This is a genomic window from Shewanella sp. MM_2022_3 (assembly GCF_022557375.1).
Taxonomy (GTDB): domain Bacteria; phylum Pseudomonadota; class Gammaproteobacteria; order Enterobacterales; family Shewanellaceae; genus Shewanella; species Shewanella xiamenensis.
The window spans coordinates 115,344-173,014 of the sequence record NZ_JAKZGV010000006.1 but is presented as its reverse complement, the minus strand read 5'-3'; the positions used below and the strand labels follow the sequence as shown (position 1 = coordinate 173,014).

Sequence of the window (57,671 nt, the reverse complement as noted above, 5' to 3'; positions counted from 1 at the left end):
TTTTCTTGTCTGAAGACGAATCCGAGTTGATGTTTATTTTCCATGGGGTTCTCCATCAGGCTTTAGCCAAAGACACGCGGGTTGAATGGTAGGCAGAGCAACCACCCATGTCGGTCAATCTGTCTGTCGTCAATGAGTTAGTGCAACCCTCAGTGCCGTTAGGATTGAGTCTGAGCCAATTACATTTAGGGCTCATCAAGGTCCCTTGAGGTACGCCAGTGGTTATCATGGCTACAAACTTGGCCTCACCGCGGTGATTACTGAGTTGAACTCTGTCGTTGTTTTTGATGCCGTAGGTTTTTGCATCTTCAGGATTGATTTTTACGTAGTAGGCGGGAATGGCACGAATGTATTTTACATTGTAGAAGGAGCTATTGACCCGCTGTGGAACACCTGATGAGAGTAGGCGGAAGGGAAGTGCTTTTTCTTTGGCTTCCATCTCATCTTCGGGCAAACCCCAATCGAGTACAGGGTGAAAACCTGCATCGGCCATGAGCTGAGAACTAAATTCAATCTTGCCACTTGGCGTATCGTATTTACCATCGGCGAGTACAGGCTGGGGAATGTCTAACTTAATGTATTTTTCCTTCATCAAACGCTCGTAACTGACACCTTTATAGTAAGGCGAATCGGTCGTTAACAACTCGCGAATGATGTCATCGTTACTGGCTTTGAAGGCGGGATCTTCAAATCCCATGGCTTGGCCTAATTCACGGAAGAAGGTCCAGTTACACTTAGATTCTCCCAAAGGTTCAATGACTTTCTGACAAACTTGCACATAGTAGCCGTGGTAGTCGCCGACGATATCATCGGTTTCAAATTGGCTGGCCGCAGGCAGGATAATATCGCAGTACTGCAATGAGTCAGTCATGACCATATCATGGCCGACCACAAACAGATCTTCCCGTTTCATCCCTTCGATAACGGCATTGGTATCCGGTGCCACAACGACAGGGTTACCGTTATAGATAATCATGCCGTGGATGGGTTTACTCGGTTTGTCATGGCTGGTGGGATGCGTAGGATGTAGCGCCTTGGCTAGCTCCGTCATATTGATCCGCTGCGCATCAGGATTGGAGCGCATATATTTACCGCTCGCTTGATACTGATTGAGTCCGCCACCTGCATGAACGTTATCGTAAATTAATCCGTTACCACGTTTACCAAAGTTTCCTGTAACGGCGAGCAACATGGCTACGGCGCGTGACATACGGGCACCGTTAAAGTTACGTTGGAAACCATAGCCCATACGCAACATGGTTTTTTCGTTTTCGCCTAGCACCTTGGCAAATTCAAACATTTTTGCCCGAGGAACCCCTGTGATCTTCTCTATTTCGTCGTAACTGATCTCGTTCAAGCGTTGCAATAAGGCGTCGTAGCCAATGGTTTGCTCTGCGATAAACTTATGATCGACAAGATCTTTCTCTACAAGATATTTCATTATGCCCGCGCAGAGTTGTACATCTGTGCTGGGGTGAGGTTGTAGGTAAATATCTGCCTGTGAACATAAAGGGGTTCGCTGTGGATTGACGGCTAACAGCTTGGTGCCGCGGTCACGGGCTTGGTTAATGAGTTTGATAGCAATAGTGTTAGAAACAACTTCATCATGTCCCCAGGTGAGGTACACATCGCTGAGTAAGATATCCTCAGGATCTGGGCCGAGGAAGGTGCCATACAAGGATTCGAGCCCATCATAGGCGGCATAGGTACAGACTTTACGTTCAAGAATAGAGGAGCCGATACGGTTCCAGAAACGCTCACCGGAAGCGGACATTCCAATGGCGCCATAATTGCCAGAATAGCTATAGGGAAGAATGGCCTCTGAACCGTGCTCTGCAATGATCTGTTTGAAACGACTAGATATTTTACTGTAGGCGTCATCCCAACTAATACGGCGCCATTTACCTTCGCCTTTGTTACCTACACGCTCCATTGGATGTAGTATCCGGTCGGCGGCATAGGTATACTGAACGTAGCTTTGACCTTTCAAGCAGGGAGCTAAACCTGTTTTAGCTTGTTCTTCTGCCCCGGATACATAGGTCATGCGACCATCTTGCACTCTAAACTTGAGTAAACATCGGGCTGCACAGTTGCGTAAACAACTATGATAAACAACATCTCCATTTCGTTTTGCCAATAGACCTGTATTGGCGCCTTGTTGCTTGGCATGTGCTATGCCGGGGGTTAAGCCTGACAGGGAGGACAGTACAGCGCTTGCTGCAGCTCCTTGTAAAAACGTGCGTCTATCGATTTTCATCGTCATCACCCACCATGATTTGAACCTTAGGTTCGTTTTGATTATTGGCTTTGTGCCTTTTATATCGCCGGGAAATCGGCATGCCCCGAGAGAATCCCAGGGCGAAATTACTTACATCACATAGGTTTGCAGTTGGTTTTGCCCATTGATCAGGCTGATGGTCAACAGTTTGCCATCCTGTACTAACAGTCCTTGCGGATTGTTCGTGCCAGCCAGTTTGGCCATAGGTGTTACTTCGCCAGTAAGCAGATTGAGCTTAAGTACCTCGCTGCCGTCATTGTTGAGGACCCAAGCTTGCTCGCCTTGAACGCTGATGCCTGTTACTTGAGGTAGTGCAGGGAGTCCTTGCAAATTTGATTCGGCAGAGAGCGTCATATCTGTGCGGTCAAAGCGTGATAACACTAAGTGTTCGTTGAGTGCATCGCGGGTCGTAACCGTGACAAATTGTGCGAGTGTGCTGCTGTAACCCAATGCCAAGCTGTAGCTGGTTTTAGCGCGTACTGTGCTGAACTGGCCGCGAGCGGTTTCACCTATGCCATCGCTACTTTGGTTGAAGCGGCGATAGTTCATTTCCCAGTTTTGTGTTGGATCGAGAGTTAATTCCGCCCAAGCTTTATTGAAGCCCATCACCAGCAAGCTGTTGGCGGAAGTAAAGGCAACCCCATGAAGCGTTTCAATATGCAGCATATACATGCCATCAATCTGCGCTTTACTGAGAATTTGCATTTTCTTATCAAGGATATAGACCCAATTATCTGTTGTCGTTAGGGCATAAATCTCTGCGTCAGCTTGATAGTCAATGGCAGTCACACGTCCACTTATCTCCGATGGCAGCACTTGTTCAGCGACTAATTTCGCTCTAGGAGCCTTAGCAAATAGCGGTTCAGTTGGTTGCCAAGTCTCAATATCAGGATTATCAATGGCGTAAGCACCGCGAGCATTAGGTGCATAAGTTGGCCAGTGGTCGAGTTCCCAACTCATGTATTGAGGATTAAAAGAGACTCGGCCAGGGCTATCTTGACCTACGAAGGGAAGGGGGCCCGTTTGCGTAAAGGCTTGGACAATATTGCCACTGATCACGACTAGGAATATCCCACAGGCAACCTTAGGAAGCGTATCGAGTGGTTGCTTGCCGTAGCCGTTATTCGGGAACTTATTGCCAAGTGTGAGCATGAGTAATGCCACCACAATAAGCACGACGACAAACACGAATAACGCCCAAGTATAGGTATGAGCTCCCATGATTTTCAGTGAAAAACCTTGGCCAATATCACTGCCTAAATTGATCGAGGTATGAACTGAGGCCATAAAGGCACCATATATTCCAAGCCAAACTAACGCGGCGATATATTTAGGTTTTAGGCCAAAGCGAACGATATAGAGGGCTGTTAGCGCCACTAAGATCATGGCTGTACGTTCTTGCCAGCAGAAAGCACAAGGGTTATCTAAATAAATAAATCCGAAAATAAAACAAGCAATACCAACGGGTAATGCCATGATAATAATAGAAGCAAATGAAGCTAGCTTGTTAAATAAATGCTCTTTCATGGTAGCCCTTTAGTAATTGCCGATAGGAAGTAAAATGCCCCAAGACATCATTATCCAAATGAAGAAACTTAAACCAATGCAACCAAATAATAATTTGTCTGCGAGCGACTCTTTTTCTGGTTTTTTTAACACCAGATAAGCGGCAAATGCCGTGATGCAAAAAAGTGTGAACTCCATTAACTACCTCTTTATTGACGTGTGACTTATCTCTTAATTAGCTGAGGCTAATCGCCATTCTCTCTCTAATCCATAAACGAGTTTTGATTTAACCCAGTTGAATGCTGGTGAGTTATTTATATTTCCATAGAGAATGTAATTTCCAACTGCTCTTTGTTCACTGCGGATTTCTTTAATATCGTTAATCATTTCATCTGTTAATCTTCGATAATTAACCGAGGGAATCATGTCGACAAATTGACGAGTAAATTGATTACAACTTAACGTGATGCTGTTAGATTGAGCGAGCAGTTGCATGGCGGTTGCTACACTGTCGGTATAACCCGCCACATCCATTTGTAATCCATTGTCACGACAAAGGTTAACCAATAGCGGACAACTGAGATCGTTATAGTTATCAATCTCTAACAGTGGATAGTTTGATAGTTGTTCCAATGACATTTCACCCTCAAGAATGGGGTGATTATGATTGGCTAAGATGTAGATATCTCCAGTTTCGGAGAAGATTTCATTATTAAGTCGACTATCATCGAAGCCTTCGTACACAACAACAAAATCAATATCACCTGTTATTAACTCATTGTTGCAATCGTGACTTAAGCTACGGACATCGAATCTAATATTGGGTGCTTCAGGTTGAATATAGTTTGAGATCACTTTATGAACAGCATAAACAAACTCGTCATAGGCGCGTATTACAAAATGGCCACCAGATTCACTTGGAGTGAAAACAGAATGTTGACGTTCGAGTAGTTGATATTGTTCAACAAGATACTTGGCGTGCGGAATGAGCTCTTCTAACTTTTTAGTTGGAATTAATCCATGTGATTTACGAATGAATAGTGAGTCCATGAATATATCGCGTAGTGCATTTAATGTACGCGTGACGTTACAGTTTGATAGACCAAGTTCTGTGGCGGCTATATTGGCTTGACCATTTTTATAAACGGAAAGTAATACTCTAAGCTGAAGGTAATTAAGATTATCTATTTTCATTTTGGTAAGTTCTTGGCTTTATTTTCATATCACTATGAGCTCTTTGTAGGCTTGTTGCCAAGATTAATATGGCATTATGTTCTGGTTAATTCTGTTATTTATGAGTTTCATCCTGTTTTTAAGTGATTGAAATAACCTTATTTCTGATGGTGAAATTTAATTTTTCTGGGTTTTATTAGTGAATGTGTGAATGAGTTCAGGAATAAAGTTGAAAGATATGTCGAGATAAAAAATTGTGACATTCGTACTTGTGTTGTCTATTGGTGTGTCGTAGGAGGATGGGTTAGGCTAAATAACCATCGATATAAAAGCGTGATTTCAGAACGAATGCTTGCTTTATTCTTAAGCAAAAGTGTGGTTACTTATCCTTAATGCTAGAGGTTTGCTAATTTAGAAAAGTCGCTATGAGTTGCAGTATTCGTATCGCATTTAGGGCTCACTTAACAGGAGGTATTTATGGCAGAAGAGCAATTCACTGAAACTGGTTTTTGGAACAAAATCAAAATGTTTGGTCGCCAGGCTGGGCGTGAGGTGGTTGAGCGTGCTTTGTGGCTTTACTATGCTGCGCAAAAGCCTAATACACCTACGTGGGCCAAGTCGGTAATTTTTGGGGCCTTGGCGTATTTTATCTCGCCTTTAGATGCGATTCCCGATTTAACGCCGTTAGTCGGTTTTACTGATGATTTAGGGGCGTTAGCGGCGGCGTTGACTATGGTAACGCTTTATATTGATGATGAGGTTAAATCACTGGCTGCGGCTAAGTTAGCGTTGTGGTTTGGCGATGAGCCGACAACGCCTAAATCCTGATATCTCTGAGCATTAAACCTTAAAAATATGATTTTATTAGTGGTTAATGAAGATGAGTTGGCTTAGTTTTTTGAGGGTAAAAAAATTTTCTGTTAAACGTTTCACTATTACGCAATTGCGCTATATGCTAGCGCTGTTTTGTGAACCCATTGTGTGTGTTTAGGCAAATAAATGAAAAATATTATGGTGGTGATCCTGTGGTTGATAGGAGTCTCTGCCGCCACTCCCGTGTTCGCCGATAAGGCCTCGCCAGAACAACTCGCTCGTCTGTACCTCGATTTTATGGCTCAAACTAGTCGTCAGAGTGAAACTCTGTGGCCGGGATTTCGTCTCGACGATAAAGTCCACCTCTTCAGCTATGCGGGCAGTGTTTGGTTACGTCAGCCCGGTGGTGAGATTATTAAAGACAACAGTGTGTTAGAGTCAGTTAACCTTCACTCTGGTCTATCAGTTAATTTTGGTTTTCCTCAGTATCAAGGGTTGGCTGGTGTGTTGATCCAGCTCGAGTCTCCCACGATTCAATTTGATAGTACGACAAAAACTGCCGATTTGCCTTTCGTGATTTGGGCTGGCAATAGTGTGCATGAGGCGTTTCATTTTTACGCTCAATCCGAGTGGCGTGTATTAGAGGACGCTCGCCGCTATGAAGGGGAGGTCTACCCGCTTAATTTTGATGCGCGCTATTACCGTCTTCAGTTATTCAACTCGCTCATGTCAGCCTTAAAACAGCCCGAGCAACAAGCATTGTACTTAGGCCATGCTGCTTACTGGTTGCAGGCATGGCGTCAAACGGCGCCTAACGAAGATAAAGTCAGTTATGTGAGTGATTTAGTCGAAGGCAGTGCAAAATACGTTGAGTTGATTGCGGGCGCGCGCTTCCTGAGCCAAAACCAAACCTATCTCGGTTATCAACAGATACTGCTGCAATATGTGCAGGATTATTATCAACAGCTGCAAATGCTTGGCGGTTGGACGGCCGAAGCTGAGAATATCGGCGCACTTGCGGGAATACTGTTAGATAGCACCCAAGATGCCTATGTGTGGAAAGAGTCAGTGATGTCGGGCATGTTGCCTGTGGATTTACTACTGGGTCGCATTAAGCCGATTACTCCACCGGTTGGGCAAAATAGTGCACAGAAGAAACGTCTGCAAGATATGCTGGCTTACTATCCGTCGACTGATCAAAAATTGGCTCAGCTATTGCGAGATGTGCAGGACCCCAAGGTGCCACTATTGGTCATGCCGAGCGTAAGCGATAGCAGTAGTTTTATGGATGTGGGGGAAGTTCGTTCCGGGTTTTATGTTGTGCCTTATCAAGAGGAAATGACTCAGGCTTATTTAGGGATGAGTGTGCAATTTAGTAACTTAAATGTCAGTGGTAGCCCCTTGTTGGATGTGCCTTTGCAAAATTATTGTGAGGGCATTGAAGCCGCAACTCTGTTACCTTTGGGGTTTACCTTCCAACGCGAAGGTCAGTATCTGGTGTTTAATGAGCCGGAAATCCACGGAACAATAAGGGTTTCTGCAAGTGTTGTTGAGGGAAGAACCCTCTACTGTGCGATGAATTAATATGAGAAAAAATCAGCTCGAATTTACCTACATGCGTGGCATTGCGATTATTTTTATCGTGCTTGGGCATAGTATTTACAACTCTGAGGAAGGGTTTCCGTTATTGCTGGAAAATTTACTCAGAGGTGGCACGGCGCTGTTCGTGTTTATCTCTGGTTATTTTTTCCATCGGATTTTTTATAAGGACTTCGATTACGGTAAGTTCATGAAGAATAAAGTGCAAAATGTGCTTTATCCTTTCTTAGTGGTTTCTGCTGTTGGCTTATTCTGCTTGAGTTTGCGCTGGATTTTTATGGAGCATCAGCCACTTGAACAGTTGTTGCTCAGTATTTTTTATACCGTACGAAATGGTTACATCTTGTACCCGCATTGGTATATCCCTTTTATCATGGCAGTGTTTTTATTGTCGCCAGTATTTTTATGGTTTATTCGCTGCTCACAGCAAATGCGTTGGACGCTATTTGTACTGAGTTGTGTGGCGGCCATTTTGCTCCACAGACCCATAGGCAACGTTAACTTTATTCATTCAGTCGTTTATTTTATGCCTTTCTATTTGATTGGTATTTTATATTCTCAAGATGAACATCTTGTGTCGCGCTATGGTTCCATTTTAAGTGCGCTAGCAGGGATTTTCCTTATCGTGAGCTTGGTCGAACAGAGTTATATAGTGCAGCATGTGGGTAACTATCATAAAGCACCGTTTGAATATAACGGCATCGACTGGCAGTTTATCCAAAAACTGAGCCTGTGTGTGTTGGTGCTTAACTTCTGTGATTGGTTGTCAAAACGTAGTCGCTTACCTTGGCTTATCGAAATCGCCGAAATGAGTTTTGCGATTTTCTTTATCCATCCGCTGTTCGATATGTTGTTTAATACCACTGCAACGATATTCCGTTTACGTTTTCCGCCTGGGTCTGCTATCACGAGTATTCTGTTCTCGGCAGCGATTTTTCTCTTCCTGATGGTGGGTAGTATTATCACGGCACGCTTTATCAAAAAACGTTTAGGTAACCGTTCTCGTCTTTACATCGGTTGGTAATCCTTCACAAGCACAGGGGAATTAAGTTTAAATTTATTCCCCTGTGTTAGCGTGTTTTGCATTGAATTTCCCATGGAAAACATAATGCAAACTATCACCTTAGCACGTCTTGGAATTGTCGGCCTATGGATGGCAACGCCAGTATTTGCCAATGCGACTTCCAAACCTGTACTTGCCGTAGAACAAGAGACTTTCTTCAATCAATTAGCCGCCCATTGCGGTAAAGCGTTTGCGGGTAAAGTCGTCTCAAAGGACAGCGCCGATGCGGCTTTTCGTGATAAAGCGCTGGTGATGCATGTGCGCGAATGCAGCGATACTGAGCTGAAAATCCCATTCCATGTGGGAGACGACCATTCCCGTACTTGGGTGATCACTAAAACGGATCAGGGGTTAAGGCTAAAGCACGATCACCGCCATCAAGATGGGACTGAAGATAAAGTCACTATGTATGGTGGCGATACCGCCAGTATGGGAACCAGTCAAAAGCAATCATTTCCCATCGATCAGGCATCGATTGATAACTTTATGCAAAATGGCCTAACCCAGTCTGTCACCAATGTGTGGCATATAGAAGTTACGCCAAACACCTTCAGTTATTTACTCACTCGGGAAGCTCGTCATTTTCAAGTGGATTTTGATCTAACCCAACCGCAGCCTTTACCGCCAGTTCCTTGGGGACATGAGTAGGTTAAAGCGTAATTAAAACAAAACCTCTGAGCTTTTCGAGTTCAGAGGTTTTCTTAAAGCGGTCTTGTAATCTTAGTTACCCCTAGGCTCGAAGGTAAAAGATTGTCCCGCCAGTGCGGCTTCAAACATTAGTCCACCCTTGGCAACGGTAAAGACCGCCATGCCATTGATATAGGCTGCGGTGGCAGATTGATTACCACCGGCTTGACCAGCGCCTGCCGAGTTGCCTGTTGTGCCCGCTTTGGCGTTAGCACCCATATTAATGGCAACGGCGGAGGCTTGGGCATCAAACTCAAAACTGCCACTGGTGAACTCATTGTAGGATTTGGCATCTTTAAAGAAGATGATCTCACTATAGGCTTGTCCACCTAATTGAAATCCAATAGATAGCTGGGTTAGGCTGGAGTCTCCCATATATTGCCCCGCTTGAAAGACGCGACCTTTGCCGTAGGCGGCGCCAATACCAATCCCACCTTTGCCAACTGTTGGAAAGAGGGCGTAGCCATAGGCGGTATCAAAAAATTTGCGGGTTTCCTTGGCTTGGTGAAAATTTTTTAAAGCCTCAGTGTAACTATCATCTGCTTGCGCAGCTGGTGTCAGTAAGCTGGCAATCAAGCAGGTCGATGCGACAACAAAAGATAAAATTGATTTCATGGCGTTCCTCCTTAAGTCTTGGTTCCATCAGACTACCCTTTGTTGTCACAAATGACAGCCTAAAGCTGCGTTAATGTCAGCTCGGATTCAGTTTTTCAATAAGACATGTTGCCAGTTTTGATTGCTAAGCGATGGTTTAGTTCTGAGGTGGATTGGGCGTGGTGGTCGATTTTTCCTTGCTATCGTTCGATTCTTGCTGCAGTTGCTGAATAAATTCAAACTCCTCGGGGGTGAGCACTCCTGAAGATGAAGATTCAACTTTGGGTTTGGGCACTGATAAATGGCCTTTCAAATACGCTGTGCGAGTGATCTGCTTTAGACCATAGGCGGCAAGTAAGTAGAAACTTAATAGTAAGCTTAAGCGGGGCAAGGCGTGGGATAAGGCTGAAAGCGAGTCGCCTAGATAAAAAGGCAGTACAACCACAAATACACGCAGTAGCCAGTTAAATAACATCGCTAAGGTTAGGCCAAATAACCAGCGGAAACGGATGATTTTCAAGGTGTCCTGTGGTGCATCGCTCAATGGCGGTTGACTGACTTTATATTGTTTAAGTAGATGCCAAAGAGCGACAAAATAGGCTGCTGTTTGAGTAAACAGCAACAACGGCATTGCTAAACTCCAGTGGCTGAAATCGATTGTCAGCGGATTATTAAAGAATTCAGCCTGAAACCAAATGGCGTTTTTATGTAAGTTGAGCCGCAAAGTAATATCTATAACTGCAAGCAGTAGTGTGATAATCGCCGGCCAATAATGCCATGAAAAACCAATAGGCTCAGTATGTTGCTCTAAACTGCGTTTGCAATAGAGGTAAAGCAGTGGCATGAGTAAAAAATAAATCGGGGCAAGCAAATTAAATAATATGTGGATAGGAATTGGCGTGTTATCACGGTTAAGCATTCCCGTCAGAAAATACAGTGCGATGAGACTTAGAAAAGCCGCCAATAGCTTTTGATTATTGTCCGAATGATAAAAGTAACGAATATAAATAGCTAACGCGAGGCAATGTAAGCCACCAAATAGGGATAACCACCAATAGGCTTGAGCAAAAAATGTATTAAATTCGTTCATTTTGTCACCTCGACGACCTGTTATATCAGGGAAATTCGAGGCGAAAAAGCATTCCTAGGTATTTTTCTGTGAAATGGCGATGCGTTGATGACGATTAGATGCGGCTTCGGGGACTGACGCAGGTACGGGATGACGCTCGGCCAGTAAGTGTTTGATTGCACGAATGGGATGCGGTAACAGCATTCTCGGCCCCGCGAAAATCATGATCTCTTTGACCTGCGCCTTTTGGGCGGGCTTGTAGCAATGCACAGGGCACTTATTGCACGTAGGCTTATCTTGCCCATAGGGACAACGGTCGAGGCGAACGGCTGCATACTCTAGCAGTGCTAAACATTCTTCACACAGGCCGGATGCCGTTTGGCCTTGGTGCTTAGCTTTGCAATAGATCTTCGCCATCGCGCTAATGGTTTGATGCTCGAAGCGCAGTTTGCCTGTGAGTAGGGCCGCTGAGTCCATGGGAATACCTTAGTCTGTTACTCGGATAATCCCATCATAAGCAGCGGCACTGGCTTGTTCAAAACGTAAGTGTCAATTTATGAAGATGCGCACAAAATAAGACTTTAAATGTGCATTACCTTATCGGCATCAAGTGTCCAGCGGGTGAGATCCTGTAAGGTGCCAATTTCAGCGCCTTCGAGCAGCATATCCGTATTCACTCCCCGCGCTTGAGCGCAGGTTTTACACAGTAAAATCGGGACTTGCTGAGCACTAAGGATCTCAAACATTTGCTGCAAGTTATAGCTTAAATCAGGCGTTGTCTGCTGTTTAAGTGCCCCAAATACCGCATCTGACATTAAAAAGATTTTGAGATCAACATCTTGCTCGGTTTGATCCTTGAGGGCTAAAGCAATGCGCAGGCTGTTAAACAGTTTTTCTGTGCCGTATGGACTCGCGTGGGCAACAATAAGAATTTTTTGCATTAGGCTTTCCTTAATTTTTTGCAAACGGTCATAAACCTTAGCAGTTTAGCCGAATTGCTTATATCGATTTGCGTGCAAGATCGGATAAAACGGCATAAATACTTGATTTACCCAGATACTATGGACTTTAATAGCGGTAAATCACTGCTCAACTTTTGGACAAAACTCCTTGTCAGTCGCAGACCACTGAGTCGTTCTGGCAAGCCAACTGCAATAGCTTCTAACAGGAAGCAGCCATAAAAGGTGAAGAAGAATGAAGGTCATTGTCGTTTTAATACTGATCGTTATCGGAGTGTTTTTATTTCGTCGTGCCCAGCGCTTGGCGAAGGAAGAGCAAGAGGCAATGATGGCAAAAAAAACAACTGAAATGACAAAGGATACTAATTCTTTCCCAGAAGTGGCTGAATCTACGCCCGAAGTTACTCCTCCAGTAAATAATACGCCTGAAGACGCTTCTGCTACTGTGAAAGCGCCTGAGATTGAATTAATGCCAAGGGAAGAGGAGCATCAGCCTAGCCGCGCCGAAATAGTTGCAATAAGTGAAGATATTATCGATGTCGATATTCCCGCTGTGCCCAATGAAGACCCTGTGATTATTTTGGCCGACGCCTCCGCAAATATTGAGAAAGAGGCTGAAATTAAACCTGTATCCTCCGAGGCCGAAGGCCTTGCGACACCAGGCTCATGGGCGAATGTGACATTGCAGCGTGCGTTCGAAGGTTATCAAAGTGCAGATAGCGAACTTGCGCGTTATAACGCGCTACAGGACGTGATTGCCGAGTGTTATAAGCAGCGAAAATCGACTGACTATTTAGCCTATGGTGCAGCACTGTGTGAGCTTTATCTGGCATTATTCCTCCGAGCGAATGCCACCAAGCCCAAACAGGTTGAGCTTAAAACCACAGGCTTTATGCAACTTGCAACATTATTAAATGATACTCAAGCTTTTAACGAAGCTATCGCGCTCTGTCAGCAGGCTGTCTCACTTGGCTTAACCGACGGTACTGTCACTGGATTCGAAGGCCGGATCAGCCGTATTGAGAAGGCGCAGGCAAAAGCTGCAACTGCATAAAAGTTGATAGTAAGAATGACTATGTTGTCATGGCGTAAGGTTAAAGACTCTGGCATAAACTGGTTAATTCTAGCGCCTCAAATGCCCATAACCTAAAAGCGGTTATTTAACGGCTAAAAGCCGTGTAGAATCCGGAGACTTACCGCGCAAAAGGCGAACTAAGGTTCGCTTTTTTTATGAGCTATTTTTATGAAGTGTGTTGCGAGTTTCTTGAATCAAATCGTCAAAATGAAATTATCCTTGGTTGTCTTATTTGCCAGCTTGAGCCTTGGGCTGACAGGTTGCACTAAAACCCCGGAATGGACGCTATTTTATTATCCTAAGGCGATCTCGCTGCCAACGACGCCGTTACAACCTGATGATATCAATGGTTATTACGACACTCTCGAACAATGCCAGCGCAAAGCCCATGGATTACAGCGTTTAACGGGGTCAGGTATGAGTGGCTTCGAGGCCAGCGGCGCCGGCGTATATCAATGTGGCCAGCAGTGTGAGTTGAACGATAAGTCCGTGCTGGTGTGCAAGCTGCTCACTCAATAGGGAATGTATTGATGAAGTTCAAACAGGATTTTTTCACCCAATTGCCTGAGTTTTATTCCCAAGTCTATCCGCAGGGCATTAGTAACCCCCATTGGCTCGCTTGGAGTGACGATGCCGCGTCATTAATTGGCTTAAATCAGACAACAGATGAGTTATTACAGGGCTTATCGGGTAACGCGGCTGTTGAAGGTGCAAGCTATTATGCGCAGGTTTATAGCGGGCACCAGTTTGGTGGCTATACCCCTAGATTAGGCGATGGGCGCTCGATTATTCTCGGTGAAGCAATCGGCCCTAATGGTGCATGGGATGTGGCACTCAAAGGCGGCGGGCCGACCCCTTATTCTCGTCATGGTGATGGCAGAGCCGTAATGCGCTCTGCGGTGCGGGAGTTTCTCGTTTCTGAGGCATTGCACCATTTAGGTGTGCCAACGACCCGTGCCTTGGCGGTGATCGGCTCTGATATGCCCGTTTGGCGCGAGAGCCAAGAAACCGCAGCCATTACTGTGCGTTTGGCGCGCAGCCATATCCGTTTCGGTCATTTCGAATTTTTCTGCCATAGCGAGCGTGGTCAAGCCGATAAGCTGACGCAATTGCTCAACTTTACCTTGAAGCAGCATTATCCGCATCTGAGTTGCGATCTGGCGGGTTATAAAGCTTGGTTTTTACAGGTGGTGCAAGATGCCGCTAAGCTCATCGCCCATTGGCAGGCTATCGGTTTTGCCCACGGGGTGATGAACACCGATAATATGTCGATTCTTGGTGATAGTTTCGATTTTGGCCCGTTTGCCTTCCTCGATACCTTCCAAGAAGACTTTATTTGCAATCATTCCGATCCAGAGGGGCGTTATGCCTTTGGGCAGCAGCCCGGCATTGGGCTGTGGAACCTGCAACGTTTAGCGCAGGCGTTGACGCCTGTGATCCCGTCCGATGATTTAATTGCCGCTTTGAATCAATATCAACATGCTCTAGTGCAGCATTATTTGATGCTGATGCGCGCTAAGTTAGGACTCGCTGAGCGAGCGGATTCGACAGCCGAGCAGGATCAACAGGACTTAGAACTCATTGGCCGCTTTACCGTGTTGATGGAGAAAAATCAGCTGGATTACAGCAACACTTGGCGTCGATTTGGTCAGCTTGATCCTAGCAGTGTGCACTCGCCTTTGCGGGATGATTTTATTGATCTCAACGAGTTCGATACTTGGTATCAGGCATATCAGGTGCGGCTTGGTAAGGTTACTGATGTTGAGGCGTGGCAGCAGGCGCGTAATAACATCAATCCCAAGTATATTTTGCGCAACTATTTGGCCCAAGAAGCGATTATCGCCGTTGAAGAAGGGGATCTTGCGCCGCTACAGCGTTTGCACCAAGTGTTGCGTCAACCGTTTAGCGAGCAAGCTGAGCATGACGATCTGGCCAAGCGTCCTCCGGATTGGGGGCAAGGGCTGATTATGTCGTGCAGTAGTTGATGGAAGTAAAGATGAAATTAAACGCCATTCAGTTAGATAGCGCCGCGTTAAGCTTAAGTGTGAGCGGTGATATCGATTTTGATCATTTCGAGGCCTTTGCCGAGCCGTTAGCCCATGCTTTAGATTGCCGCGTGCGCGAGCGTCAATGGGGAGCCGATCGTCATCAATGGTTATTGGAGTTTGAAGGTACACCACTTTGGCTCAATTATGAGTTTTACGGCAATATCTGTTGGCTGAGTGTGGAGCGTGAGGCTGATGTTGAGGTGCTAGAATACCTTGCCACGCTGTTAAGCCGCCACTTATGAGCGCGCCACCATTTAATGAGAGAGTTCCAATGAGCCTAGATACGTTAAATCAACACCAAAGTGCTATCGATAATGCTGATTCGGGAGCGGCTTTTGCTTTTCAAGCTCTAACACCGGATTTGATTTTAGATGCTATCGAAAGTCTTGGCATTTACCCTGAAACGGGCCTACTTGCACTCAATAGCTACGAAAACCGCGTGTATCAATTTCGCAGTGATGAAGGGCAGCGCTATGTAGTGAAGTTTTATCGTCCAAATCGTTGGACCGATGCGCAAATTCAGGAGGAGCACGATTTTGCCCTCGCGCTTGCCGAGCAGGAAATCCCGATGGCGGTGCCAGCCTTAGTGCAAGGGCGTACCTTGCACCATTTCCAAGGTTTTCGGTTTGCACTGTTTCCTTCCATCGGTGGTCGAGCCTTTGAGGTCGATAATTTAGAACAGTTGGAATTTGTTGGCCGTTTTATCGGTCGTATACATCAGTACGGCGCGCAGTCGGTTTTTCATGCCCGCGAACCGCTCAATCCGCAAATCTTAGGCGATGAGCCTTTGGCGTGGTTGAAACAATCAGAATTAGTGCCGACTTCTCTACGGGTCGCCTTTTTCACTGTGGTCGAACAAGTGCTGGCGAAGGTCAACACCGTTTGGTCGCAGCAATGTTTCAAACCGATTCGCTTGCATGGCGATTTACACCCAGGGAATATTCTTTGGACACCCGATGGGCCGGGTTTTGTGGATTTAGACGATGCCCGTATGGGACCTGCCATTCAAGATTTATGGATGATGTTAACGGGGGATAGGGCGCAGCAGCAACTGCAACTCGAGGTATTGCTCGAAGCCTATGAGGAATTTTGTGAATTCGATACGCGGCAACTGGCGTTGATTGAACCCCTACGCGCATTACGGATGGTGCACTATAACGCTTGGATTGGCAGGCGTTGGCAAGATCCGGCTTTCCCTATGCATTTCCCATGGTTTGGGGATGAAAATTATTGGGAGCAGCAGATTTTGGCATTTAAGGAGCAACTCGCGGCACTTAATGAACCACCGCTAAGTTTGATCCCTTATTAAATGTGTGAACAGGGTGGGATTTACGTGGCTCTCTTGCCTAACGGATTGAACTCTCAGCTTGAGTTACACTCAAAAAATGAAATATGTTAGGCTCCAGCTATTTTAGATAATTGATTTAAGGAAAATTCATGAAAAAAGCATTACTTATGGCGGCAGCGCTGTTATTGGCTCCATTAGCGGTTTCGGCAGCGGAATACAAAGAAGGCGTACATTACACTGTGATTAATGATGGTCCCGCGACAGCTAAACCTGAAATCACCGAGTTTTTCTCTTTCTATTGCCCACATTGCTACAACTTTTCGAAAACGGTTGTGCCTAAAATTTTGGCTGAAAAGCCAGCAGGTGTTGAATTTAACCAAGCCCACGTTGATTTTATCGGCAAAGAAATGGGCGTAGAGATGTCACGCGCTTTTGCGGTTGCTCATCAACTCAATGTCGATGAAAAAATCGATGCGGCTTTATTTGCTGCCATCCATGACAAGAAACAACACTTTACTAGCCGTGACGATGTGCGTGCCTTATTTGTGGCTAATGGCGTTGATGGTAAAGCTTTTGATGCCGCAGCAGATTCATTTATGGTCAAAGCCCAAATGGCGAAAATGAAGCGCGATACTGAAAACGCGAAACTTTCTGGCGTGCCTGCGATAGTGGTGAATGGCAAATACCGTGTTGAAACGGGTGCGATTAAGTCCTATGACGAGCTATTAGACATTGCGTATTACTTAGCGAGAAAGTAATTATCTTAGGATTGCGGTGATTTAGTCATCTAATTGCAATCTAACTCATTGATAATGAATAAGTAACACAAAAGGAGCCGAGCGCTCCTTTTTTATTGGCCGCATCAAATTGTCCACGATACGTTGAACCAGTTTTGCGGAGAATGCGTATTAGGATTTAGGCAAAAAAAAACCGTACTTCCGATAATGGAGAGTACGGACTTGAGCCATATGGCTCATTTTTACCCTGAGTAACACGGATGATTTTAGATAAGCGTCAAAATAATGTCAATAGTCAAAATATTGACACTTGGGTTTGTGTTTATCATTGCTTTATTTTTATAAATTAAATCAATTTGTTATTTTGTATTTATTGTAAGTTTTGAAAATAATTCTTTATCGATGAAACTCAATTGGACATCTTTCTGTCAAATGACTGTGGTCAATAACAACAAAAATGCCTGTAGGGGGTTATATGAGAGTTTTCCCTGTCTACGCACCTAAGCTTATTGTTAAGCATGCGCGTATTTTTCTCACTGGCGTGATATGGGTAAAAGACTTAGGTCGATTGGAATTTGAAAAAGGAAGATTTTTATTACCGAGAAAAAGCCTGCCAAAAGTAAAGCAGGCTATCTTAGAGCTGAACGAATTGATTGAAGCGCAGAATCATCAAACTAAAACAGCTTAGATTTCACTATTGAGCAAGCCAACAAGTCCGGTAACTTTCTCGTTCCAAGAACTCAGTTCTTGCTGCAATTGTTGGTTTTGCTCACTTAATTGTTGGTTTTGCTCACTCAAGGTTGACGTCTTTTGCTTCTCTTCCTCTAGCTCCATTTTTAGAAGCTCGATAGTTTCGAGTGTAGCCTGGATCTTGGTTTCCAGTTTGGACAGTAATTCAAGGCTCATCTGGAGAGTCCTATAGTTTCTGGATGGGACTGTGATTCTAGCAGTGCCAAGAGCATAAGGAATAGCAGTCTTTGCCGTTTGGCTAAAAAATACCCTATAACGGAGTGCTAATTTAAGTTTTTTTGCATTTGTTATTAACTCGTTAGTATTCTTGGTTTTATTTATTATCGGAATGGCCCATGACATCAAGCCTGCTCGCCATAATTCCCCTGTTATTAACCTTAGTGTTAGCCCTATGGTTGCGACGTACCTTAGTTGCCCTAGGTGTTGGTATCCTCTCGGGCGCCTTGATTATTGCCCACTTCAATATACTGCAAAGCTTAAGTTATCTTGTGGAGATAGGCGTTAAGCAGTTTTATAGCCAAGATGCATGGCAATGGTGGCATTTAAACGTGCTAATGGCCATGTTATTGCTGGGGAGCATGACACATCTACTTGCCCGAAGTGGTGCGGTAGGGCAGTTCGGTGACTGGTTATATCACCGTATTCGTACGGGCCGACAAGCGCGTATTGGTGTCGTATTGCTGGGTTGGTTAGTGTTTATTGATGGCATTTTTAGCTGCCTTGCCGTAGGGCATGTGTGCCAACCGTTGAGCCAGCGTTATGGTATTCGTCAGACACAACTGGCTTATTTGGTTGACTCTAATGCGTCGCCGCTTTGTTCACTCTTGCCTTTTTCTAGCTGGGGGCCCTATGTGATGGCGCTACTGGCGGGACTCAGCTTTTTACCCGTTTCAGCCCTTGAAGCCTTTATCGAGGTGGCCTTATCCAATTTTTATGCGATTACGACTTTAGGTTTGTCGTTGATTGTGGCCTGGTTTGGGGTCGGATTTAATCCTATGGAGAGGGCTGCGTTGGGAGCTGAGCCGCTGGATACTGATCATGTTGAAATTGTATCGCCTAGCACCCAAGGGAATCCTTGGCTGTTGTCCATTCCGATGCTGACCTTACTGTGCGCCTCTGTCGGTTTAACTCTCTGGTCTGGCGCGCAGCAGGTGCCGTCATGGGATATTTCGGCCTGGTTAGCCAGCGCTGATATTGGTGCTGCGATGCGTGATGCGTGTTTGTTATCGACGTTAGTGACTCTAGTGTTGTTGCTGCTGTCGGGCCGAAGCATTGGGAAACTGCTGGGCGATCTAGCCCATGGGGTTCGGATGATCGCCTTTGCTATCGCGATTTTACTCTGCACTTGGATGATAGGTGCTGTAATCCAAGATCTGGGCGTGGCGAGTTTATTGGCCGATTGGGCAAAATGGTATTTATCCCCCAGTTTGCTGGTGGCGGGGATGTTCCTGCTTTGCGCTATCATGGCCTTTGCCACAGGTTCAAGCTGGGGAACCTTTGCGATTATGATCCCCATCGGCGGAGAAATCGCCCATAACATGGATGCCAGCTTGCTGTTACCTGTATTAAGTGCGGTGATGGCAGGCTCGGTGTTTGGCGATCATTGTTCGCCAATTTCCGATACCAGCGTGCTGAGCGCGACCAGTTCAGGCTGTTTACCCCATGACCATGTGGTGACTCAACTGCCCTTTGCATTAATTGCTGCTGTTGCGGCATTAGTGGGATTTCAGTTAGTCAATTTATCTGTGGCAACTGTGTTTGTATGGTGTGGCGTGATATTTACGGCGCTAGGTTTGCTCATGCTCATGACGCGCTTTTATCCACCCTGGGTGGGCGCTCGTTCGCAGACAAACTGAGCCTTTCGGGGTAAAATGGTCACAGAATTAACTATCTGATTTAAGAGATTATCCCTATGAGCATTACCCGTTTAGATGTTGGTACACGTATGAGCAGCATAGTGATCCACCAAGGCACCGTGTACTTATGTGGCCAAGTGGCGAAGGATAAGTATCAAAACATCACCGAACAAACGACGACTATGCTAGAGGAAGTTGATACCCTGTTAGCGCAGGCGGGCAGTTCCCGTGAGCACTTGTTGTCAGCCACTATCTATCTAAAGGATATGAATGACTACGATGCCATGAATGCCGTTTGGGACGCTTGGGTACCACAAGGTCATGCACCAGCCCGTGCCTGTGTACAGGCGGCGATTGCCGAGCCCGAATATTTGGTTGAAGTCTCTGTGATTGCGGCTGTAGCCAAGGCGTAAACCGCGATCGACAGCTAAGTCAGTCGTAAAGCCAAGTTAATACTTGGCTTTATTCGTCATCAGGTAATTGCTGCCAGAGATTCTGGTGTCATATCCGTCGCAACAACGCGATTTTCAATTAAAACAAGATCTTCAGTTAGAAATAGCGAGCCAGATTTGCCGGAATATTTGGGCTGTGCGAGGCATAATGTGCCTGCAACTCTTGGGAGATGGCTTCAATATTCAGTGTTGGTAAATCTTGCGCTATGATGGCCGCAGCCCAAGATGCGTGGAGCTTGAGTTGAGTATAATGTTCAGTTTCAATAAACCGTGCCAACGAATAACGGCTGCCGCCTAATCCGTGCCCCCAACCTTCGCTAACGTCAAAGGGGGAATCGAGTCGCTTGCTATCAAACTCCACCAAGTAGGGAGATTGGCCGTGGTGACCACCAGTCCAATCGCCTAATTCCAACAGCAGAATCATCCTTGCCATTTATTTTTGCTCCTTTGTTATTGGCTCGCAATCATAACACGGCCAAAACTAGCAGCGGGATCCGTGGGCGTTATGGCGATAATGCTATCTAGCCGCAGTATTTGCTGGCCCGCTTGATGTTCAACGACCAGCCATTCAGTCTTATCTGCATGGGTCTGAGTCGTAATTGCCCGTGCTTGGCACTGGCTGCCGTCCTGTAACTCAATCTTGAGCCAATAGCTCCGAAGGCAAGCCAGCTCAAGGTAGTCATAATGGGCACAGGGGATCATTTTATAGTCAGACATCATCTTTCTTCTCAGTTGAATGATTTAGGTGCAATTCAAGGTCTCATCACTCAGTGATAGGAGGATTGAATATGAAATGCATCTTACTCGTTGGTCTTTTGTGGTTGCAGTGGTGGCAACCTGTATTTGCTCAGACATTGGCCCCATTTCAAGCGCAGAGTGCCGTGACCCGTCCTTATATTATCGAACTTTACACCTCGCAGGGATGCAGTAGTTGTCCGCCCGCCGAAGCTTGGTTATCTGGGCAGTTTAACCAGACCGATTTATGGCAGAAATATTTTCCGCTAGCCTTTCATGTGACCTATTGGGATTACCTTGGTTGGCGGGATATTTTTGGTCAAAAAGCATTTAGTGAGCGCCAATATCAACATTTAAACCAAAAGCATACACGGCAAGTGTATACGCCACAGTTTGTGATTAATGCTAAGGAGTGGCGTGGCTGGTTTTCGGGTGAATTAACCGAGCTTTTTGCTGTGCCTCAACCTGAGGTGGGTGTGCTTAAAGTGCGTATCGCCAACCAGCAGCTTGAGGCGAGTTTTGTGCCACAGCAACCTTGGGGGCAGCATAAAGATCTGAGTCAAGCACGTTTACAGTTAGCACTTGTCGGCTCAGGGTTAACTAGTGACATTAAACGCGGTGAGAATCGCCATAAGCAGTTAACCCATGACTTTGTTGTATTTAGCATGCAATCAATCCTTGTGAGTGTCCGTGCGACGGAGTTTGTTGCATCAGATTCAGCACTGTATTTTGAGCAATATCTCAATAGCATTCCGGCTACGGCGCAGAAGGCGCCTCATTTAGCTTGGGTGGTGTGGTTAACGCTAAATGAAGAGCCCATACAAGCCGTCGGTGGTTGGCTTGAGGCGAAGCAGGGGGAAATCCAAAGTCAATAAGGGAAGTAGAATCAACCTATTCAAGATTACGGCAAGCTAATAAGACATTTTTGCTGGGTTATTTTATCGGCTAAGACTTTTAGATGAATCTCACCTATTGACTTTATTCCTGTCGCTACCTAGTCTGCTTGTTCAGTAATCAAGGTGGTATGCGATGGAAATAAAATACGATTTAAAACCTGCGTCCGAACGCCGTACTGAGCAATTCAAGCCCGAAGGAAATGTGGGCTTCGGTAGCCTCAGAACCGATCATATGTTTTTAATGGATTATCGCGATGGTGAGTGGCGCGATCCTCGTATTGTGCCCTATGGCCCGTTTGAAATGGCGCCGGGTGCGATGGCCCTGCATTATGGTCAGTCAATCTTCGAAGGCGCCAAGGCCTTTATGCATGAAGATGGCGAAATTTACACGTTCCGCATCAACAAAAACGCCGAGCGTATGAATCGCTCTGCGGATATTGTCTGTATTCCTAATATTGATGAGCAGATGCAAATCGATGCGATCAACGCCTTGATCGACGTAGACCGTCTTTGGTTCCCGATGCAAGAAGGTGCCTGTTTATACATTCGCCCCTTTATTTTTGCGACCGAAGACCGTCTGTCTGTAAGCCCAAGTTCGCGCTACACATTCTGCGTGGTGTTAAGCCCAAGTGGTGCTTACTACGCGGCGGGTGTGAATAAAGGCATTCGTCTACTGATCAGCAAGACTTACCATCGCGCCGTATCGGGTGGTACTGGCGCCTCTAAAGCAGCGGGTAACTATGCTGCCTCATTGCGTGCGGGTAAAGCTGCCGCACAGTTTGGTGCTTCGCAGGTGCTGTATTTAGATGCGAACAACCAACAGATTGAAGAAGCGGGCGCGATGAACCACTTCCACATTCTGAAAGACGGCACTGTGATCATCCCAACCTTCACCGATACCATTTTAAAATCGATTACCTCGCAATCTATTATGGAGCTGGGTGAATTGCTCGGCTGCGAAGTGCGCCAAGAGACGGTCATGCTGGATAAGTTTATCGCCGATATCGAATCCGGTGAGATTATCGAAGCGGGTGGTTTTGGGACGGCTGCCGTAGTGTCTGCTGTCGGTTCCTATATTTTTGAAGATGGCCGAGTGGTGACTGTGGGCAACGGTGAAGTCGGTGAGCATATTCAACGCATCTACAAGCTGTATACCGATATCCAGAAAGGCCATATTCAAGGCCCTGATGGCTGGGTGAGACGCGTTGAGCGTATTGCACCTTAATAGTTTCTAAATCAATACGATAAGGCTCCATTATGGAGCCTTATTCTTTTTCGTCTTGCCGCTTTTGTATCTGTTGTATTAAAAGTGTTTGGCAATCTTTGGCGCTCAGCGGTTTACTCAGCAGAAAGCCTTGGACTTGATCACAGCCTTGCAGCGCCAAGAAGTTAAGTTGTTCTTGAGTTTCAACTCCTTCTGCCACCACATTTAACTCTAGGCTGTGGGCGAGAGCAATAATCGCGCTGGTAATGGCCGCATCATCGGGGTCGTTGGTTATGTCGCGCACAAACTCGCGGTCAATTTTTAAGGTATCGATAGGGAAACGTTTAAGGTAACTCAAACTTGAATAGCCTGTACCGAAATCGTCGACAGCGATGGTTAAGCCTAATGCTTTGAGTTTTGAGAGGATATTAACTGACTCCTGTGGGTTGCCCATGATCATCGATTCAGTTAGCTCCAACTCAAGAGCCTGGGCGGGAAGTCCTGATACCGCAAGGGCTACTTCAATGGTTGAGATAATATCGGCCTTTAACTGTCTAGCTGACAAGTTAACGGCCATGGTGATATCGCTAAAACCTAACTCATTCCATTCGGCCAGTTGTTGGCAAGCGTGATTAATCACCCAATGGCCTATTTGATTGATCATGCCTGTTTCTTCCGCGAGGGGAATAAACTCGGCGGGAGAAATGGGGCCTAATTCTGAATGCTGCCAGCGCAGTAGTGCTTCAAGCCCTGTCAGAGATCCATTGCGTAGGCAAAACTTAGGTTGATACACCAAGCTTAACTCATTGTGGGCGATTGCTTGTTTTAATCCCGTTTCGAGCAGCATATGGCGAGTCGCCATCTCATTGAGTTTATTGGTGTAAAACTGAAAGTTATTTCGCCCGAGAGCCTTAGCATGGTACATGGCGGTATCGGCAAATTTAATTAACGAATCCACATCTACAGCATCATTAGGATAGAGACTGATACCTATCGAAGTGGAGATCGTGAGGGATTTGTCCTCTAATAAGAAGGGCGCTTGAAAGGCTTTGAGCACTTTTTCCGAAATTAACGTCGCCGCTTTAGTTTTCGCCACACCTTCTAGAATAATAGTAAATTCATCACCACCTAAGCGGGCTACGGTATCTCCTTCGCGGACGGCATTTTGCAGCCTATGGGCCACTGCTTTGAGTAATAGATCGCCAATGTGGTGCCCCATAGAGTCGTTAATGTGCTTAAAACGGTCGAGGTCTAAAAACAGTAGGGCGACAATATTATTCGATCTATGTGCTTGAGATATCGCGTGATTAAGCCGGTCTTGGAATAAGGTTCGATTAGGCAGCCCTGTGAGCGTGTCAAAGCTAGCGAGGAAACGTAAATCCTCCTCGGCCTTTTTGCGCTCTGTAATATCAGTAAATACCGCCACAAAGTGGCTAGTTTCACCTTTTACGTCAATTACTTGATTTATCTCGAGCCACACCAAAATTGCTCTACGGGCCTTATTGCGGATCCAAATTTCTCCCGCCCAATGTTTATGGCGTAGTAGTTGCTGTTCAATGCTATTAAACAGATCCCGTTGTTTTCTACTGTAGGCTAAGTGAATTAAGTATTTATCACTAATCTGCCGCTCTGAATAACCAGTGATATTGCTAAAAGCGGGGTTTACCGAACGGATTCGATAGTCTAATCCTGCCACCACGACGGCTTCATTCATGCTATTTAGCACTTGTGAGGAGAGTACCAGTTCGTTTTCGATCAGCTTGCGCGAGGTAATATCCCGAGTTGTGCCCGTCATACGAATGGGATGGTCTTGCCCATTAGCTTCAACAACTTTACCCCGCTCAAGGATCCAAACCCATTTGTTGGGCGAATGCTCAATGCGGTATTCCACTTCAAAGAAGGGAGTGCGTCCTTGTAGGTGTTCGGCTAACTCGTGCCTAAATCTTTCCCTATCTTCAGGATGAGCATTGTCGTGCAGTAGATGGTGACGGTTCCATTGAGGGACAGGTATATCTGTATGCGTCCGGTAAACCTGTTGTTCTTGGATATTCCAGTCCCACATCCCGTCGCCCGAAGCCCAAAGCGCCAGTTTAAGCCGTTCTTCAGATGCACGAATGCTAGTTTCAAACTCTTGTTGTTGGCGACGTTTTTGTTTGCGCCATTTTACTATCCATATCAGTAGAGTCAGTGTCAGTAGAATATAAAGCGCATAGGCCAATTCGGTGCGATAAAAAGGTGCATCGACGGTTAAATCGACCAAAAGCGTATAGTCACCTTGACGGTTGTATTCAAGTGAATGGCGCACATGGAGCACGTAGTTGCCTGGATCGATATTAGTGAAGGTGATTTCATTGCCTGTCGGTAAATCGTGCCAATGGTTATCAAATCCTTCGAGGAAATAACTAAAGCGATTTTTTCCTGTATAGCTAAAATCCAGTGAAGTGATTTCAAAGCTCACTAATTGATCGGCGTAGTTCATTACGATTTTCGGCGGATGACTCAGATCTAAAATTGTCTGTTTTTGGCCGGCAATTTTATATGCGGTGAGTGCTACTTTCGCTTCACCCCTTTTGTCAGGTAGGATTTTAGGGTTAAAGCGATTGATGCCATTAATTCCGCCAAACCAGAGATCGCCATCACTGTCTTTAAGTTTTACACCACCGTTAAATTCCAGTGCCTGTAAGCCTTCCTGTTCGTTGAAATTGATAATTTTGTTATTGGTAGGGTTTAATTTTCCAATACCGGCATTGCTACTGAACCAAATATGATGCTCATCGTCCTCCAGCAGAGCGTAAATCGTATCGCTGGGTAGGCCTTGTTCACGGGTATAATTACTAAAAATGGGCAATAAGGTTTGATACGATAGCCGACTAATGCCACCGTGGGTCGCAAACCAAACATCACCATTATTTGCGACTAAGATATCCCTAATGCGGTTATTGATAATGCTGTTTTTGTCATGGGGGTCATGGTAAAAAACGTCGCCATGCCCTGTTTGCATATCTAATTTTACTAGTCCATTGAGCGAACCAATCCACAGAATATTATTATTGGCCCTAAGGGTGAGTAACAGGTTTTGTGTAGGGTGAAAATTTTCAATGCCTGTTAGCGAAACAGGCGTAAATTCATCATTTACAGTGGATTTCCGATATAGCGCATGGGATGTCGCTACCCAGAGCCTATTTTGATCATCTAACTCTAGACTGCGGATATAGTTCGCTTCTGCTGAGGTGTCTTTGCTATCTGCAACATTAAGTAGGCTAAATTCACCGTTTGGAGCCAGACGCCCTAGTCCATAGTTACTGGCAAACCAGAGGACGCCTTGCTTATCTTGAATAATCGAGCGCAGAGTGAGGTTTAAGTATTGAGTCCCTAACCCTAATGCCTTGACAAAAAAAGTGCTGTAGTTTTCATATGTTTTACTATTTCGTGCTAACCGCTTAAGGCCAGCGCCTTCTGTTCCTATCCACAGAGCCTGATCTTGGCTGCGGTAAAGGCTACGGACATTATTGCTCTGTTGAGGTAATTCGGTCGTATATTCAAACAGATGCTGAAAATATTGACGGCGAGTGTTGATCTTATTCAATCCAGAATAACTCGCGCCGAGCCATAGATTGCCAAAAGGATCTTCTAGCAGGGATAAGATATTGTTTTCACTGATACTGTTTGTACGTTTGGGATCAAATTTATGATAAGTGGCAACGAATTGATCCGCCTCTCTTTCTAATTGTATTAAACCAGCTTCAGGTCCGACAACCCAGAATTGTCCTTGGGATGTTTGAACAAAATCTTTGATATAGGGAACATTATGTTCTGCTTGCCAGATGATAGTCCCTTGTTGAGTGGTCAGATCATAGTGCCAGAGCTGATTACCAAGCGCTAAGCTAATTGCTCGACTTGAATTGGCTTTAATCTGATAAGCAATCACGTCCTGCGGCACATTCAGCCGCGTAATCGTATTTGCACTTACTGCAAAGGTACCATTATCCCTGGTTCCTGCGAGTAAATAGGTGTTATCAACATTGGCAAGACTGGTGATATAGGGTTCAATGCTGGTTCCTAGTGAAACTTGGCTTAAGCGTTTTGTTCTTGTGGAAAAAGAAAACAAGCCACTTTGAGTGCCAATCCACAGCGTATTGCCGACAATATTGAGTTTAGTGACCCTGGGATCGGTGAGACCCTGTTCTATGCCAATGCGTTCAAAGGTGCCTGTTTTTAAATTGAGCCGATTTATACCTTGGCTAAAAGTACCTATCCAAAGATAACCTTGGGCATCTTGGATAATATCCGAGATATAACTTTCTGAAATACTTTGAGGATCATTAGGGGAGTGGATAAAAAGATTGAAGTTGTAACCGTTATAGCTATGGAGCCCATCTTGAGTGCCAATCCACAGCATGCCAGCACTGTCCATAAATAGGCTGGTGATTGTGTTTTGGTTTAACCCTTCTTCGCTGCGGATATGCTCAAATTTAAGCAGTGTATTTGCCGCATTAAGCGGTAATGCCAAGCCTGCGGGAAGCACCGCAACAAAACTGAGAATGCAGAGCACGCTAACGATTAGTCTAAGGATTGGTTGACTCAAAGCTACCCCTATCATTCCCTACTTTTTCCCCAATTTTGGGAGGTATTATTAACGTTACTTTAGGAATGTCGCGTTAAGAATGAGACTGACGCGATCTCAGTTTTAAAATTAAAATAATGGTTAATTTATTCACAGATTTATATAGCGTAAGGTGTTTTTATCAATATCAGCTGTGACCAACGCAAGTTTAGCATTTTTTACCGAATGCCAACATATTGCAGCTCGCAGGGAAGATAAATAAAAAAAGACCTTGCCGGAAGGGGGAGAAGCAAGGCCTTTGGTTGAACTCTATTGATAGGGTGATATCAATCAACTTGAAGGTGCGAATCAGTTGTCTGGTTTTATACGGTGGGCACGCGTACAAAACCCTCCATCAGCACTCGGGCGCTGCGGCTCATAATGGCTTTAGTCACTGTCCATTCGCCGTTTTGTTGCATGGCCTGTGCGCCGACGCGAAGGGTGCCTGAAGGATGGCCAAAACGTACCGCTTCCTTCTCACCACCGCCTGCCGCGAGATTGACTAAAGTGCCGGGAATCGCCGCCGCGGTACCAATCGCTACGGCGGCCGTGCCCATCATGGCATGGTGTAGTTTGCCCATAGATAGGGCGCGTACCAGAAGATCGATCTCCTCCGCTGCAACTGCTTTGCCGCTGGATGACACATAGTTTTTCGGCTTAGCAACAAAGGCCACCTTAGGGGTATGTTGGCGTGATGCGGCCTCATCAATATGTGTGATAAGTCCCATACGTACGGCGCCATAAGCACGGATGGTCTCAAACTTGGCAAGAGCGGCATTATCGCTGTTGATATCGTCTTGCAGTTCAGTGCCCGTGTAACCCAGATCCTCAGCATTGATAAAGATGGTTGGGATACCCGCGTTAATCATGGTGGCATTAAAGCTGCCAATCCCGGGTACTTCGAGTACATCCACTAAATTACCCGTTGGGAACATGCTGCCACCATCGCCGTCTTCGTCAGCGGCGGGGTTCATAAATTCGATCTGCACTTCGGCGGCGGGGAAGGTCACGCCATCGAGCTCAAAATTGCCAGTCTCTTGCACCATGCCATCAGTAATCGGCACATGGGCAATAATGGTTTTTGCAATATTGGCCTGCCAAATACGCACGGTGCAGATACCGTTTTGCGGGATGCGCGCAGCATCAATCAGGCCATTGCTGATGGCAAAGGCGCCGACGGCGGCGGTTAAGTTGCCGCAGTTACCGCTCCAATCCACAAAGGGTTTGTCGATAGACACTTGGCCAAACAGATAGTCAACATCGTGGTCGGCTTGGCTGCTTTTAGACAGAATAACCGTCTTGCTGGTGCTGGAAGTTGCGCCGCCCATACCATCAATCTGTTTACCATAGGGGTCGGGACTGCCAATGACGCGCAGCAGTAGTGCATCACGGTGAGGGCCTGGCACTTGGGCTGCTTCGGGTAAATCTTGCAGACGGAAAAATACCCCTTTGCTAGTGCCACCACGCATATAGGTTGCAGCCACTTTAATCTGGGGCGGGAAAAGTTTATTACTCATGCTATTAACTCCAAGGGGAATAGCGAAAAGGTTCGTGTCGATATAGGCGGCAAGCTTGTCGGCATTGCCGCCTTTTAGCGCGAATCTTACTTCAGATTTGACTCTAAAAAGTCCTGCGCAAACCGTTGCAGTACGCCGCCAGCAGAGTAGATAGACACTTCTTCTGCGGTATCTAAACGGCAGGTCACAGGCACTTCGACACGCTCACCGTTTTTACGGGTGATGATAACGGTGAGATCTGCACGTGGCGCGATATTGCCAACAACATCAAACACCTCGGTGCCATCGATGCCATAGGTTGCGCGATTCTCGCCCGCTTTGAATTCCAGCGGCAACACGCCCATACCGACTAAGTTTGTGCGGTGAATACGCTCGAAACCTTCGGCGACAATCGCCTCTACGCCCGCTAAACGCACGCCTTTTGCCGCCCAGTCACGGGATGATCCCTGACCATAGTCAGCGCCAGCGATAATAATCAGCGGTTGTTTGCGATCCATATAGGTTTCAATGGCTTCCCACATGCGGGTCACTTGGCCTTCTGGCTCGATACGCGCCAGTGAGCCTTGCTTCACCTTGCCATCGACAATTGCCATCTCGTTTTTGAGTTTAGGGTTGGCGAAGGTCGCACGCTGGGCCGTTAAGTGGTCGCCCCTGTGGGTCGCGTAGGAGTTAAAGTCTTCCTCTGGCAGGCCCATCTTGTGCAGGTATTCGCCCGCCGCGCTGTCCATCATAATCGCGTTCGAGGGCGATAAATGGTCTGTGGTGATGTTGTCACCTAATACCGCCAGTGGACGCATGCCCTTGAGGGTGCGCTCGCCCGCTAATGCACCTTCCCAATAAGGTGGGCGGCGGATATAGGTCGATTGTGGACGCCAGTCGTACAGTGGGCTGACCTTATCGCCATAGTCGACGCTCAGGTCGAACATCGGCTCGTAGACTTTGCGGAACTGCTCTGGCTTCACGCTTGCCGCAATCACAGCATCGATTTCGGCATCCGTTGGCCAAATATCGATTAAGCGAACGGGCTTGCCATCTTTATCTAGGCCTAACACATCCTTCTCGATATCGAAACGAATGGTGCCCGCAATCGCATAGGCCACCACTAACGGTGGCGATGCGAGGAAGGCTTGCTTAGCGTAAGGGTGAATACGGCCGTCGAAGTTACGGTTACCGGATAATACGGCGGTGGCGTACAGATCGCGGTCGATCACTTCCTGCTGGATAACCGGGTCGAGGGCGCCGCTCATGCCGTTACAGGTGGTGCAGGCGAAACCGACAATACCGAAGCCTAATGACTCAAGCTCTGGCAGCAAGTTGGCTTCTTCTAAATACAGTTGTACCGCCTTAGAGCCAGGGGCGAGTGAGGTTTTAACCCAAGGTTTGCGACTTAAGCCTTTGGCATTGGCGTTACGTGCCAGCAGGCCTGCTGCAATCACGTTACGTGGGTTACTGGTGTTGGTGCAGCTAGTGATGGCCGCAATAATCACGGCACCATCTGGCATTAAGCCTGGCTCGTTTTCAACCACGCCGCTGATGCCGCGCGCGGCCAACTCTGAAGTCGGAACGCGAGCATGGGGATTCGATGGGCCAGCAATGGTACGCACTACCGATGATAGATCAAAATGCAGGGTACGTGGGTACTCGGCCTGCTTGAGATCATCGCTCCACAAACCTGTGGTCTTGGCATAGGTCTCAACCAATTTAACTTGCTCATCGCTACGACCCGTGAGGGTTAGGTAGTCTAGCGTTTGTTGGTCGATATAGAACATGGCGGCCGTGGCACCAAATTCTGGCGTCATGTTCGAGATGGTTGCGCGATCCCCAAGGGTTAAGGCCTCAGCGCCTTCGCCGAAGAACTCTAAATAAGAAGAAACCACCTTTTGGGCGCGTAAAAATTCGGTCAAGGCCAGCACGATATCGGTTGCAGTGATACCCGGCTGAGGTTTGCCTGTTAGCTCAACGCCGATAATGTCGGGTAGACGCATGTATGAGGCGCGGCCCAGCATCACGCTTTCGGCCTCAAGACCACCCACACCAATGGCGATAACACCCAGCGCATCTACGTGTGGCGTATGGCTGTCGGTGCCGACTAAAGTATCGGGGAAGGCCACGCCATCGCGAGCATGGATCACGGGTGACATACGCTCCAGGTTGATTTGGTGCATGATGCCGTTGCCCTGTGGGATCACATCGATGTTTTTAAAAGCTTTTTGAGTCCAGTTGATAAAGTGGAATCTGTCTTCGTTGCGTCTATCTTCGATGGCGCGGTTTTTCGCAAAGGCATCCTTATCGAAACCACCATATTCCACAGCTAGGGAATGGTCGACAATCAGCTGGGTCGGAACCACTGGGTTAACCTGGGCAGGATCGCCTCCCTTAGCGGCAATCGCATCACGCAGCCCCGCTAAGTCTACCAGCGCGGTTTGGCCCAAAATATCGTGGCACACTACACGCGCAGGGAACCATGGGAAATCCAGTTCCTGTTTTGATTCAATAATTTGTTTTAGCGAGTCGGTAAGCGCCTGCGGCTCGCAGCGACGCACTAAGTTTTCCGCTAACACGCGCGAGGTGTAAGGCAATTTCGCATAGGCGCCGGGGGCAATGGCTTCAATGGCTTCGCGGGTATCGAAATAGTCGAGTGCTGTGCCGGGTAAAGGCTTGCGATATTGGGTGTTCATAACAGTGCTCATAACATCATCCATTTCGGAAAATGAAGTTGGCGCGAGACGCACATTGAGTGAAGTCTCGCGCTAAGTGTGGTCAGTTTTGCTTAACGGTTGGCAATGGGTACCACTTTGCGTGGTGATACACCCACATAGTCGGCACTTGGACGAATAATGCGGTTGTTTGAACGCTGCTCCATCACATGTGCTGCCCAACCCGTTACCCGTGAACAAACGAAGATTGGGGTAAATAGCTTGGTTGGAATGCCCATGAAGTGGTAAGCACTGGCATGGAAGAAGTCGGCGTTACAGAAGAGTTTTTTCTGTTCCCACATCAGGGCTTCACAGGCGACCGATACGCGGTAGAGGCGATCATCGCCATAATCTGCGGCCAGTTTTTCTGACCATTCTTTGATGATGGCGTTACGAGGATCTGAATCACGGTAGATAGCGTGACCAAAGCCCATAATCTTTTCTTTGCGCTCGAGTTTACCCATCAGCACATCGCGGGCATCGGCTTCGTCTTTCATGTCTTGAATGAGCTCCATCGCCGCTTCGTTGGCGCCGCCATGCAGTGGGCCACGTAGTGAACCGATTGCGCCAGTTACGCAAGAATGCATGTCCGACAGGGTCGATGCACACACACGAGCGGTAAAGGTTGAAGCGTTAAACTCATGCTCTGCATACAGAATTAACGAAACGTCCATTACTTTAGCGTGCAGCGCCGATGGGGCTTTGCCGTGTAGCAGGTGTAAGAAATGAGCGCCGATTTGCTCATCGGTGGTTTCGGTGTCGATGCGTACGCCATCGTGGCTAAAGCGATACCAGTAGCAGATGATAGATGGGAAGGCCGCCAATAAACGATCGGCAATTTGGCTTTGCTCGCTAAAGTTGTGCTCGGCTTCGAGGTTACCCAGCATAGAGCAACCGGTACGCATGACATCCATTGGATGGGCGTCGGCAGGGATGCGCTCTAACACTTCTTTTAATGCCTGTGGCAGGCCGCGCATGCCCTTAAGTTTGGTCTTATAGGCCTCGAGTTGTGCTGTGGTGGGCAGCTCACCGTAAAGGATCAGGTAGGCGACTTCTTCGAAGGTGGCGTTTTCGGCCAGATCTTTTACATCGTAACCGCGGTAGGTCAGGCCGCTACCCGATACACCTACAGTACTTAGTGCAGTCTCACCCGCGCTCTGGCCACGTAATCCAGCACCACTTAATTTTTTTGCGTCTGACATAATTCTTCCCTTCCGTTAACGCTATGGTTATTGCAGACAGGCTCAATATTAGCCGTCTACCTTTTTGGTTAAAGCTGCATAAATGTTGACTAAATACAGAGTTTTAGCCTTATGTAGGGTTGCAGCATATCGGTGATGCAGGAGCCGTTATTTGAGGTCACGGCTCTCGCATCTGGGTATCAGTAACAACGCGAAGCCTAAGCTTCTACTGACGTCCATGGTCTGTACTTATCTTTTACTTATCTTGGCTAAATAATTGATCTAACTTGTCTTCAAAGGCGTGGTAGCCCAAGTACTTATACAAATCCGTACGGGTCTGCATAGTGTCTAAGACATTGCGTTGATGACCATCATTCATCAGCGCTTGCATCACTTTCAGTGCGGCTTGGTTAGCGGCGCGGAAAGTGCCGAGTGGGTAAAGCACCATGTCGGCGCCCGCTTCGGCGAGTTCTTCTTTGTTGAACAATTGGGTTTGGCCAAATTCGGTCATGTTCGCCAGAATTGGTGCGTTAACTTGGGCTTTGAAGTGACGGTATTGGTCCAGCTCAGTTAAGGCTTCGGCGAAAATCATATCGGCACCCGCGGCGATATAGGCTTTTGCACGTTCGATACCCGCTTCTAAACCTTCAACGGCAACCGCATCGGTACGCGCCATGATCACAAAGTTAGGATCGGTACGGGCATCGACGGCGGCCTTGATACGGTCAACCATTTCCTCGGTACTGACGACCGCTTTATTGGGTCTGTGGCCACAACGCTTTTGCGACACTTGGTCTTCCATGTGCACGGCAGCTACACCGATTTTCTCAAACTCTTTAATGGTGCGGGCGATGTTGAAGGCGCCGCCCCAACCGGTGTCGATATCGACTAGCAGTGGCAGTTGAGTTGCCGAGGTGATACGACCGGCATCGATTAGCACATCATTCATCGAGGTCATGCCTAAATCAGGTAGACCGTAGGAGGCGTTTGCGACGCCTGCGCCCGATAGATACAGGGCTTGGAAACCGGTTTGTTCCGCCATCAAGGCGAAATACGCATTGGTGGTGCCAACGATTTGTAAGGGTTTTGAGTTAGCAAGAGCTTGGCGAAAACGTAATCCTGCGCTTTGGGTCATGGTCTTGTCCTTATCCAATTAAAAAGTACTGAATGATCAGTATTCGATGCTTATGGGCTGCGACTTAGCTGATATTGGCTAAAGTTTCTTTCGCGGCGGCGTTAGCTTGTAATTCAATCAAGCGTAATTCGGTATTTTTACGGCCTTGCTCAATATGGCGACGCATCAACAGGCTAGCGAGTTCACCATCACGCTGGGCAATGGCTTCGACTATGCGTCTGTGTTCGGCAATGGCTTTTACTGGGCGGTTCTTATTGGTGCACTGATAGCGATACATCCGCAGCAGATGATAAAGCCCGCCAATTAAGGTTTCTTGCAGATGTTTATTGCCGCTGGCTTGGATGATTTGATAATGGAAGTCGACATCACCTTCCTCTTGGAAATAGGTATCGCCATTGGCCAGCGCGGTTTCTTGCACCGCGAGTAAGTCTTCTAACTTGGCTAATTGTTCTGGGGTAATACGGCTGGCCGCAAGTTCGCAGGCCATGCCTTCGAGCACGCTACGCAATTGATATAAATCGTTTAACTCGCTCACTGTGAGTTGAGCAACACGGGCACCCACATGGGGCGCACGGACTACGAGACGTTGTCTTTCTAAGGTTTGCAGCGCCTCACGGGTCGGGCCGCGGCTGATGCCGTATTTTTCGGCGAGGGCTTGCTCGTTGATCTTACTGCCCGCAGGCAGTTCGCCTTTGATGATGCTGGTTTGTATTTGCACCAAAATTTGATCGGCTAAGGTGGTCGACGATTTTTCGCTGGCTAGGGATTTCACCTTCGTTGTTGAGCTGGTTGAGGCATGAGCCACTGAGCTTGGGGTGTCATCTGTTGGGAATATGGTCTCTTGCTTCAACATACTGCGCATCACTCGTTGATTGCTGGATTGTCGACAATGAGTAAAAAATAGTCCCGTTAAATGCCATTGTCAACAATATGTTTACTTAGACGTAAGTCTACATTTCTGGTGTTTTAATTATTAGTTGTTGTATTTATTTGTTATTTTGTATTTTATTTGATTTTGATAATTTTATCTTCTCTATTGCGTAATTGGTAATTGTCGACAATTTTGGTGTTGAGTGATGTCAGATGGTGCGATCAAACACAGCTTTTACCCCATTGCGACTTATTGAGTACAATGCAGAGGAAGTATTGGTCGGCACTCATAGGGTTAATGCATCGGGGGACAATATGGAGAAAATCCTCATTAGCAGTTGTTTGCTTGGGCAGGCGGTACGTTATGACGGCGGTCATAATCTGCTGCAAGACGAGTGGATGCAGCGATGGCAACGAGAAGGGCGGATAGTGGCGTTTTGCCCTGAATGCGCGGGCGGATTACCCACACCAAGGCCTGTGGCCGAGCGTGTTGGCGATCTAGTGCTAACGGCGCAGGGTGAAGATGTAACAGCGGCTTTTAGGTTGGGAGCACAAAAGGCGCTTGCTTTGGCTCAGGAGCAAGGCATTAAGATAGCGATTTTAAAGGCGCGTAGTCCTTCCTGTGGCAATCAGCACATTTATGATGGCAGTTTCAGTAAGCATTTAATTGCAGGGCGGGGAATGACGGCCGAACTTCTGCTAGCGGCAGGTATGAGTGTGTTTAATGAAACGGAATTAGCAGAAGCGGCAATGAGGCTGGCACAACTTGAGGTCGAATAAGTGGGCTAGGTAAGCCTAACCCGCTATCGACTCACTTACGTTAGTGAATCTGTATTCGTTAATCTGTATTAGTGAAGCTGTGTGTGGGTGCTGGTGGCACTATCCGTTAGCTGCTGATGTTGCTGCAAGAGTGCAGCAATTTGATCATCTTTTTCCGCCCAAACTTGGTTTAACCAACGCTGAAACTCGACCCGATATTCCGATTCTGAAAAGTAGCGAGTAGCGTCGACCTGCGGTACTGGCAAGGCTCGCACCCGTACAATAATCTTGCGTACTTTGCCGTTCATTACGCCAAATAACACATCGTCTGGCGCATCCGGATACACTACCGTCACATCCAGTAGGTTAGTAAATTGCTCACCCATAGCGGAAAGTGTAAAGGCAATACCACCTGCTTTAGGCCGGAGTAAATGACGGTAAGGTGAATCTTGGCGCTGGCGTTTATCTTCGGTAAAGCGGCTGCCCTCAACGTAGTTGATAATTGATGTGGGCATATTTTTAAACTTTTCACAGGCTCGGCGAGTGGTGGCTAAATCTTTACCTTTAAGTTTCGGATTTTTTTTGAGTTTTGCCGGGCTGGTTCTGTCCATAAAAGGCATATCGAGCGCCCAGCAACCTAGGCCCATAATAGGGACATAGATCAGCTCTTTTTTGAGGAAGAATTTCAACATGGGGATATGGTTACGCAGCAGGTAAGTTTGCGCGGCAATATCAAAGCCACTGAGGTGGTTACTGATTAGCAAGTACCAGCTGTTTTTATTGAGCCCTTCAAGTCCTTCAACATCCCACTCGATTTTGGCAATCAAATACAAAATGCCACCATTGCAGGTTGCCCATGCCCACATAAAACGATTCATCAGTCCGGTCACTGCATTGCGTGCGCCTTGAGCTGGCATCAACATTTTCACTAAACCACCAAGGCAAACCAAGGTTCCCCAAAGGGCGGTGTTAATGATCAGCAGGCTCAGACTGAGAATAAACAGCACTGGGCCGGGGAGAAAATTCAACATAGAGGTTTTACCTTACTTCTTGGTCCGCTTGCCCAGCCAATTGGCTGATCACTTGATCTTTAGCGAGCCAAAGTTCATTCAATTGTTCTTGGAAGCTAATTTTAAACTCGCGATCATTCATATAATCGCCACGCATATCCGGCGAAATATCCTTCACTGTTATGTGTACTTTAACCTTTGGCAGCTTGCCTGTCAGGTAGTCCCAATAGCTTGGAACGCTATCTGGATAGTAAATCGTGACATCGACTAGCTTGTGGATCTGTTCTCCCATGGCGGATAGCGCAAAGGCCATGCCGCCCGCTTTAGGTTTTAACAGATGTTGGAACGGTGAGTTTTGTTTTTTATGTTTGGCCTTGGTAAAGCGTGTTCCTTCGACAAAGTTCATCACACTCACAGGCTTAGTCTTAAACTTTGCGCAGGCTTTACGGGTGATCTCGATATCTTTGCCCTTGAGTTTTGGGTTCTTTTTAAGTTGTGCTGTGCTATAGCGGCGCATAAAAGGAAAATCTAATGCCCACCATGCTAGCCCTAACACGGGCACATAAATCAGTTCTTGTTTCAGGAAGAATTTCAAAAACGGGATTCGGCGATTAAATACGCGCTGCAGGATCAAAATATCGACCCAAGACTGATGATTAGCGATCACCATATACCATTCTTTGGTAGAAAATTGGCTATCGCCCGAGAGCTCAATTTGCACTGGGTGCAGCACACGTTCAATCACCCCATTGACGCTTATCCAAGCGCTGGCGCAAAAGTCGAGAAAATAGCTCGTCGCCGTTCTCAACACAGGCAAAGGAATAAGTTTAATGAAGCTGCCCAGAACAATGGGTACAACCCAAAACAGCGTATTCACGACATAGCCTAAGAAAGCTATGCAGCCTTTTAATTGTGAAAACAACGTCCCCATTGGCGCCCCCTGATAAAAATTGGAGGCCTATGTTACTCGGTGTCGGCGTTTGGCTCAATCTTAGGGCGGCTGGTCGGGGCATTTGTTAACATTTCGAGTCTCAATACTGTTGGGATAAACGGGCCAATAATTTATCCATAGCCCGATAACCTAAGGCTTGGGCGAGGTGGCGCCTTTCGGTATTGGGGGCCTGCTCAAGGTCGGCAATGGTGCGGGCAACCCGTTGAATGCGATGAAAGCTGCGCACGGATAATCCTAACTTGACGACACTCTGTTCTAAAAAAACTAGGTCAGCCTCATTGATACCACTAAATTGCTTAAGTTGTTTACCTGATAGTTCGCTGTTAAGCACGCCCGCTCTGGCGAGTTGAATATCGCGGGCGCATTTTACTCGTTTGGCGATTTGATGGCTGGTTTCGCCTTGCGTCGACTGTTGCGTTAGGGTGCCTGCTGGGAGTTTGGGGACTTCGATGGTGAGATCAAATCTATCTATAAACGGGCCAGAGAGCCTGGCGAGATAGCGCTGGATTTGATCGGGTGTAGCTCGATTGGGGCCGTCGATATCGCCGCTCGGGCTGGGGTTCATGGCGGCGATCAATTGAAAGCGGCTTAAAAAGGTCAGTTTTGCCGCCGCGCGGGAGATCACCACTTCACCTGTTTCCATAGGTTCACGCAAACAGTCGAGCACTTTTCTTGGAAATTCAGCGACTTCATCCAGAAATAATACTCCGCGATGGGCCAATGAAATTTCGCCAGGCTTAGGAATACTGCCACCTCCGACTAAGGAAATTGAGGAGCAAGTATGGTGTGGCGCGCGAAATGGTCGCTTAAGAAAGTCCTCAGGTTTGATATTGATGCCCGCGACGGAATGAATTGCAGCCACTTCTAAGGCTTCTTCATAATTGAGTGCAGGTAATAGCGCCATCATGCGGCTGGCTAACATGGTTTTGCCAGTACCCGGCGGACCTAGCATTAATAGGTTATGGTTGCCTGCAGCGGCGATCTCAAGCGCTTGTTTAGCTTGGTATTGACCTATCACCTCGCTAAGGCAAGGCGTGGACTGCGCTGGCTCATCCGAGATCCACTCGAGCTGCTGCTCCAACATGGGAAGTGGCGCTTGTCCATGGAGAAAGGCCGCTAAACTTTGCAAATGGGAGCCAAAGTAGACCTTAGGGTAGCCAACTAACTCAGCGTCGTGGCGATTCTCGAGGGGCAGAATTAACTGATTATTATGGCGTTTAGCCGCAATGATCGCAGGCAGCAGTCCTTGGCAGTGGCGGATTTGCCCTGAGAGGGCAAGTTCGCCGACAAATTCGGTATCCTTAAGGCTTGTGTGGGGGATTTGCTCTGAAGCAGCCAAAATGCCGATGGCGATAGGTAAATCGTAGCGGCCGCCTTGCTTGGGTAAATCCGCCGGCGCGAGATTAACGGTTATTCGCCGCATCGGAAACTCGAATCCCGCATTGATCAAGGCGCTGCGTACCCGCTCGCGGGCTTCTTTGACAGAGGCTTCTGGCAAACCCACCAGATTAAAAGCCGGCAGGCCATTACTAAGATGGACTTCAACCGTGACTTCGGGTGCTTCAACCCCACAACTGGCTCGGGTATGCACGCAGGCTATCGCCATAAACAAATCCTTTTGTTGATCTTTTGAGCAGAGTTTGAGTGTAGCAGTAATTCGCCTAAGGGTTTTCAATTCATAGGATCGCTGTCCGACTGCACCGCAAGCTGCTGACTCAGGCTTTAGCGTTAGCGTGATAGCCTCGGCAATTTGAGCTGTTAAGCGATAGCAAATATTTGATAGAAATGATAAAAAGCCAATATTGGAGTCGTGAGGTCAATATGGATATGTTGTTAGCAGAAAATTCCCCCATTCGTCAGCAGCTGCTCGAGCAAAAGTTGGCGCAGTTTAAAGACCCGCATCTTGCCCATACGCTTTCGGCATTTATTCGCAGTAGTGTCGATCTCTATCCCTGTGCAAACGAAGACTATAGCCAGTTAGGTAACAGCCGACTGGGTGGATTGCCGGATTTACCTGTAGGGATGGATTATCCGGTGACCTTGGTCGGAAGGGAGGCGATGCTGGATGCTTACGCTGAGGAATTCGAGCATACTCGCGAGTATATCGAGGAGCATTATGGGTGGTCGCAAGATTGGGACTGGGACGAGGCGGCGCAGGCCTTCCGTGTGCCGATGCAATTTATCGCACAAATCAATTGTAGCGAACTGAAGGCGTTGCAATCTTATTTGCCCCGAGAAGGGCGATTGTTATTCTTTTTAGAGCGCTGGCGATTCTCGGAAATGCTTCGCGGCCATGTCTATTATGTCGCTGAGGATCAGCAACTGAACTCTGGGAAAGCGATTGCCGCACTTAAGTTCGACGATGCGGTATGTACAAACTATGAGTATCAGACGGCTTATCAACTTCAGGGGATTGCCAGCCTTAAGATGATTGCCCCTGACATGATTAATAGTGACAACCCGCATTTAGTAAAGTTAGCCAAGGCACGTTTACAAGCGCTACCTGAACCGCAACAAGCCATGGTGCTGGAGGCCATAGAGGTTGTGGATGATGAATTGGTACCAGAGTGGCAAGATCAGCTCAAGGGCTATGAGCTGATACAATTGAATGAGCACGGGCTTATCCCTGGTCAGATTCTCACTCAATCGCAATGGGCTAATACCGACTGGCAGTCATCCAACTTGCAGGCATTGCTCGTCCCCGAGCAGCCGCTGCCGTATTACAATGGTATCGCCAGCATTAATGGTCATGGTGATAGCCGCTATAAAGCCCCCGAACTCCACGCCGCGGCTGAATTAGGCGGCAATGCTGAAGATTATCTGGTGCTGCTTAAAGTCGTCTATAGTGAGCACTCAATGCAGTTGAATTTTATTATCCACCGAGACGATCTCGCATTGGGTAAATTCGAGCGCATTTACTGCATTTATGACAACTAGCTGAGCTATAACCAACCTTTTTGTTTGGCAATGCGGGCGGCATCGATTCGGTTGCTCGCATTGAGTTTGGCAATGGCTTCGGATAAATAGTTACGTACCGTGCCTTCGGCAATAAACAGCATCTCGGCTATCTCTGCGGTGGATTTGCCTTCACTGGCAAAACGTAGGGCGCGGCGTTCTTTATCGTTGAGGGGGTCGACATCGCCAATTGCCATCATGGCTAACTCAGGATCGATAACGCGTTTACCCGCCATCACTTGTTGAATTGAACTGACGAGGGTTTCTGAGGGCGCATCTTTTAGCAAAAATCCACCGACACCCGCTTCGATAGCGCGTTTAATGTAACCCGCGCGGCCAAAAGTTGTGATCACCACCACTTTGGTTTGGCTATGTTGCTCCTTTAGCCAAGCGGCTAGCTCCAAACCTGTTCGTCCCGGCATTTCAATATCCGTCAGTAACAGGTCAAAATGCTGTTGTTTGAGAAGGGTTAACGCTTCGTCGCCATCGCTGGCTTGAGTAATGGTAAAACCGCCAGCAAGGGTTAGCAGTGCCGCTAGTGCGCCGCGCACCATGGCTTGATCTTCTGCCAATAGAATCTTCATTAATCTGTTGCTCCCTGCAAAGGTAAAGTAACGCTAAAGGCATATCCCTGCTCAAGATTATAACTGAAATGACCTCCGAGGCTATCGAGACGTTCACGGATACCTGTGAGCCCATTTCCTTCGACAAAAGGTCTTGCTAAGGCATTATCTTTAACCTCGACATTAAGGGTATTTGCCTGCTCACTAAATTGAATGCTGCATTGGCTCGCGTTGCTGTGGCGCAAAATATTATTCACGAGTTCAGTTAAAATCAGCACAAGTTGGCTTTCTGTTCTGGCGGGCAGTTTTGGTAATTCACCAATTAACTCAACGTAGATGCCTTTGTCCCTGAGTGAATGACATAGCTGGGTGATGCAACTTGCTAAGCCTTTGTGTTTATAGTCTGAGACGGTATGCCTTATTTGGCTCAAGCTTTCCCGCGCAATTTGTCCTAGCTCTTGTAGTTGAGTCGTTGCAAGTTGATATTCTTGTTTCGCCAGTAGTTTTTCGGCCAATTCAGCCTTTAGCGCAATCGATGACAAACTGTGCCCCATAATATCGTGCAAGTCTCTGGCGATACGCTCCCGTTCAACCATAGTGGCTAAGGTGCTGATCTCTTTGGCGCTTTGTCGCTCCTTCAATCTATGCTGGTAACGTCTTCGCTCTGCTTTACCGAGCATACCAACCCCTAATACTAAGGCTGAGCCGTACATTGGAAAATAGTAGCTATTGAATTGACTAACGTAGTTGAGCAAGAACAGTGTAACTAGTATCCCGAGCCAGCATAACAAGCTAACTCTAAAGGAATAAAAGAAACCAATAAAGAAACTGGCAAAGGTAAAGAGTGAGATGGACCCGGGATTAATAGGGGTAATGGCTATAGCAAGTACTAACATGCCGATAATAGGCCGATGGGCGCTGCGGAAATTACTGCGATAGGTCCCAAAATAGCAGTAAATAAAGGGAACCAGCACGGCTAAAATTAAGATAATTTGCCAGCTAGGATAAGGCGTAATAAACAGCGGTATCAGATAAAACGCGAGGTTTATTAAGTACACCCATGCGAGCTTTCGTTCAAGTTGTAGGGGGTTATTTGTCATATCGCTTCGCCTAAGATCCATTTTGCGGCTGCTGAGAGTAGGATTGGCCGTAAACATTAGCCAATCCTTTCGCCTTTTCTGGGGTTATTTTGCACTTATTTGCTGATTTTTCTGAAGTAAAAACTTAGCCCAACCATAATCTTTTTCCACTTGCAGTGCCTGTTGCCAATCTTCCATCGCGCCTTGGATATCCCCCAATTCTTGTTTGGCCAGTCCGCGCCAAGTGTAAGCTTCGGCCTCACCCCAGCAAATGTTCTCGCAAGGTTGATTAAATCGCTCAATGGCGCTGCTGGCGAGCGTCTTGGCAACTTGCATGCTGCCCCCAAACATTGCTGGCGTATTATAGGCGGCAATCGCTTTCACTAATGCGACCCGCGGATTAAGCGGTGCCAGCTGTTCGGCCTGAGCAATGGCGTTAGCGGATTTGATCCCAAGCTCAGCGCCTTTGCTGTTATCCAAGGCGATTTGCATACCATACACGGATGATAATAGCGCGAGGGATTCCGCATCGGCTTGACTGTTGGTTAAGATTTCTAAGCTCGCTTGAGCCGAAGCTAAGGCATTATCTGCAATTGTTTTTTGTCCCATCACATTGGCGCTGATGGCTAAACGATAGTTGGCATAAGCCGCCTCGTAATCTTGAGTGGCAGTGCTGAGCTGTTGCAATTTATCAATATTCAGTGTGTTAGCCGCTTTCTCTGCCTCAGCGATATTGGGGCTAGAGTTCGAAGCCGCGAACGCTGGCACGCAGGCGAGGGCAAGGCTTGATAGCAGTAAAAGTGTTTTCATGGTATTTCCTTATTGAAGAGATTGCCCATTGCTTGGGTACGGCTTCATTATCAGAAATCCCTCGACACGATTGCAGGCACAAAGGTCATCAATTAGGCATGACAAATGTCATTCTTTAATGGCTACATAGCAAAACACCGGAGTGGCTCCGGTGTTTTAGTAAGCTAAGGTGAACGCGTAAATCGTTAGACTACCGCTTGGCTGCTAGCTTGGTTAACGAGGTAAACCATGTAGCCTAAGTAAGCAATAAGCAGCGTGGCACCTTCGCGGCGACCAATTCGTAGGCCAGACCAAGCAAAGGGTAAAATGATTACGGCTAACGCCAGCATGACAATAAAGTCTAAGGGTTGGAAACCAAGCCCAGATACAGGATAAACGACGGCGGTCACGCCAAGAATACCTAATATATTAAATATATTTGACCCAACGATATTACCAATAGCAATATCGCTTTCGCCTTTGAGTGCCGCTAAAACCGAGGTCACTAGCTCTGGCATGCTGGTACCGATAGCGACAATAGTCAGGCCGATAATGACTTCACTAACACCAAATACTTTGGCTAAATCAACAGCGCCATTCACAAATAAAATGCCACCGCCGACTAACATTCCGATGCCGACAATAATAAACGCGATTGAAAGCAATGGATTTTTAGGACCTTCTTCAATCACTTCACCATCGGCATCAGTAGTATTTTTGGCGCTGAAATAGCTGAAAACCAAGTAGCCGACAAGGAGTGATAATAAAATGATGCCGTCAATCAAGCTGAGTTCGCCATCTAGCAATAATCCCCAAAACAGCATAGAAGCGAAGATCATGATAGGAATATCACGCTTAACCATTTCTGATTTGACTTCGATAGGACGTATTAACGCGGTGATCGCAAGGATCAGGCCGATGTTGACAATGTTGGAACCAATGACATTCCCAAGAGATATACCGCTGTTGCCTGCTAATGCCGCTTTAACGCTGACCGCAAGCTCCGGAGCGCTAGTACCAAAGGCGACAATGGTTAAGCCGATCACTAGGGGAGTTATGCCTAAACGCAGCGCAATTGTGGTTGCTCCACGGACTAAGGCCTCTGCGCCTAAGGTTAAAATAAGAAAGCCGCCGATAATTGAAAGTGCAATAAGCATTTTGGACTCTGTTAAACCTGATTGAGTGAATTAATTTAAGGTGTATCACCTTACGCTGATAGGCGTACATGATACGTGTTTTTAAATTGCTTTGACAGAATATGTCATAAAAAGCACGCCGAAGAGCGTGCTTTAATCATAACGGTGCGTTTTGACGCTATTTTGCGACTAACTCATCTTCCCAGCGTACTTGAGCACCACGGATCCCGTCCACCCTTTCGCTAAAGGCTTTCTCAAGCACGTGGCGCTTGATCTTCAGTGTGGGGGTTAATACATCGTTTTCGATGGTCCAAGGTTCACTCACCACCACAATGGCATCCACATGTTCGTGGGATTCTAAATGTGGATTCACACTATCGAGTGTCGCTTTAAGGGAAGCGCGTACTTCTTCACGGGCTTGTAGGTTAGCTCCCTCAGAGAGCTGCACTAGGGCTACAGGGTGCGGCAAACCAGAGCCAATAACACAAATCAGCTCCACATGAGGATCTTGTGCAAGCTTGCGCTCAATTGGCACTGGTGCCACATATTTGCCTTTAGCGGTTTTAAAGTTGTCTTTCACGCGGCCAGTTATCGTCACACAACCATCGGCATCGATGGCGCAGAGATCGCCAGTATGGAAGAAACCATCAGCATCGAAGGCCGCCGCGGTGGCTTCAGGTTGCAGATAATAGGCGGTCATTAGGCCTGGGCTCTTAATGAGTAGCTCGCCATCTTCACCTTGGCGGATTTGGCAATCTTGAACTGGCTTACCCACAGTGCCGATTTTACGTGCATCGAAAGGGTAGTTGATGATGGAGTAAGCACAGTTTTCTGTCATGCCCCAAGCCTCACAAATATCCAGCCCAATACTGTGATACCAGTGGATGAGTGAGGGCGGAATAGGCGCTGAGCCAGAGCCGAGTAAACGGCAATGGTTGAGTCCTAAGCCCTTATGGATCTTGTGTTTTACTAGGCTGCTAATCAGTGGAATTTTTAGCAGCAGATTGAGTTTTCCGACACCAATCTTGTCGATAATGTTCTTTTGGAACAGGCTCCACAGCCGTGGAACGGAGAAAAACACCGTTGGTTTAGCGCGCTGCACATCCGCAACGAAGGAGTCTAAGCTTTCGACGAAGGCGACGGTACTGCCGGAATAAAAAGACGAGCCTTCGATCGCCACGCGCTCGGTAATATGGGCTAACGGTAAGTAGGACAATAATCTATCTTTACCATCTGTACGTAGATCGCGCACCACCGCTTGGCAAGTCCAACCATAGCTAGCATAGGTTTGAATCGCACCTTTAGGTTGACCCGTTGAGCCCGAGGTATAAATCAGCGTCATTATCTGATCGGGTTCGGGTAATGGCGCTTCAATCAACGGGTTGCCCATATTGAGCAATTGTTCCCATTGATATTGAGCTGGCATGGTGTCGTAGGGCATAGCAAGGCGCAATAATTCGCCGCCGACACCGGCTTCTTGATCGGCCCAATGATCGAGCTTACCGAGGACAATCGCTTTAGCCCCACTATGCTGCAATACATAGCGAATGGTATCTGGATTCGCAGTCGGATAAATAGGAACGCTGATATAGCCACCGTGCATCAGGGCGAGGTCGGTGATAAACCATTCGGCACAGTTTTTAGACAGAACGGCAATCTTATCGCCCGGCTCTAAGCCTAAATGGCGCAACGCGCCAGCGAGTTGTTGGACTTTTTCTTGTACTTCATTCCAAGTGAAATCAAGGTATTGCCCCTTGATTGGCTGGCGCAAATAAATCTCATCCCCACGCGTATTCGCCCAGTGCGCCAGCATTTCAATTGGCGTCTTAATCGCTTTATCCATAGGCAATTCCCTGTTCTTTATTGTTATTTTCACCCCAACATAGGTGCCCAGTATGGCGAGTTTTGTGAGGCCGCGCAAATAGTTTGCAAGATTGTAAAATCACTAAATCTGCAAAACAGCCTAATGGGCGAGTATGAAATGAAAATGAACTTAATAACAGGTCAGAGCAGGAGTCGCGGGGCGCATTAGGCAATAAAAAAGGCGCCTAAGCGCCTTTCATATCGGTGGAAGCTTACAGCTCCATCACGCCGTCCATTTCGACTTGTGCATCCTTAGGCAGCTGCTTCACACCGATAGCGGCGCGAGCTGGGTAAGGTTGGCTGAAGTAACGGCTCATGATTTCATTCACTTTGGCGAAGTGGCTTAAATCGGTGAGGAAGATATTGAGCTTAACGATATCGTTGATTGTGCCGCCAGCAGCGGTACAAACGGCCGTTAAGTTTTCAAACACTTGCACAACTTGCGCCTCAAAATCATCGCTCACGATTTGCATTGTGCTTGGCACCAGTGGGATTTGGCCGGATAAATATACTGTGTTGCCGACTTTAACCGCTTGAGAATAAGTGCCAATTGCCGCTGGGGCGTTTTCGGTCGCGATAATGATTTTTTCTGCCATGACGCTCTCTCTAGATAAATGATCAACGATTACGGGATGTACGCAACACCTCGGGCAGTACCCGGATACGGCGCATCACGTTAGCTAAATGGATCCTGTCCTTCACCGAAATCCGCAGGTTAATCAAGTAAACGCGGCCATCGCGCTCTTCGGTGCTAAGGTTGTGAATGTTCGAGCCCTCGGCGGCGATAATCGAGGTGATCTTGGCCAGCGCGCCTTGGTGGTTAACAATTTCCACCCGCAGATTGGCTTGATACTCGACGCCTTCGACATTGTCCCACTGTACGGGAATGTATTTATCTGGCTCGCCTTGGTAACCGCGAATGTTAGCGCAGTTTTCCATGTGGACGACTAAGCCTTTACCTTGGCTCACGTGGGCAATCACCGCATCACCAGGGATGGGGCGGCAGCAGTTGGCGAAGGTCACTAACATGCCTTCGGCGCCGCGGATTGGCATCAGGTGAGAATCGCGGCTCTCTTGATTCTCTAAATTATCGCCAATCAAACGTTGGGCGATGACTATGCTCATGGCATTGCCAAGGCCGATGTCGGCGAGTAAGGAATTTAAATTGGCGTGCTTAGTATCGCGCACAACTTTATCAATCTGCTCGGCAGGAATGCTATCGAGTTTGGTTTTACCTAGCGCATGGTTAAGCAAACGGCGGCCAAGGGCGATAGCATCGTCTGCTTTTAGGCTCTTGAGCACTTGGCGGATTTTGGCGCGGGCTTTACCCGTGACCACAAAGTTAAGCCAAGCGGCATTCGGACGCGCGCCTTTAGCGGTAATGATCTCAACGGTTTGGCCGGAGATTAATGGCTGGCTTAACGGATAAGCTTGGCGGTTAACGCGGGCGCCGACACAGGTGTTACCCACATCGGTGTGGACTTCATAGGCAAAGTCGACGGCGGTGGCGTTAACCGGTAATTCTAAAATGCGACCTTCGGGGGTAAACACGTAAATCTCTTCGGGGAAGAGTTCGGTTTTGACGTTTTCCACGAATTCGAAGGAGGTGCTGGCGCTCTGTTGCAGTTCCAGCAAGCTTTGCATCCACTTACGGGCACGCACTTGCGTGGTGGTGCCTTGACCATCGGCACCGCCTTTGTAAGCCCAGTGGGCCGCAACCCCTTTATCGGCCATTTGATCCATATCTTCGGTACGAATTTGGATCTCGACGGGTACGCCGTGGGGGCCGAATAACGAGGTATGTAACGACTGATAGCCGTTGGCTTTTGGGATAGCAATATAATCTTTAAAGCGACCTGGACGTGGTTTATACAGGCCATGCATCGCACCGAGCACGCGATAACAGGTATCGATGGAGTCGACAATCACGCGGAAGGCATAGATATCCATGACTTCTTGAAATTGCAGCTCTTTACTCTGCATCTTGTTATAGATGGAGTAGAGGTTTTTCTCGCGCCCTTTGACTTTGCCCTTAATGCCCGCATCGTTTAAGCGGGTGAGTACCGCGGCCTCAATACCTTGAATGAGCTCTTTACGGTTGCCTCGAGCCGCTTTTACCACTTCCCTTAGTACCCGATAGCGCATGGGATAGTAGGCTTGAAAACCTAAATCCTCTAACTCAGTCTTGATATTGTGAATACCGAGTCGGTTGGCAATGGGGGCGTAAATCTCTAAGGTTTCGCGGGCAATACGACGGCGTTTGTCAGGACGCAGCGCGCCTAAGGTGCGCATATTGTGAGTGCGGTCGGCAAGCTTGATGAGAATAACGCGGATATCCTGCGTCATCGCCATCATCATTTTGCGAAAGTTTTCTGCTTGAGCTTCTTTCTTATCGCGAAATTTCAGCTTGTCGAGCTTAGACACCCCTTCAACCAATTCAGCCACCGATTCGCCAAATCGCTCGGCTAAATCTTCTTTGGTGACATAGGTATCTTCGATGGTGTCGTGCAGCAATGCCGCCATCAGCGTCTCATGGTCGAGACGCATTTCGGCGAGGATGCGGGCGACCGCAACCGGATGGGTAATATAAGGTTCGCCGCTAGTGCGCATTTGCCCTTCATGGGCATCACGCGCAACTTGGTAAGCCTGCTTGAGCAATTCTACCTGTTCAGGTTCTAAGTAACCGGAAGCAGACTCCTTTAGACCTTCAAACAGATACAAGTGGCAGCTCTCCTTTACCCAAACAGGTGTGACTCAATCAAACTTATAGTGAACGGCCTTCAGCGATGGCTGCAACAGCTGCGATTTCAGCAGCTTCACGCTCACGCACAGTTTGACGCTCATCAGCATCTAAAGTGTGAGCATTCACTAAACCTAGTTCGATTTCACGCAGGGCGATAACCGTTGGTTTGTCGTTCATCTCTTCAACCATAGGGTCTTTACCCTGCACGGCGATTTGGCGAGCACGACGCGCCGCAACCAGGATCATATCAAAACGGTTGCCGATTTGTTCTACGGCGTCTTCTACAGTTACGCGAGCCATGTGTTGAAACTCCAGTTTATCTAGGGAAAAAATGACGCAAAATTGTACACTATGGCAGTTAGCCTGCCAACAGATCGTTAAGCATATCATTTTGCGCGTGGATCTGACTAGCACCCGTTAAGCGTTGGCTGCGAATGATCGCCCGCAGATCCGCCAGTGCTGTGTCAAAATCGTCATTGACGATAATAAAATCATATTCTTTATAGTGAGACATTTCAGAAACCGCCTGTGCCATACGGCTGGCGATCACATCTTGGCTGTCTTGGCCGCGGCCAGTCAGGCGACGCTCTAGCTCATCCCGTGAGGGTGGCAGAATAAATACGCCCACGGCTTCTGGCATCAAAGCTTTGACTTGTTGGGCACCTTGCCAGTCGATATCGAGAAATACATCAATACCTTGAGTTAAGGTGTGCTCAATCACATGGCGCGATGTGCCGTAATAATTGCCAAACACTTCGGCCCACTCAAAAAAGGCATTTTGCGCGATCAGTGCTTTAAATTCTTCAACATTAACAAAATGGTAGTGTTGACCATCAACTTCACCTGGGCGTGGCGCGCGGGTGGTGTGCGATACTGAAACCTGCATATCGGCAGGTTTGTCTTTTAACAATGCCGAAATTAGCGAGGATTTACCCGCACCACTTGGCGCTGACACAATAAATAAATTTCCGCGTGCGGTCATGAGCTAAATATCCAGTTGGTTAACGCAAGAAGGGCCCAGAAAGCCGAGTATTATACAGATTTTGACCTTAAAAACGCTAGGGCTTGTTAGCCAGCAATTGTTGTCTATTTATGTTTTGCGACAGTTAACGCTGCCGTTGGTGCATTTTTACGGTTTACTGTGACTCAAAGATCGGATACTGAAAATCTCTGCGTCCCTAAGCCTTGCTGAGCCTGAGAATTAAGCCTGATTTAGCTTTAGATGGATATAATCAGCATTTTTGCTTATCTAGCGTCTTATTGCACTGACAATTGCGGCTAAATTCGTTACGCTCATGCCTATGCGACATTGAGAGTCGTGTGCGCTTGAATTATTTCACTATAAAGGAAGGGTCGTGCTGTTAAAATCTCTTTTCTGCCTTCACGGGCGTGATTCCCGCCCCCGCTTTGTTGCTATCAGTGTTGGTGTCTATTTAGGCATATCACTGGCTGTCGCCGCATTTGGGGCGAACTTTCTCATGTATCTTTTAGCGTTAGCGGGCCTGCCTTTACTTGCCCTCACGGCGCTGCGTCGTTTAAATGATGCGGCTAAGCCTAAGGCCTTGGTTGCAGTCTTTATTCTGCCGCTACTGATTTTACTGGCTCTGTATATTGTGGCTGCGCCACCAGTATTGGCGATATTAGGGTTAGTGTTGGGGGCTGGCGCGACTTTTTGGGGAACCCGTTTGAAGTCGCCAACCATAGTGGATTACCGTTTTGGTTATTATGGACCAGCACTCGATGCGCCTATCTCGCAGGCGATCCCCCGTCGCCGAGTTGAACCTGTGATCACGCCAAAGGCGGCTGCTGCGCAAAATGCGGTGCCTGATGTATCAGCAAATATTCCTGTTGCGGCTCCGGCAGAAGCTTATTCCCAGACAGAGCCAACTATTTCGTCTGCTGTTGCTGAGCCAGAACTTGAGGTGTTGCGCCAAGATGAGCTGCGCTTTGATGCCTTAACTAAGATGACTGCCAATCCAGCGGATTTTGTGGTGCCTGATGCTGTAATTGAGGGGCATGCCGATTTTCGTCCCGCTAATCCGAGCCGAGTAGAGCAAACGCGAATCGACCTCGCCGAGGTAGATTTAGCTCAAGTGGATTTGCAGGGAGAGGAATTTAAGCGTGCGCCGCTTGATCCTGCTGAGCACAGTGATGAGCCGGTATGGCGCTTTGATCCCGATGACGATGCTGAGGTATTTAATGATACCGAGCATGCTGAAGAAGTGCGTCGTCGCCGCGCCGAAGCTAAAGAATCCGGTTCGATGACTGAATTGTTTAGGGGCGTCGCGGAGTTTTTTGCTCCTTATCGTCGTTATGTTAAGTTGCCTAAATTACCTAAGCTGGAACGCCGTTACTGGTTGCCTGTCGGCGGCGGTGCGGGCGCTGTGTTGTTAGTCTTGCTGGTATGGGGATTATGGCCTAGTTCTGATGAGTCGCAGGTAGACGAATCGGTTGTGCCAGCGGTGCCTTCAGCACCTATTGCAGCAAGCGATCGTGTGACCTTAGATCTGCCCGACGGTTTTTCGGTGGCGTTAGAGCAAGATGTATTAATTATTCGTTGGTTGGGTGAACGCGACAAGCCGCAAAACCTGTGGTCTATTGCTACGGCGAAGGGTGATAAGAGTTGTAGTGCACTGGTGTTTAATAATGGCACTGAGTATCGCACTATCACTGTGGACTTGCTTGCCGACTCTGCAACTGAAGCGCGTTTCACGCCGCTTGATACCGCTAATATCATTACCGATTTAGCCCGCCGTGGCAGCATTGGTTTGTGTGGTTATAAGTTCAGCCTCAAAGGCAGCCAAGCGGTTTTAGAGCCAAATCGTGCCTTTGGAACTTATTTAGCCCGTTAAATAGATAAAAATAAGCTTAAATGCTAGTCAGGATTAGAGGGGTAGATTACACTTTTGCTCCTCTTTTTCTCCGATCTTGTGTTACATGCGCTCGCATAGCCGATGACGGCGAGGTTCGGGAAAATTTCTTTAATACGAACTGAAAACTCAATCCCACATGAATACAGATTTGACCTTAGTCATTATGGCGGCGGGCCTTGGTAGTCGTTTTGGCGGCGATAAGCAGTTAGCCTCCCTTGGGCCTGCGGGCGAACCCATGTTGGTGTTATCTATTTTATCGGCTATTCGCAGTGGGTTTCAGCGCGCCGTATTAGTGATCCGCCCTGAGCTTGAGGCGGAGCTCTCCGGGATATTGACGCAGTTTTTACCCGCAAACTTTGAATATCACTTTTGCTACCAGTCATTAAGTGATTTACCACAAGACGCAAAGCTTGCTGATTTTAGCCATCGTTTAAAGCCTTGGGGGACAGCGCATGCGCTCTGGTGTGCCCGCGATTGGGTAACAGGGCCAATGGCAGTGATCAATGCCGATGACTTTTACGGTGACAGCGCCTTTGCCTCGTTAGCACAAGGCTTAACCGCGAGACCTAAGGATTGGATGATGGTGGCTTATCCTATCGAGCTAACGTTATCTGAACATGGCGGAGTAAACCGTGGCTTATGCCAAGTTGAGCATGGGCAACTACGCTCGGTTGCCGAGTGGTTAAATATTCAAGCACAAGAAGATGGTTTTGTGGGCGAAGGGCCAATGGGATTAGCAAAGCTTCCTTCACAGTCGCTGGTATCCATGACCTGCTGGGGCTTTTCGCCAAGCATATTTGATGTTATTAAACAGCAATTAACCGCATTTATTGAACAACAGGGCCAATTGCCGAAATCGGAGTGTTATTTGCCTGCTGTGGTTCAGGCGGCAATTGAGCAAGGTGTGCCCGTTTATGTTGATGTGGCCAGCGAACCTTGGCTCGGTGTGACCTATCCGCAGGATACTGTCTGGGTAAAGCAAAAATTAATGGAGTTATTGGGTGATAAAACTCATTAGGCAGTCAGTGTTGCCTCATTTTGGAATTGAAGCCGACGAGGCAAAAATCTCAGCGTTAGGGAATGGTCATATTAACGACACCTTATTAGTGCGTTGGCCTACGGGTGAATTGGTGCTGCAACGTATTAACACCCAAGTGTTTAAGACGCCGCAGGCGCTGGTGAGTAATGCCGATAAGATCAGCCATCATTTATGCGCCAAGGCATTGCAGCAGCAATATGGTCTGCAAGTGGTTAGCCCTTGTCTTACCCAAGAGGGTGAACTTGCTATCGACTTAGGTGAGCAGGGATTTTGGCGTGCGATCAGTTATTTACCCCATAGTTTAAGTATCGAAGTGGTGAAGTCTGAAGCGCAGGCTGAAATGGCCGCCAAGGCCTTTGGTCACTTTGCCTGTGCATTAAGTGATTTTGACGCCACCGAGCTTGAAGATGTGATCCCGCAGTTTCATCACTTGCCAGGACGGATGGAAATGCTGCGCCAAGCGGTGCAGCAGGATAAAGCCAAACGCTTAGAGTCGTGCCGTCAATGGGTTGATTACGCGCTGTCGCAGCAAAGTTTATTGGATGAACTGGCTGAAATCTCGCCGCAGTTACCGCTGCGGATCTGCCATAACGACACGAAAATCAACAATATGTTGTTTGATAAGCGCGACATGTCGAGCATGGCGATTATCGATTTAGACACCTGCATGAAAGGTCATCTAATGTATGACTTTGGCGATATGGTGCGTACCTTCTGTTCGCCCGAGGAAGAAGATTCTACTGCCCTTGAAAATGTTAAAGTGCGCCAGTCGATCTTTGCCGCCATTTGCCGTGGCTATTTAAGTGAGCTCTCCGAGGTATTAACTGAGGTCGAAAAACGCAGCCTTTGGCTTGGGGCGCGAGTCATTTGCCTGATGATCGGCGTGCGTTTTTTAACGGATTATCTCAATGGCGACGTGTATTTCCACGTGCACCGTGAGGGTCATAATCTGGATAGAGCGGCGAACCAGTTTACCTTGTATCAAAGCCTGTTAGATCAAGAAGCCGAGTTAAAGGCTTGCTTCTAGCCCTAATCAAACGCCCCAAACGGGGCGTTTTGTTTTTTGCTTATATACGACATAATTGCACCATTAAAAACCCTTAGTCGCATATGGATTTGGCTTGGAATGGGCAACCACGAAGTACCCACTGCATTAACTTGCGCGCGCCGTAGCGCCAGAAATCTCTGGTTAAGATGTACTCTGCGTCGTTCACAGCAGGAAGCCGTTGCCTCATCGATGATGACGGCAACCAGCGATAACTTTTTTAACGCTTACGCGATTTTTCTCGGTGCTAGTCTTGCGCAAATGGGCTTTGTTACTGGTTTACCGCAGCTCTTTGGGGCGATGTCGCAGTTAGTTTCTGTCTGGTTAGCGAGCCATTTTTCCCGTCGCGGGTTTATCGTTTGCTGCGCAGCTTTGCAAGCTGTTGTGGTATTGGCGATGGGCGTGTTGGCGGCCTTTCGCCCCGATCACGCAGTGTGGATATTTATCGCGCTCGCCGTGGGATACCACGGTTTTATTAATCTTATCCAACCCCATTGGCGCGCGTGGATGGGGTCTATCGTGCCTGAACGTCGCCGTGGCGCCTTTTTCGCGGCGCGTACCCGCTTAACCATGGGCGCATCCTTAAGCGTGTTCTTTATTGGCGGTGGTATTCTGACCTTGACCGATTCGCAGCAAATGGCCTGGTTGGGTTTTACGCTGCTGTTTTCGATTGCCGCCATGGGGCGTTTTGTCTCGGCTTGGTTATTACTGCAAATGCACGATCCTGATCCGCGTGAAGCCAAGCAGTGCGGCGTGTTTATCCAAACCATTCGCAATTTTCGCGGCGCATGGAAGGATAAAACCTTTCGCCAGTACAGCTTGTTTGTGGCCAGTATGCAGGCGATGGTCGCCATATCGGCGCCATTTTTCGCTGTGTATATGCTAGAAGACCTGCACTTTAGCTACATCGAATTTGTGCTCGCGAGTGTGGCCTCGATAGCGACTCAATTTGTGACGCTAAAGTTTTGGGGGCGATTTAGCGATCAATTCGGCAATCGTTTGGTGATGATTATTACCAGTTGCATGATCCCAAGCTTGCCATTGTTATGGCTGTTTTCCGATAACTATCTGTATATTCTCCTTATTCAGGCATTTTCGGGCCTCGCGTGGAGCGGCTTTACCTTAAGTACCGCCAATTACCTTTATGATATTCGTCCCTTTCGCAGTGACTTTGCGACCTATGCAGCGTTGCAAGCGTCACTCAGTGCGGGATTCGTATTTGTGGGGGCGATGGTTGGCGGCACGATAGCCTCCCATGCGGCGGACTTTTTAGTCTGGTCAGGCTGGAATGCTTGGCTCAGTAGCCCGATTTTTGTAGTGTTTTTAGTATCGACCATACTGCGCGCATTTGTGACACTGTGGTTTATTCCGCGCTCGGTCGAACCCAAAGTCAGGCCTCGGCCGCAGTTACTGCAACTTATCTTCCGTATCCGCGGTTTTAATGCAATTTCGGGCGTGAGTCTCGACTGGCTAACTGTGGTTAAGCGTCGGAAAAATAATGAGTAACCTAGAACCTAGAATCTAGAATCTAGAACCTAGAACCTTGGCCCTAGATTTTATAATCAAAGAACTTACGTTTGTCTGGCCCCGAGGCATTGGCGCTGATCTTATTCGGGTGTTTATATTCATCCCAACTGGCCACATTGCGGCCGACATTGAGCTTAGGAAAGCTCTGCTGATTTTCGGTAGCGGCTAGGCCCATAAAAGCCAATAGCTGACCGAGGGCACCTTGTTGGCTCACATCGATACTGAGTAAGTCGTGTCTGCCCGCAAAATAGTCGAACACGCTTTGTTTATGGCGCAGATAACAATCGATAAGATGTTGTTCATCCTGCGGATTTTCGACTATACCTACGCCAAAGCTATGGCGAAAGCTGCGCTTCATGATTGGGTGGAATCGGCCAGTTTTGGCATCTAAATGTGGCAGCATTCGACCGAGTAACATCTGCATCGACGGCACCCAAGAGTCTAACTCTCGGTCAATATAGACAAATTTGGCCTCGGGGAAGAGTTTATCTAACTGTTTGAAATCACTAAAACAAGGCGCATCGGAAATCGCATCAGCCTGCATAAAGGCTGCTTTAGTAAACGCCATATGTGCCACTTTTAAACCTTGCTCCAATAGCGCCACGCTTACGCTCGTCGTCCCAGTACGGGGCAAGCCGATAAAAATAACCTTCTGTTTTTGCTCGGCAACAACCGACTCATGCTTAATCGCATTTGGCTCGATTGCACTCGGCTTGGTTGCACTTGGCTCGATTGCGCTTGGCTTGGTTGCATTCGGCGCGAGTAAGCTTAGCCTGATGTCATTTGGTTTAGTCGAATCGCACTGTGGCTGATTGAGCTGCACATCTTCACTATGGTTATGCCTTTGAGAATCAGGAAGGGTGGCAATAGTTGCGTTATCAGGCATGGATTAGGCTCGGCATTGTTGTCAGCGTGGTCGCGATGGGTAGGTAAATTGGGGTTTAACATTAGCGTTTTATCAACGTTGGCAGTATATCGCAGTGCACAGGTTTTGGCAGCGCAAAGCTGGCGTTGCGTCGGTATTGCGTTGTAGAGGCAATCAACAGCATAAATTCCTTTATGCTAGAAGCAGTTGGGCAAGGTGAGGCGATTACTTGTATTATTTGCCTCATTTAGTGAGGCGAATAGGTTTGTTAATTGACTCATTGTGTGAGTAAAATAGGCTTGTTATTTGACTCATGGGGTAGGATATGTGGATTTGGCAGCAAGCCGATTGGCCTAAATTTCATTGGAATGCCAGCAGCATTGATGTCTTGCTGCGTCAGGTCTATTTCAATCAGGGCCAACTCCTCGGCAAGCAAATGCTAAGTCCCGACGACAACAAGTTAACCTCAGCGGCGGCACTCGACACCTTACTCGCTAATATTATCCATTCCAGTGCCATTGAAGGTGAAAAGCTCAATGCGGCTTCGGTGCGCTCATCCTTGGCTAAAAAACTCGGTGTGTCCGAAGACAAACCGTATCCGACCACGGCACAAACCGATGGTTTAGCCGACATTATGCTCGATGCCTTAAAAAATTTAGATACAGAGTTAACCCTTGAGCGGATATTAGGTTGGCATAAACAGTTATTTCCCCAGGGTTATACGCTGTTTAATCCCGTTATTGGTGGAGCGCTACGTGGCGATACGCCTATGCAAGTTGTCTCAGGCCGGATTGATAAACCAAGGGTGCATTTTGAGGCCCCCTCTCGAGCGACTTTGGACGCTGAACTCTCACTGTTTATCGAATGGTTTAATGCTTCACGGCAAGAGCCTGGCTTAGATCCGCTTATCCGTGCGGCGATAACTCACCTTTGGTTTGTGACTCTGCATCCGCTTGATGATGGTAATGGGCGCATCACGCGTTTATTGACCGATTTAGCTTTAGCGCAAGCGGAAAAACGCTCAATTCGTTTTTACGCAATGTCGGTCAGTATTCTGGCCCGTCGCCAAGCCTACTATGACATTTTAGAGTCCACCCAAAGGGGCGATGTCGATATTACTCCTTGGTTAGTATGGTTTTTTGAAACCCTCAATGATTGCTTACTCAATGCGATGGCCGATGTGAACAAGACTCTGCGGAAAACGCAGTATTGGCAAAATCTCGAGCAATCCCTATTGAGTCAGGAGCAAGCCAAAGTGCTCAATCGGATGTTAGATGGCGATTTTGAATTAGGGATGAATAGTGGTCAATATCAAAAGGTCGCTAAGGTGAGCCGCGCCACCGCCACCCGTCACCTTGCGCAAATGGTCGAGCAAGGCTTTTTAGTAAAAGCCGACGCCGGCGGCCGAAGTACGAGGTACTTATTGCCGAGTGGGCAGTAGTGAGGCTAGTTTGCCTTTGTGGGGAAAATGCTCACTTGTTGAACATTTTCCCGTGTGGAGTTACGGCCTTTATCGTAAGTAATCGATTAGTTTAAAGCCTAGGCTGTATTAACGTACTATCACAAAGGATAAAGCTATCACACAAATCGCAATTTGAATCAAATTGTTATGTGATATATTCGCTACAACTTTGATTGTTAGTCTTGGGGAATATCTGGCTATGGAACAGGTCGGGATTTATGAAAAGC

The 57,671-nt window shown here is 47.4% G+C and carries 53 protein-coding genes (2 of these 53 cut by a window edge); 23 read left to right on the top strand and 30 right to left on the bottom strand.

Annotation, left to right across the window (positions count from 1 at the left end; genetic code table 11):
* The 4 genes from MMG82_RS06095 to MMG82_RS06080 form a co-directional block, all read right to left on the bottom strand.
* A protein-coding gene (locus MMG82_RS06095) for a 4Fe-4S dicluster domain-containing protein (RefSeq protein WP_203432354.1) crosses the window boundary here: on the bottom strand, positions 1 to 44 show its beginning. 505 nt of this gene lie to the left of the window's left edge; only the first 44 of its 549 coding nucleotides appear in the window; its start codon is at positions 42 to 44; its stop codon lies off the left edge, out of view.
* Between the two features lie 11 nt (positions 45 to 55).
* Positions 56 to 2,257 (bottom strand): molybdopterin-dependent oxidoreductase, encoded by a 2,202-nt coding sequence (locus MMG82_RS06090; protein ID WP_241406615.1) that lies wholly within the window; start codon positions 2,255 to 2,257, stop codon positions 56 to 58.
* Positions 2,258 to 2,368: 111 nt separating this feature from the next.
* Positions 2,369 to 3,805, bottom strand: coding sequence for a disulfide bond formation protein B (locus MMG82_RS06085; RefSeq protein ID WP_037413776.1), 1,437 nt, complete (start codon positions 3,803 to 3,805; stop codon positions 2,369 to 2,371).
* A 210-nt stretch (positions 3,806 to 4,015) separates the two neighbouring features.
* A complete protein-coding gene (locus tag MMG82_RS06080) occupies positions 4,016 to 4,978 on the bottom strand; it encodes a LysR family transcriptional regulator (protein ID WP_144375660.1) in 963 nt (320 codons plus the stop codon).
* 456 nt (positions 4,979 to 5,434) lie between these two features.
* Here MMG82_RS06080 and MMG82_RS06075 point away from each other — a divergent pair, with 456 nt between their 5' ends.
* From MMG82_RS06075 to MMG82_RS06060, 4 genes are all read left to right on the top strand, one after another.
* A complete protein-coding gene (locus tag MMG82_RS06075; protein WP_037413772.1) occupies positions 5,435 to 5,785 on the top strand; it encodes a YkvA family protein in 351 nt (116 codons plus the stop codon).
* A gap of 171 nt (positions 5,786 to 5,956) precedes the next feature.
* Positions 5,957 to 7,354 carry a hypothetical protein gene (locus MMG82_RS06070; protein WP_241406614.1) on the top strand — a complete coding sequence of 466 codons (1,398 nt, stop codon included), beginning with the start codon at positions 5,957 to 5,959 and terminating at the stop codon, positions 7,352 to 7,354.
* A 1-nt stretch (position 7,355) separates the two neighbouring features.
* Positions 7,356 to 8,393: an acyltransferase gene (locus MMG82_RS06065; protein ID WP_144346579.1), complete on the top strand. Its 1,038-nt coding sequence runs from the start codon at positions 7,356 to 7,358 to the stop codon at positions 8,391 to 8,393.
* Positions 8,394 to 8,522: 129 nt separating this feature from the next.
* Complete coding sequence (locus tag MMG82_RS06060; RefSeq protein WP_241406619.1) at positions 8,523 to 9,080, top strand: hypothetical protein; 558 nt, start codon at positions 8,523 to 8,525, stop codon at positions 9,078 to 9,080.
* Between the two features lie 72 nt (positions 9,081 to 9,152).
* On the opposite strand, the gene MMG82_RS06055 is transcribed toward MMG82_RS06060, so the two are convergent.
* The 4 genes from MMG82_RS06055 to MMG82_RS06040 all read right to left on the bottom strand — a co-directional run bounded on the left by MMG82_RS06055 (position 9,153) and on the right by MMG82_RS06040 (position 11,723).
* On the bottom strand, positions 9,153 to 9,734 hold the full coding sequence (locus MMG82_RS06055) for a lipid-binding SYLF domain-containing protein (RefSeq protein ID WP_224021209.1): 582 nt from the start codon (positions 9,732 to 9,734) through the stop codon (positions 9,153 to 9,155).
* 136 nt (positions 9,735 to 9,870) lie between these two features.
* Positions 9,871 to 10,803 carry a hypothetical protein gene (locus MMG82_RS06050; RefSeq protein WP_169547629.1) on the bottom strand — a complete coding sequence of 311 codons (933 nt, stop codon included), beginning with the start codon at positions 10,801 to 10,803 and terminating at the stop codon, positions 9,871 to 9,873.
* Positions 10,804 to 10,857: 54 nt separating this feature from the next.
* Complete coding sequence (locus MMG82_RS06045) at positions 10,858 to 11,259, bottom strand: nitrous oxide-stimulated promoter family protein (RefSeq protein ID WP_241406613.1); 402 nt, start codon at positions 11,257 to 11,259, stop codon at positions 10,858 to 10,860.
* Between the two features lie 104 nt (positions 11,260 to 11,363).
* The gene (locus MMG82_RS06040) at positions 11,364 to 11,723 is read right to left on the bottom strand and encodes a DsrE family protein (protein WP_047534199.1); all 360 of its coding nucleotides are present in this window, start codon (positions 11,721 to 11,723) and stop codon (positions 11,364 to 11,366) included.
* A 253-nt stretch (positions 11,724 to 11,976) separates the two neighbouring features.
* Between MMG82_RS06040 and MMG82_RS06035 the strand changes: the two genes are divergently transcribed.
* The 7 genes from MMG82_RS06035 (at position 11,977) to MMG82_RS06005 (ending at position 17,577) form a co-directional block, all read left to right on the top strand.
* The gene (locus MMG82_RS06035) at positions 11,977 to 12,795 is read left to right on the top strand and encodes a hypothetical protein (protein ID WP_241406612.1); all 819 of its coding nucleotides are present in this window, start codon (positions 11,977 to 11,979) and stop codon (positions 12,793 to 12,795) included.
* 189 nt (positions 12,796 to 12,984) lie between these two features.
* On the top strand, positions 12,985 to 13,335 hold the full coding sequence (locus tag MMG82_RS06030) for a hypothetical protein (RefSeq protein ID WP_241406611.1): 351 nt from the start codon (positions 12,985 to 12,987) through the stop codon (positions 13,333 to 13,335).
* 11 nt (positions 13,336 to 13,346) lie between these two features.
* Positions 13,347 to 14,801 carry a protein adenylyltransferase SelO gene (locus tag MMG82_RS06025; protein WP_241406610.1) on the top strand — a complete coding sequence of 485 codons (1,455 nt, stop codon included), beginning with the start codon at positions 13,347 to 13,349 and terminating at the stop codon, positions 14,799 to 14,801.
* Between the two features lie 11 nt (positions 14,802 to 14,812).
* Entirely contained in the window at positions 14,813 to 15,106 is a 294-nt protein-coding gene (locus tag MMG82_RS06020; protein WP_144375669.1) for a DUF3630 family protein, read from the top strand.
* A gap of 29 nt (positions 15,107 to 15,135) precedes the next feature.
* Positions 15,136 to 16,173: a serine/threonine protein kinase gene (locus tag MMG82_RS06015; protein WP_241406609.1), complete on the top strand. Its 1,038-nt coding sequence runs from the start codon at positions 15,136 to 15,138 to the stop codon at positions 16,171 to 16,173.
* Positions 16,174 to 16,301: 128 nt separating this feature from the next.
* Positions 16,302 to 16,910: a thiol:disulfide interchange protein DsbA/DsbL gene (locus MMG82_RS06010; protein ID WP_047534208.1), complete on the top strand. Its 609-nt coding sequence runs from the start codon at positions 16,302 to 16,304 to the stop codon at positions 16,908 to 16,910.
* A 454-nt stretch (positions 16,911 to 17,364) separates the two neighbouring features.
* The gene (locus tag MMG82_RS06005) at positions 17,365 to 17,577 is read left to right on the top strand and encodes a DUF1107 domain-containing protein (protein ID WP_011070699.1); all 213 of its coding nucleotides are present in this window, start codon (positions 17,365 to 17,367) and stop codon (positions 17,575 to 17,577) included.
* Here the strand turns inward: MMG82_RS06005 and MMG82_RS06000 are convergent.
* Complete coding sequence (locus MMG82_RS06000; RefSeq protein ID WP_037413745.1) at positions 17,574 to 17,795, bottom strand: cell division protein ZapB; 222 nt, start codon at positions 17,793 to 17,795, stop codon at positions 17,574 to 17,576. The genes MMG82_RS06005 and MMG82_RS06000 overlap by 4 nt on opposite strands.
* A 179-nt stretch (positions 17,796 to 17,974) precedes the next feature.
* Here MMG82_RS06000 and MMG82_RS05995 point away from each other — a divergent pair, with 179 nt between their 5' ends.
* A complete protein-coding gene (locus MMG82_RS05995) occupies positions 17,975 to 19,495 on the top strand; it encodes a Na+/H+ antiporter NhaC family protein (RefSeq protein ID WP_241406608.1) in 1,521 nt (506 codons plus the stop codon).
* Between the two features lie 56 nt (positions 19,496 to 19,551).
* A complete protein-coding gene (locus MMG82_RS05990) occupies positions 19,552 to 19,908 on the top strand; it encodes a RidA family protein (RefSeq protein ID WP_037413739.1) in 357 nt (118 codons plus the stop codon).
* A 136-nt stretch (positions 19,909 to 20,044) separates the two neighbouring features.
* Here the strand turns inward: MMG82_RS05990 and MMG82_RS05985 are convergent, their stop codons facing one another.
* Both MMG82_RS05985 and MMG82_RS05980 read right to left on the bottom strand, forming a co-directional pair.
* The gene (locus tag MMG82_RS05985) at positions 20,045 to 20,380 is read right to left on the bottom strand and encodes a hypothetical protein (RefSeq protein ID WP_047534218.1); all 336 of its coding nucleotides are present in this window, start codon (positions 20,378 to 20,380) and stop codon (positions 20,045 to 20,047) included.
* A gap of 17 nt (positions 20,381 to 20,397) precedes the next feature.
* Positions 20,398 to 20,664: a Rho-binding antiterminator gene (locus MMG82_RS05980; RefSeq protein ID WP_047540106.1), complete on the bottom strand. Its 267-nt coding sequence runs from the start codon at positions 20,662 to 20,664 to the stop codon at positions 20,398 to 20,400.
* A gap of 71 nt (positions 20,665 to 20,735) precedes the next feature.
* On the opposite strand from MMG82_RS05980, the gene MMG82_RS05975 reads away from it, so the two are divergent.
* On the top strand, positions 20,736 to 21,557 hold the full coding sequence (locus tag MMG82_RS05975; RefSeq protein WP_241406607.1) for a DUF1223 domain-containing protein: 822 nt from the start codon (positions 20,736 to 20,738) through the stop codon (positions 21,555 to 21,557).
* A gap of 154 nt (positions 21,558 to 21,711) precedes the next feature.
* Positions 21,712 to 22,803, top strand: coding sequence for a branched-chain amino acid aminotransferase (locus MMG82_RS05970; RefSeq protein WP_047534222.1), 1,092 nt, complete (start codon positions 21,712 to 21,714; stop codon positions 22,801 to 22,803).
* 40 nt (positions 22,804 to 22,843) lie between these two features.
* Here the strand turns inward: MMG82_RS05970 and MMG82_RS05965 are convergent, their stop codons facing one another.
* The 6 genes from MMG82_RS05965 to MMG82_RS05940 form a co-directional block, all read right to left on the bottom strand.
* The gene (locus MMG82_RS05965; RefSeq protein WP_241406606.1) at positions 22,844 to 27,382 is read right to left on the bottom strand and encodes an EAL domain-containing protein; all 4,539 of its coding nucleotides are present in this window, start codon (positions 27,380 to 27,382) and stop codon (positions 22,844 to 22,846) included.
* Positions 27,383 to 27,708: 326 nt separating this feature from the next.
* A complete protein-coding gene (gene prpF, locus MMG82_RS05960; RefSeq protein WP_241406605.1) occupies positions 27,709 to 28,902 on the bottom strand; it encodes a 2-methylaconitate cis-trans isomerase PrpF in 1,194 nt (397 codons plus the stop codon).
* Between the two features lie 86 nt (positions 28,903 to 28,988).
* Entirely contained in the window at positions 28,989 to 31,592 is a 2,604-nt protein-coding gene (gene acnD, locus MMG82_RS05955) for a Fe/S-dependent 2-methylisocitrate dehydratase AcnD (protein ID WP_172590753.1), read from the bottom strand.
* An 80-nt stretch (positions 31,593 to 31,672) separates the two neighbouring features.
* On the bottom strand, positions 31,673 to 32,800 hold the full coding sequence (gene prpC / locus MMG82_RS05950) for a 2-methylcitrate synthase (RefSeq protein ID WP_037413722.1): 1,128 nt from the start codon (positions 32,798 to 32,800) through the stop codon (positions 31,673 to 31,675).
* Between the two features lie 235 nt (positions 32,801 to 33,035).
* Positions 33,036 to 33,914: a methylisocitrate lyase gene (gene prpB, locus MMG82_RS05945; protein WP_037431229.1), complete on the bottom strand. Its 879-nt coding sequence runs from the start codon at positions 33,912 to 33,914 to the stop codon at positions 33,036 to 33,038.
* Positions 33,915 to 33,978: 64 nt separating this feature from the next.
* Positions 33,979 to 34,767 carry a GntR family transcriptional regulator gene (locus tag MMG82_RS05940; protein ID WP_241406604.1) on the bottom strand — a complete coding sequence of 263 codons (789 nt, stop codon included), beginning with the start codon at positions 34,765 to 34,767 and terminating at the stop codon, positions 33,979 to 33,981.
* 332 nt (positions 34,768 to 35,099) lie between these two features.
* On the opposite strand from MMG82_RS05940, the gene MMG82_RS05935 reads away from it, so the two are divergent.
* Positions 35,100 to 35,564 carry a DUF523 domain-containing protein gene (locus MMG82_RS05935; RefSeq protein ID WP_047540110.1) on the top strand — a complete coding sequence of 155 codons (465 nt, stop codon included), beginning with the start codon at positions 35,100 to 35,102 and terminating at the stop codon, positions 35,562 to 35,564.
* 68 nt (positions 35,565 to 35,632) lie between these two features.
* Here the strand turns inward: MMG82_RS05935 and MMG82_RS05930 are convergent, their stop codons facing one another.
* The 3 genes from MMG82_RS05930 to MMG82_RS05920 form a co-directional block, all read right to left on the bottom strand.
* Positions 35,633 to 36,574 (bottom strand): acyltransferase, encoded by a 942-nt coding sequence (locus MMG82_RS05930; RefSeq protein WP_037431237.1) that lies wholly within the window; start codon positions 36,572 to 36,574, stop codon positions 35,633 to 35,635.
* A 7-nt stretch (positions 36,575 to 36,581) separates the two neighbouring features.
* Positions 36,582 to 37,484, bottom strand: coding sequence for an acyltransferase (locus MMG82_RS05925; RefSeq protein WP_037413712.1), 903 nt, complete (start codon positions 37,482 to 37,484; stop codon positions 36,582 to 36,584).
* A 100-nt stretch (positions 37,485 to 37,584) separates the two neighbouring features.
* Entirely contained in the window at positions 37,585 to 39,111 is a 1,527-nt protein-coding gene (locus tag MMG82_RS05920) for a YifB family Mg chelatase-like AAA ATPase (RefSeq protein ID WP_047534230.1), read from the bottom strand.
* A gap of 215 nt (positions 39,112 to 39,326) precedes the next feature.
* Between MMG82_RS05920 and MMG82_RS05915 the strand changes: the two genes are divergently transcribed.
* Positions 39,327 to 40,442, top strand: a complete 1,116-nt coding sequence (locus MMG82_RS05915; protein WP_047534233.1) for a DUF1963 domain-containing protein — start codon at positions 39,327 to 39,329, stop codon at positions 40,440 to 40,442.
* Positions 40,443 to 40,447: 5 nt separating this feature from the next.
* On the opposite strand, the gene MMG82_RS05910 is transcribed toward MMG82_RS05915, so the two are convergent.
* The 9 genes from MMG82_RS05910 to gmk form a co-directional block, all read right to left on the bottom strand.
* Positions 40,448 to 41,044 carry a response regulator transcription factor gene (locus MMG82_RS05910; RefSeq protein WP_037413708.1) on the bottom strand — a complete coding sequence of 199 codons (597 nt, stop codon included), beginning with the start codon at positions 41,042 to 41,044 and terminating at the stop codon, positions 40,448 to 40,450.
* Positions 41,044 to 42,123, bottom strand: a complete 1,080-nt coding sequence (locus MMG82_RS05905; RefSeq protein WP_047540113.1) for a sensor histidine kinase — start codon at positions 42,121 to 42,123, stop codon at positions 41,044 to 41,046. Before MMG82_RS05905 ends, MMG82_RS05910 begins: the two co-directional genes overlap by 1 nt.
* Positions 42,124 to 42,207: 84 nt before the next feature.
* Positions 42,208 to 42,912, bottom strand: coding sequence for a hypothetical protein (locus tag MMG82_RS05900; RefSeq protein WP_047534236.1), 705 nt, complete (start codon positions 42,910 to 42,912; stop codon positions 42,208 to 42,210).
* A gap of 185 nt (positions 42,913 to 43,097) precedes the next feature.
* On the bottom strand, positions 43,098 to 44,048 hold the full coding sequence (locus MMG82_RS05895) for a calcium/sodium antiporter (protein WP_144346474.1): 951 nt from the start codon (positions 44,046 to 44,048) through the stop codon (positions 43,098 to 43,100).
* A 157-nt stretch (positions 44,049 to 44,205) separates the two neighbouring features.
* Entirely contained in the window at positions 44,206 to 45,870 is a 1,665-nt protein-coding gene (locus tag MMG82_RS05890) for an AMP-binding protein (RefSeq protein ID WP_055647873.1), read from the bottom strand.
* 232 nt (positions 45,871 to 46,102) lie between these two features.
* Positions 46,103 to 46,486: a RidA family protein gene (locus MMG82_RS05885; RefSeq protein WP_011624341.1), complete on the bottom strand. Its 384-nt coding sequence runs from the start codon at positions 46,484 to 46,486 to the stop codon at positions 46,103 to 46,105.
* A gap of 22 nt (positions 46,487 to 46,508) precedes the next feature.
* On the bottom strand, positions 46,509 to 48,611 hold the full coding sequence (gene spoT, locus MMG82_RS05880) for a bifunctional GTP diphosphokinase/guanosine-3',5'-bis pyrophosphate 3'-pyrophosphohydrolase (RefSeq protein ID WP_037413695.1): 2,103 nt from the start codon (positions 48,609 to 48,611) through the stop codon (positions 46,509 to 46,511).
* A gap of 43 nt (positions 48,612 to 48,654) precedes the next feature.
* Complete coding sequence (gene rpoZ / locus MMG82_RS05875) at positions 48,655 to 48,933, bottom strand: DNA-directed RNA polymerase subunit omega (RefSeq protein WP_007651394.1); 279 nt, start codon at positions 48,931 to 48,933, stop codon at positions 48,655 to 48,657.
* Between the two features lie 58 nt (positions 48,934 to 48,991).
* Positions 48,992 to 49,615: a guanylate kinase gene (gene gmk / locus MMG82_RS05870; RefSeq protein ID WP_037426419.1), complete on the bottom strand. Its 624-nt coding sequence runs from the start codon at positions 49,613 to 49,615 to the stop codon at positions 48,992 to 48,994.
* A 373-nt stretch (positions 49,616 to 49,988) separates the two neighbouring features.
* Here gmk and MMG82_RS05865 point away from each other — a divergent pair, with 373 nt between their 5' ends.
* From MMG82_RS05865 to MMG82_RS05850, 4 genes are all read left to right on the top strand, one after another.
* On the top strand, positions 49,989 to 51,485 hold the full coding sequence (locus MMG82_RS05865) for a hypothetical protein (RefSeq protein ID WP_241406603.1): 1,497 nt from the start codon (positions 49,989 to 49,991) through the stop codon (positions 51,483 to 51,485).
* Between the two features lie 157 nt (positions 51,486 to 51,642).
* On the top strand, positions 51,643 to 52,524 hold the full coding sequence (locus MMG82_RS05860; protein ID WP_144375688.1) for an NTP transferase domain-containing protein: 882 nt from the start codon (positions 51,643 to 51,645) through the stop codon (positions 52,522 to 52,524).
* Positions 52,508 to 53,572, top strand: coding sequence for an aminoglycoside phosphotransferase family protein (locus MMG82_RS05855; RefSeq protein ID WP_055647870.1), 1,065 nt, complete (start codon positions 52,508 to 52,510; stop codon positions 53,570 to 53,572). Before MMG82_RS05860 ends, MMG82_RS05855 begins: the two co-directional genes overlap by 17 nt.
* A 99-nt stretch (positions 53,573 to 53,671) precedes the next feature.
* A complete protein-coding gene (locus MMG82_RS05850) occupies positions 53,672 to 55,096 on the top strand; it encodes an MFS transporter (protein ID WP_188871131.1) in 1,425 nt (474 codons plus the stop codon).
* Between the two features lie 43 nt (positions 55,097 to 55,139).
* On the opposite strand, the gene MMG82_RS05845 is transcribed toward MMG82_RS05850, so the two are convergent.
* On the bottom strand, positions 55,140 to 56,003 hold the full coding sequence (locus MMG82_RS05845) for a sulfotransferase family protein (protein ID WP_188871133.1): 864 nt from the start codon (positions 56,001 to 56,003) through the stop codon (positions 55,140 to 55,142).
* A 304-nt stretch (positions 56,004 to 56,307) separates the two neighbouring features.
* On the opposite strand from MMG82_RS05845, the gene MMG82_RS05840 reads away from it, so the two are divergent.
* Both MMG82_RS05840 and MMG82_RS05835 read left to right on the top strand, forming a co-directional pair.
* Entirely contained in the window at positions 56,308 to 57,423 is a 1,116-nt protein-coding gene (locus MMG82_RS05840) for a Fic family protein (RefSeq protein ID WP_241406602.1), read from the top strand.
* Positions 57,424 to 57,643: 220 nt separating this feature from the next.
* A protein-coding gene (locus MMG82_RS05835; protein ID WP_172590758.1) for a DEAD/DEAH box helicase crosses the window boundary here: on the top strand, positions 57,644 to 57,671 show its start. Its footprint extends 3,140 nt past the window's final position; the window shows 28 of its 3,168 coding nt (coding positions 1-28); the start codon lies at positions 57,644 to 57,646; its stop codon lies beyond the right edge, outside the window.

Coding starts and splice junctions, on each gene's coding strand:
- MMG82_RS06090 (WP_241406615.1), bottom strand. CDS start 2,257: ATGAAAATCGATAGACGCACGTTTTTACAAGGAGCTGCAGCAAGCGCT.
- MMG82_RS06085 (WP_037413776.1), bottom strand. CDS start 3,805: ATGAAAGAGCATTTATTTAACAAGCTAGCTTCATTTGCTTCTATTATT.
- MMG82_RS06080 (WP_144375660.1), bottom strand. CDS start 4,978: ATGAAAATAGATAATCTTAATTACCTTCAGCTTAGAGTATTACTTTCC.
- MMG82_RS06075 (WP_037413772.1), top strand. CDS start 5,435: ATGGCAGAAGAGCAATTCACTGAAACTGGTTTTTGGAACAAAATCAAA.
- MMG82_RS06070 (WP_241406614.1), top strand. CDS start 5,957: ATGAAAAATATTATGGTGGTGATCCTGTGGTTGATAGGAGTCTCTGCC.
- MMG82_RS06065 (WP_144346579.1), top strand. CDS start 7,356: ATGAGAAAAAATCAGCTCGAATTTACCTACATGCGTGGCATTGCGATT.
- MMG82_RS06060 (WP_241406619.1), top strand. CDS start 8,523: ATGGCAACGCCAGTATTTGCCAATGCGACTTCCAAACCTGTACTTGCC.
- MMG82_RS06055 (WP_224021209.1), bottom strand. CDS start 9,734: ATGAAATCAATTTTATCTTTTGTTGTCGCATCGACCTGCTTGATTGCC.
- MMG82_RS06050 (WP_169547629.1), bottom strand. CDS start 10,803: ATGAACGAATTTAATACATTTTTTGCTCAAGCCTATTGGTGGTTATCC.
- MMG82_RS06045 (WP_241406613.1), bottom strand. CDS start 11,259: ATGGACTCAGCGGCCCTACTCACAGGCAAACTGCGCTTCGAGCATCAA.
- MMG82_RS06040 (WP_047534199.1), bottom strand. CDS start 11,723: ATGCAAAAAATTCTTATTGTTGCCCACGCGAGTCCATACGGCACAGAA.
- MMG82_RS06035 (WP_241406612.1), top strand. CDS start 11,977: ATGAAGGTCATTGTCGTTTTAATACTGATCGTTATCGGAGTGTTTTTA.
- MMG82_RS06030 (WP_241406611.1), top strand. CDS start 12,985: ATGAAGTGTGTTGCGAGTTTCTTGAATCAAATCGTCAAAATGAAATTA.
- MMG82_RS06025 (WP_241406610.1), top strand. CDS start 13,347: ATGAAGTTCAAACAGGATTTTTTCACCCAATTGCCTGAGTTTTATTCC.
- MMG82_RS06020 (WP_144375669.1), top strand. CDS start 14,813: ATGAAATTAAACGCCATTCAGTTAGATAGCGCCGCGTTAAGCTTAAGT.
- MMG82_RS06015 (WP_241406609.1), top strand. CDS start 15,136: ATGAGCCTAGATACGTTAAATCAACACCAAAGTGCTATCGATAATGCT.
- MMG82_RS06010 (WP_047534208.1), top strand. CDS start 16,302: ATGAAAAAAGCATTACTTATGGCGGCAGCGCTGTTATTGGCTCCATTA.
- MMG82_RS06005 (WP_011070699.1), top strand. CDS start 17,365: ATGAGAGTTTTCCCTGTCTACGCACCTAAGCTTATTGTTAAGCATGCG.
- MMG82_RS06000 (WP_037413745.1), bottom strand. CDS start 17,795: ATGAGCCTTGAATTACTGTCCAAACTGGAAACCAAGATCCAGGCTACA.
- MMG82_RS05995 (WP_241406608.1), top strand. CDS start 17,975: ATGACATCAAGCCTGCTCGCCATAATTCCCCTGTTATTAACCTTAGTG.
- MMG82_RS05990 (WP_037413739.1), top strand. CDS start 19,552: ATGAGCATTACCCGTTTAGATGTTGGTACACGTATGAGCAGCATAGTG.
- MMG82_RS05985 (WP_047534218.1), bottom strand. CDS start 20,380: ATGGCAAGGATGATTCTGCTGTTGGAATTAGGCGATTGGACTGGTGGT.
- MMG82_RS05980 (WP_047540106.1), bottom strand. CDS start 20,664: ATGTCTGACTATAAAATGATCCCCTGTGCCCATTATGACTACCTTGAG.
- MMG82_RS05975 (WP_241406607.1), top strand. CDS start 20,736: ATGAAATGCATCTTACTCGTTGGTCTTTTGTGGTTGCAGTGGTGGCAA.
- MMG82_RS05970 (WP_047534222.1), top strand. CDS start 21,712: ATGGAAATAAAATACGATTTAAAACCTGCGTCCGAACGCCGTACTGAG.
- MMG82_RS05965 (WP_241406606.1), bottom strand. CDS start 27,382: ATGATAGGGGTAGCTTTGAGTCAACCAATCCTTAGACTAATCGTTAGC.
- prpF (WP_241406605.1), bottom strand. CDS start 28,902: ATGAGTAATAAACTTTTCCCGCCCCAGATTAAAGTGGCTGCAACCTAT.
- acnD (WP_172590753.1), bottom strand. CDS start 31,592: ATGAGCACTGTTATGAACACCCAATATCGCAAGCCTTTACCCGGCACA.
- prpC (WP_037413722.1), bottom strand. CDS start 32,800: ATGTCAGACGCAAAAAAATTAAGTGGTGCTGGATTACGTGGCCAGAGC.
- prpB (WP_037431229.1), bottom strand. CDS start 33,914: ATGACCCAAAGCGCAGGATTACGTTTTCGCCAAGCTCTTGCTAACTCA.
- MMG82_RS05940 (WP_241406604.1), bottom strand. CDS start 34,767: ATGTTGAAGCAAGAGACCATATTCCCAACAGATGACACCCCAAGCTCA.
- MMG82_RS05935 (WP_047540110.1), top strand. CDS start 35,100: ATGGAGAAAATCCTCATTAGCAGTTGTTTGCTTGGGCAGGCGGTACGT.
- MMG82_RS05930 (WP_037431237.1), bottom strand. CDS start 36,574: ATGTTGAATTTTCTCCCCGGCCCAGTGCTGTTTATTCTCAGTCTGAGC.
- MMG82_RS05925 (WP_037413712.1), bottom strand. CDS start 37,484: ATGGGGACGTTGTTTTCACAATTAAAAGGCTGCATAGCTTTCTTAGGC.
- MMG82_RS05920 (WP_047534230.1), bottom strand. CDS start 39,111: ATGGCGATAGCCTGCGTGCATACCCGAGCCAGTTGTGGGGTTGAAGCA.
- MMG82_RS05915 (WP_047534233.1), top strand. CDS start 39,327: ATGGATATGTTGTTAGCAGAAAATTCCCCCATTCGTCAGCAGCTGCTC.
- MMG82_RS05910 (WP_037413708.1), bottom strand. CDS start 41,044: ATGAAGATTCTATTGGCAGAAGATCAAGCCATGGTGCGCGGCGCACTA.
- MMG82_RS05905 (WP_047540113.1), bottom strand. CDS start 42,123: ATGACAAATAACCCCCTACAACTTGAACGAAAGCTCGCATGGGTGTAC.
- MMG82_RS05900 (WP_047534236.1), bottom strand. CDS start 42,912: ATGAAAACACTTTTACTGCTATCAAGCCTTGCCCTCGCCTGCGTGCCA.
- MMG82_RS05895 (WP_144346474.1), bottom strand. CDS start 44,048: ATGCTTATTGCACTTTCAATTATCGGCGGCTTTCTTATTTTAACCTTA.
- MMG82_RS05890 (WP_055647873.1), bottom strand. CDS start 45,870: ATGGATAAAGCGATTAAGACGCCAATTGAAATGCTGGCGCACTGGGCG.
- MMG82_RS05885 (WP_011624341.1), bottom strand. CDS start 46,486: ATGGCAGAAAAAATCATTATCGCGACCGAAAACGCCCCAGCGGCAATT.
- rpoZ (WP_007651394.1), bottom strand. CDS start 48,933: ATGGCTCGCGTAACTGTAGAAGACGCCGTAGAACAAATCGGCAACCGT.
- gmk (WP_037426419.1), bottom strand. CDS start 49,615: ATGACCGCACGCGGAAATTTATTTATTGTGTCAGCGCCAAGTGGTGCG.
- MMG82_RS05860 (WP_144375688.1), top strand. CDS start 51,643: ATGAATACAGATTTGACCTTAGTCATTATGGCGGCGGGCCTTGGTAGT.
- MMG82_RS05850 (WP_188871131.1), top strand. CDS start 53,672: ATGGGCAACCACGAAGTACCCACTGCATTAACTTGCGCGCGCCGTAGC.
- MMG82_RS05845 (WP_188871133.1), bottom strand. CDS start 56,003: ATGCCTGATAACGCAACTATTGCCACCCTTCCTGATTCTCAAAGGCAT.
- MMG82_RS05840 (WP_241406602.1), top strand. CDS start 56,308: ATGTGGATTTGGCAGCAAGCCGATTGGCCTAAATTTCATTGGAATGCC.